General features: G+C 33.7%; 55 protein-coding genes and 1 tRNA gene (2 of these 56 only partly in view). 18 read left to right on the top strand and 38 right to left on the bottom strand.

The window, feature by feature from the left end:
- The 3 genes in view from AC5LXI_RS13910 to accD are tightly spaced (at most 12 nt apart) and all read right to left on the bottom strand, a layout consistent with a single transcriptional unit that may run on beyond the window.
- A protein-coding gene (locus AC5LXI_RS13910) for an SPOR domain-containing protein (RefSeq protein WP_493442874.1) crosses the window boundary here: on the bottom strand, nucleotides 1-177 show its 5' end (the start). 396 nt of this gene lie to the left of the window's left edge; the window shows 177 of its 573 coding nt (coding positions 1-177); the start codon lies at nucleotides 175-177; its stop codon lies beyond the left edge, outside the window.
- A 12-nt stretch (nucleotides 178-189) separates the two neighbouring features.
- Nucleotides 190-1,464 carry a bifunctional tetrahydrofolate synthase/dihydrofolate synthase gene (gene folC, locus AC5LXI_RS13915; protein ID WP_493444319.1) on the bottom strand — a complete coding sequence of 425 codons (1,275 nt, stop codon included), beginning with the start codon at nucleotides 1,462-1,464 and terminating at the stop codon, nucleotides 190-192.
- A gap of 3 nt (nucleotides 1,465-1,467) precedes the next feature.
- Nucleotides 1,468-2,358: an acetyl-CoA carboxylase, carboxyltransferase subunit beta gene (accD, locus tag AC5LXI_RS13920; protein ID WP_493442875.1), complete on the bottom strand. Its 891-nt coding sequence runs from the start codon at nucleotides 2,356-2,358 to the stop codon at nucleotides 1,468-1,470.
- 273 nt (nucleotides 2,359-2,631) lie between these two features.
- Between accD and tmaR the strand changes: the two genes are divergently transcribed.
- On the top strand, nucleotides 2,632-2,952 hold the full coding sequence (tmaR, locus tag AC5LXI_RS13925) for a PTS system regulator TmaR (RefSeq protein WP_493442876.1): 321 nt from the start codon (nucleotides 2,632-2,634) through the stop codon (nucleotides 2,950-2,952).
- Nucleotides 2,953-3,010: 58 nt separating this feature from the next.
- On the opposite strand, the gene yciH is transcribed toward tmaR, so the two are convergent.
- The 12 genes from yciH to casA all read right to left on the bottom strand — a co-directional run bounded on the left by yciH (nucleotide 3,011) and on the right by casA (nucleotide 15,799).
- Nucleotides 3,011-3,331 carry a stress response translation initiation inhibitor YciH gene (yciH, locus tag AC5LXI_RS13930; protein ID WP_493442877.1) on the bottom strand — a complete coding sequence of 107 codons (321 nt, stop codon included), beginning with the start codon at nucleotides 3,329-3,331 and terminating at the stop codon, nucleotides 3,011-3,013.
- A 1-nt stretch (nucleotide 3,332) separates the two neighbouring features.
- On the bottom strand, nucleotides 3,333-4,040 hold the full coding sequence (gene pyrF, locus AC5LXI_RS13935) for an orotidine-5'-phosphate decarboxylase (protein ID WP_493442878.1): 708 nt from the start codon (nucleotides 4,038-4,040) through the stop codon (nucleotides 3,333-3,335).
- Between the two features lie 29 nt (nucleotides 4,041-4,069).
- Nucleotides 4,070-5,245 carry an SGNH/GDSL hydrolase family protein gene (locus AC5LXI_RS13940; RefSeq protein WP_493442879.1) on the bottom strand — a complete coding sequence of 392 codons (1,176 nt, stop codon included), beginning with the start codon at nucleotides 5,243-5,245 and terminating at the stop codon, nucleotides 4,070-4,072.
- Nucleotides 5,238-6,425: an SGNH/GDSL hydrolase family protein gene (locus AC5LXI_RS13945; RefSeq protein WP_493442880.1), complete on the bottom strand. Its 1,188-nt coding sequence runs from the start codon at nucleotides 6,423-6,425 to the stop codon at nucleotides 5,238-5,240. Before AC5LXI_RS13945 ends, AC5LXI_RS13940 begins: the two co-directional genes overlap by 8 nt.
- Nucleotides 6,426-6,552: 127 nt before the next feature.
- Entirely contained in the window at nucleotides 6,553-7,953 is a 1,401-nt protein-coding gene (locus AC5LXI_RS13950) for an MBOAT family O-acyltransferase (protein ID WP_493442881.1), read from the bottom strand.
- Between the two features lie 47 nt (nucleotides 7,954-8,000).
- On the bottom strand, nucleotides 8,001-9,005 hold the full coding sequence (holB, locus tag AC5LXI_RS13955) for a DNA polymerase III subunit delta' (RefSeq protein ID WP_493442882.1): 1,005 nt from the start codon (nucleotides 9,003-9,005) through the stop codon (nucleotides 8,001-8,003).
- Nucleotides 9,006-9,016: 11 nt separating this feature from the next.
- On the bottom strand, nucleotides 9,017-9,643 hold the full coding sequence (tmk, locus tag AC5LXI_RS13960) for a dTMP kinase (protein WP_493442883.1): 627 nt from the start codon (nucleotides 9,641-9,643) through the stop codon (nucleotides 9,017-9,019).
- A gap of 1,491 nt (nucleotides 9,644-11,134) precedes the next feature.
- A complete protein-coding gene (cas6e, locus tag AC5LXI_RS13965; protein ID WP_493442884.1) occupies nucleotides 11,135-11,806 on the bottom strand; it encodes a type I-E CRISPR-associated protein Cas6/Cse3/CasE in 672 nt (223 codons plus the stop codon).
- A complete protein-coding gene (gene cas5e / locus AC5LXI_RS13970; protein ID WP_493442885.1) occupies nucleotides 11,807-12,553 on the bottom strand; it encodes a type I-E CRISPR-associated protein Cas5/CasD in 747 nt (248 codons plus the stop codon).
- Nucleotides 12,554-12,566: 13 nt separating this feature from the next.
- Nucleotides 12,567-13,631 carry a type I-E CRISPR-associated protein Cas7/Cse4/CasC gene (gene cas7e, locus AC5LXI_RS13975; RefSeq protein WP_493442886.1) on the bottom strand — a complete coding sequence of 355 codons (1,065 nt, stop codon included), beginning with the start codon at nucleotides 13,629-13,631 and terminating at the stop codon, nucleotides 12,567-12,569.
- Nucleotides 13,632-13,649: 18 nt separating this feature from the next.
- The gene (gene casB, locus AC5LXI_RS13980) at nucleotides 13,650-14,255 is read right to left on the bottom strand and encodes a type I-E CRISPR-associated protein Cse2/CasB (RefSeq protein ID WP_493442887.1); all 606 of its coding nucleotides are present in this window, start codon (nucleotides 14,253-14,255) and stop codon (nucleotides 13,650-13,652) included.
- Between the two features lie 14 nt (nucleotides 14,256-14,269).
- Nucleotides 14,270-15,799 carry a type I-E CRISPR-associated protein Cse1/CasA gene (gene casA, locus AC5LXI_RS13985; protein WP_493442888.1) on the bottom strand — a complete coding sequence of 510 codons (1,530 nt, stop codon included), beginning with the start codon at nucleotides 15,797-15,799 and terminating at the stop codon, nucleotides 14,270-14,272.
- A gap of 283 nt (nucleotides 15,800-16,082) precedes the next feature.
- Between casA and AC5LXI_RS13990 the strand changes: the two genes are divergently transcribed.
- The gene (locus tag AC5LXI_RS13990) at nucleotides 16,083-16,514 is read left to right on the top strand and encodes a hypothetical protein (protein ID WP_493442889.1); all 432 of its coding nucleotides are present in this window, start codon (nucleotides 16,083-16,085) and stop codon (nucleotides 16,512-16,514) included.
- 14 nt (nucleotides 16,515-16,528) lie between these two features.
- On the top strand, nucleotides 16,529-16,882 hold the full coding sequence (gene frdD, locus AC5LXI_RS13995) for a fumarate reductase subunit FrdD (protein WP_198191926.1): 354 nt from the start codon (nucleotides 16,529-16,531) through the stop codon (nucleotides 16,880-16,882).
- A 65-nt stretch (nucleotides 16,883-16,947) separates the two neighbouring features.
- On the opposite strand, the gene AC5LXI_RS14000 is transcribed toward frdD, so the two are convergent.
- From AC5LXI_RS14000 to AC5LXI_RS14030, 7 genes are all read right to left on the bottom strand, one after another.
- Entirely contained in the window at nucleotides 16,948-17,808 is an 861-nt protein-coding gene (locus AC5LXI_RS14000; RefSeq protein ID WP_493442890.1) for a hypothetical protein, read from the bottom strand.
- 73 nt (nucleotides 17,809-17,881) lie between these two features.
- Complete coding sequence (yejF, locus tag AC5LXI_RS14005; protein ID WP_493442891.1) at nucleotides 17,882-19,651, bottom strand: microcin C ABC transporter ATP-binding protein YejF; 1,770 nt, start codon at nucleotides 19,649-19,651, stop codon at nucleotides 17,882-17,884.
- A complete protein-coding gene (locus tag AC5LXI_RS14010; RefSeq protein ID WP_493442892.1) occupies nucleotides 19,648-20,679 on the bottom strand; it encodes an ABC transporter permease in 1,032 nt (343 codons plus the stop codon). Before AC5LXI_RS14010 ends, yejF begins: the two co-directional genes overlap by 4 nt.
- On the bottom strand, nucleotides 20,679-21,767 hold the full coding sequence (locus AC5LXI_RS14015) for a microcin C ABC transporter permease YejB (RefSeq protein ID WP_110447102.1): 1,089 nt from the start codon (nucleotides 21,765-21,767) through the stop codon (nucleotides 20,679-20,681). Before AC5LXI_RS14015 ends, AC5LXI_RS14010 begins: the two co-directional genes overlap by 1 nt.
- Before the next feature lies 1 nt (nucleotide 21,768).
- Entirely contained in the window at nucleotides 21,769-23,649 is a 1,881-nt protein-coding gene (locus AC5LXI_RS14020; RefSeq protein ID WP_493442893.1) for an extracellular solute-binding protein, read from the bottom strand.
- Between the two features lie 1,547 nt (nucleotides 23,650-25,196).
- Entirely contained in the window at nucleotides 25,197-25,430 is a 234-nt protein-coding gene (locus tag AC5LXI_RS14025; protein WP_198195814.1) for a hypothetical protein, read from the bottom strand.
- Nucleotides 25,431-25,469: 39 nt separating this feature from the next.
- Nucleotides 25,470-25,982, bottom strand: a complete 513-nt coding sequence (locus AC5LXI_RS14030; protein ID WP_493442894.1) for a ClbS/DfsB family four-helix bundle protein — start codon at nucleotides 25,980-25,982, stop codon at nucleotides 25,470-25,472.
- Nucleotides 25,983-26,299: 317 nt separating this feature from the next.
- On the opposite strand from AC5LXI_RS14030, the gene urtA reads away from it, so the two are divergent.
- The 12 genes from urtA (at nucleotide 26,300) to ureG (ending at nucleotide 36,974) form a co-directional block, all read left to right on the top strand.
- Nucleotides 26,300-27,595, top strand: a complete 1,296-nt coding sequence (gene urtA, locus AC5LXI_RS14035) for an urea ABC transporter substrate-binding protein (protein ID WP_493442895.1) — start codon at nucleotides 26,300-26,302, stop codon at nucleotides 27,593-27,595.
- A gap of 122 nt (nucleotides 27,596-27,717) precedes the next feature.
- On the top strand, nucleotides 27,718-29,292 hold the full coding sequence (gene urtB / locus AC5LXI_RS14040) for an urea ABC transporter permease subunit UrtB (protein WP_493442896.1): 1,575 nt from the start codon (nucleotides 27,718-27,720) through the stop codon (nucleotides 29,290-29,292).
- A gap of 2 nt (nucleotides 29,293-29,294) precedes the next feature.
- Entirely contained in the window at nucleotides 29,295-30,395 is a 1,101-nt protein-coding gene (gene urtC / locus AC5LXI_RS14045; protein ID WP_493442897.1) for an urea ABC transporter permease subunit UrtC, read from the top strand.
- The gene (gene urtD, locus AC5LXI_RS14050) at nucleotides 30,392-31,252 is read left to right on the top strand and encodes an urea ABC transporter ATP-binding protein UrtD (RefSeq protein WP_493442898.1); all 861 of its coding nucleotides are present in this window, start codon (nucleotides 30,392-30,394) and stop codon (nucleotides 31,250-31,252) included. The genes urtC and urtD overlap by 4 nt, the downstream gene beginning before the upstream one ends.
- Entirely contained in the window at nucleotides 31,245-31,940 is a 696-nt protein-coding gene (gene urtE, locus AC5LXI_RS14055; protein WP_493444320.1) for an urea ABC transporter ATP-binding subunit UrtE, read from the top strand. The genes urtD and urtE overlap by 8 nt, the downstream gene beginning before the upstream one ends.
- The gene (locus AC5LXI_RS14060) at nucleotides 31,937-32,779 is read left to right on the top strand and encodes an urease accessory protein UreD (RefSeq protein WP_493442899.1); all 843 of its coding nucleotides are present in this window, start codon (nucleotides 31,937-31,939) and stop codon (nucleotides 32,777-32,779) included. The genes urtE and AC5LXI_RS14060 overlap by 4 nt, the downstream gene beginning before the upstream one ends.
- Before the next feature lie 33 nt (nucleotides 32,780-32,812).
- Nucleotides 32,813-33,115: an urease subunit gamma gene (gene ureA, locus AC5LXI_RS14065; RefSeq protein ID WP_065577752.1), complete on the top strand. Its 303-nt coding sequence runs from the start codon at nucleotides 32,813-32,815 to the stop codon at nucleotides 33,113-33,115.
- A 12-nt stretch (nucleotides 33,116-33,127) separates the two neighbouring features.
- Nucleotides 33,128-33,457, top strand: coding sequence for an urease subunit beta (locus AC5LXI_RS14070; RefSeq protein WP_144189543.1), 330 nt, complete (start codon nucleotides 33,128-33,130; stop codon nucleotides 33,455-33,457).
- Complete coding sequence (gene ureC / locus AC5LXI_RS14075; RefSeq protein WP_493442900.1) at nucleotides 33,450-35,153, top strand: urease subunit alpha; 1,704 nt, start codon at nucleotides 33,450-33,452, stop codon at nucleotides 35,151-35,153. Before AC5LXI_RS14070 ends, ureC begins: the two co-directional genes overlap by 8 nt.
- Nucleotides 35,154-35,173: 20 nt before the next feature.
- Nucleotides 35,174-35,644: an urease accessory protein UreE gene (gene ureE / locus AC5LXI_RS14080; protein WP_493442901.1), complete on the top strand. Its 471-nt coding sequence runs from the start codon at nucleotides 35,174-35,176 to the stop codon at nucleotides 35,642-35,644.
- A gap of 11 nt (nucleotides 35,645-35,655) precedes the next feature.
- Nucleotides 35,656-36,315, top strand: coding sequence for an urease accessory protein UreF (locus AC5LXI_RS14085; RefSeq protein WP_493442902.1), 660 nt, complete (start codon nucleotides 35,656-35,658; stop codon nucleotides 36,313-36,315).
- A 41-nt stretch (nucleotides 36,316-36,356) separates the two neighbouring features.
- Nucleotides 36,357-36,974: an urease accessory protein UreG gene (ureG, locus tag AC5LXI_RS14090; protein WP_493442903.1), complete on the top strand. Its 618-nt coding sequence runs from the start codon at nucleotides 36,357-36,359 to the stop codon at nucleotides 36,972-36,974.
- Between the two features lie 122 nt (nucleotides 36,975-37,096).
- On the opposite strand, the gene AC5LXI_RS14095 is transcribed toward ureG, so the two are convergent.
- The 11 genes from AC5LXI_RS14095 to AC5LXI_RS14145 all read right to left on the bottom strand — a co-directional run bounded on the left by AC5LXI_RS14095 (nucleotide 37,097) and on the right by AC5LXI_RS14145 (nucleotide 47,657).
- The gene (locus tag AC5LXI_RS14095; protein ID WP_493442904.1) at nucleotides 37,097-37,414 is read right to left on the bottom strand and encodes a chorismate mutase; all 318 of its coding nucleotides are present in this window, start codon (nucleotides 37,412-37,414) and stop codon (nucleotides 37,097-37,099) included.
- A 28-nt stretch (nucleotides 37,415-37,442) separates the two neighbouring features.
- The gene (locus AC5LXI_RS14100; RefSeq protein ID WP_493442905.1) at nucleotides 37,443-37,997 is read right to left on the bottom strand and encodes an integrase arm-type DNA-binding domain-containing protein; all 555 of its coding nucleotides are present in this window, start codon (nucleotides 37,995-37,997) and stop codon (nucleotides 37,443-37,445) included.
- Nucleotides 37,998-38,165: 168 nt separating this feature from the next.
- A tRNA-Ala gene (locus AC5LXI_RS14105) sits at nucleotides 38,166-38,241 on the bottom strand.
- Between the two features lie 123 nt (nucleotides 38,242-38,364).
- Nucleotides 38,365-39,360, bottom strand: coding sequence for a protein translocase subunit SecF (secF, locus tag AC5LXI_RS14110; RefSeq protein WP_086357530.1), 996 nt, complete (start codon nucleotides 39,358-39,360; stop codon nucleotides 38,365-38,367).
- A 15-nt stretch (nucleotides 39,361-39,375) separates the two neighbouring features.
- Nucleotides 39,376-41,232: a protein translocase subunit SecD gene (secD, locus tag AC5LXI_RS14115; protein WP_493442906.1), complete on the bottom strand. Its 1,857-nt coding sequence runs from the start codon at nucleotides 41,230-41,232 to the stop codon at nucleotides 39,376-39,378.
- Between the two features lie 58 nt (nucleotides 41,233-41,290).
- The gene (yajC, locus tag AC5LXI_RS14120; RefSeq protein ID WP_493442907.1) at nucleotides 41,291-41,623 is read right to left on the bottom strand and encodes a preprotein translocase subunit YajC; all 333 of its coding nucleotides are present in this window, start codon (nucleotides 41,621-41,623) and stop codon (nucleotides 41,291-41,293) included.
- 113 nt (nucleotides 41,624-41,736) lie between these two features.
- Complete coding sequence (locus AC5LXI_RS14125; protein WP_493442908.1) at nucleotides 41,737-43,452, bottom strand: NADH-quinone oxidoreductase subunit N; 1,716 nt, start codon at nucleotides 43,450-43,452, stop codon at nucleotides 41,737-41,739.
- A 6-nt stretch (nucleotides 43,453-43,458) separates the two neighbouring features.
- Nucleotides 43,459-45,000, bottom strand: coding sequence for a complex I subunit 4 family protein (locus AC5LXI_RS14130; protein WP_493442909.1), 1,542 nt, complete (start codon nucleotides 44,998-45,000; stop codon nucleotides 43,459-43,461).
- Nucleotides 45,001-45,017: 17 nt separating this feature from the next.
- Nucleotides 45,018-46,865, bottom strand: coding sequence for an NADH-quinone oxidoreductase subunit 5 family protein (locus AC5LXI_RS14135; protein ID WP_493442910.1), 1,848 nt, complete (start codon nucleotides 46,863-46,865; stop codon nucleotides 45,018-45,020).
- Nucleotides 46,862-47,164, bottom strand: a complete 303-nt coding sequence (gene nuoK / locus AC5LXI_RS14140; RefSeq protein WP_493442911.1) for an NADH-quinone oxidoreductase subunit NuoK — start codon at nucleotides 47,162-47,164, stop codon at nucleotides 46,862-46,864. Before nuoK ends, AC5LXI_RS14135 begins: the two co-directional genes overlap by 4 nt.
- A gap of 1 nt (nucleotide 47,165) precedes the next feature.
- A complete protein-coding gene (locus AC5LXI_RS14145) occupies nucleotides 47,166-47,657 on the bottom strand; it encodes an NADH-quinone oxidoreductase subunit J family protein (RefSeq protein ID WP_493442912.1) in 492 nt (163 codons plus the stop codon).
- Between the two features lie 329 nt (nucleotides 47,658-47,986).
- Between AC5LXI_RS14145 and ppc the strand changes: the two genes are divergently transcribed.
- Nucleotides 47,987-50,629: a phosphoenolpyruvate carboxylase gene (gene ppc, locus AC5LXI_RS14150; RefSeq protein ID WP_493442913.1), complete on the top strand. Its 2,643-nt coding sequence runs from the start codon at nucleotides 47,987-47,989 to the stop codon at nucleotides 50,627-50,629.
- 10 nt (nucleotides 50,630-50,639) lie between these two features.
- Here the strand turns inward: ppc and AC5LXI_RS14155 are convergent, their stop codons facing one another.
- The 5 genes from AC5LXI_RS14155 to aspS form a co-directional block, all read right to left on the bottom strand.
- On the bottom strand, nucleotides 50,640-51,713 hold the full coding sequence (locus AC5LXI_RS14155; protein WP_493442914.1) for a tetratricopeptide repeat protein: 1,074 nt from the start codon (nucleotides 51,711-51,713) through the stop codon (nucleotides 50,640-50,642).
- Between the two features lie 189 nt (nucleotides 51,714-51,902).
- The gene (ubiD, locus tag AC5LXI_RS14160) at nucleotides 51,903-53,360 is read right to left on the bottom strand and encodes a 4-hydroxy-3-polyprenylbenzoate decarboxylase (protein ID WP_493442915.1); all 1,458 of its coding nucleotides are present in this window, start codon (nucleotides 53,358-53,360) and stop codon (nucleotides 51,903-51,905) included.
- Between the two features lie 49 nt (nucleotides 53,361-53,409).
- On the bottom strand, nucleotides 53,410-53,826 hold the full coding sequence (locus AC5LXI_RS14165; protein WP_493442916.1) for a hypothetical protein: 417 nt from the start codon (nucleotides 53,824-53,826) through the stop codon (nucleotides 53,410-53,412).
- Between the two features lie 15 nt (nucleotides 53,827-53,841).
- Nucleotides 53,842-54,291, bottom strand: coding sequence for a dihydroneopterin triphosphate diphosphatase (gene nudB, locus AC5LXI_RS14170; RefSeq protein ID WP_493442917.1), 450 nt, complete (start codon nucleotides 54,289-54,291; stop codon nucleotides 53,842-53,844).
- 10 nt (nucleotides 54,292-54,301) lie between these two features.
- On the bottom strand, nucleotides 54,302-56,059 hold the full coding sequence (gene aspS, locus AC5LXI_RS14175) for an aspartate--tRNA ligase (RefSeq protein WP_493442918.1): 1,758 nt from the start codon (nucleotides 56,057-56,059) through the stop codon (nucleotides 54,302-54,304).
- 285 nt (nucleotides 56,060-56,344) lie between these two features.
- Between aspS and AC5LXI_RS14180 the strand changes: the two genes are divergently transcribed.
- A complete protein-coding gene (locus AC5LXI_RS14180; protein ID WP_493442919.1) occupies nucleotides 56,345-56,890 on the top strand; it encodes a cysteine hydrolase family protein in 546 nt (181 codons plus the stop codon).
- Nucleotides 56,891-56,935: 45 nt separating this feature from the next.
- Nucleotides 56,936-57,671 carry the 5' portion of a DUF3100 domain-containing protein gene (locus AC5LXI_RS14185; protein ID WP_493442920.1) on the top strand. The gene runs 41 nt beyond the window's last position, so the window shows 736 of its 777 coding nt (coding positions 1-736); the start codon lies at nucleotides 56,936-56,938; its stop codon lies beyond the right edge, outside the window.

The raw sequence follows: 57,671 nt of genomic DNA on the forward strand, positions 1-57,671 counted from the left end.
TTGATTTTGTTCATTTACTACTTCTGGTTGTAAAATAGGAATTGTAGGTGTGTGTAAATTGGATTTATCAGTTATGATATTAGGCACAAATATAGCAACAATTAACAATATTGTAGCAAAACCAACTAATTGATTTCTAACTTTATTTATATTAGTTTTCTCTCGATTATTATCCATGATTACATTTGCCTAGTTGCCTAATTTATCTAAAACGGCAGATACAGTATAAAATGAACCACAAACGACAATAATATCATCTTCTTTTGCATCTTGCATAGCCTTTTGATATGCATCATCAACCGATTCAAACGTTGAAATATGTTCTACTTTATTATCTTGTAAATATTGCTTTAATACCTCGGCATTACACCCTCGTTCACCATAAAGTGAAGCACAATACCACTGATCAGCATTTAGTAAAGATAAAGTACTTTTAATATCTTTGTCTTTAAGCATACCAATGACAAATCTCACCTTACTAATATTAGAATGTTCCTTTTTCAATAACTCAATTTGGTTAGCTAAATAGTTAGCTGCATGAGGATTATGAGCAACATCGACAATTATAATTGGTGATGTTTGTATCATTTGAAATCGCCCAATTAGGCTTGTTTTTTCAAGACCATTTATTATTTGCTCGTGATTTATTGAAAGCGAACAATAATTTAGTGCTGCTATTGCAGTAGCGGCATTAGCTAAAGGTACATGTGGAATAGGTAATTGATCATATTGCTTTAATGGAGTAATGAATTGCCATGTTAAATTATCAATTTGTTGATACGACCAATCTTTATTTACTGCATAAATAGGGCAATTGACAGTTTTAGCGACTTCTAAAATAGATAATGGTATTTCTGGCTCACCAACAATAGCAAGACTTTTTGATTTAAAAATTCCTGCCTTTTCTCGACCGATACTTTCTCTAGTGTTACCTAAATATTCAACATGATCGATTCCAATTGTTGTAATAATCGCCATATCTGCATCGACAATATTGGTAGCATCAAGTCTTCCACCCAAGCCAACCTCTAAAATGACCACATCTAATTGAGCATGTTTAAATTGATATAAAGCAGCTAATGTTGCATATTCAAAATAAGTTAAAGAAATACTCCCCCTAGCCTTTTCAATTTCGACAAATGCATCAACTGTATCTTGTTGTTTTGACTCTTGATTATTTATTCTAACTCGTTCAGTAAAACGCAATAAATGAGGTGAACTGTAAACCCCTACACGCTTATTAGCAGCAAGTAATATCATCTCAAGTGTACGGCAAGTCGTTCCTTTGCCATTAGTACCCGCTACCGTAAAAACATAAGGTGCGGGTTGCAAAAGATCAAGTCGCTTCGCGACTGATTTAACACGATCAAGTCCTAAATCAATAGTTGTCGGATGTAATTGCTCCAAATAACAAAGCCATGTCTCAAGATCAGACATGGCATCAGGGGAGTTAATTTGCATGATTAGTTATATAGCCTCATCCTTAACGATAGAATCAAAAGGAACTGGTAATTTCATTAATTTAGCCAATAGACTTGCAATTTTAGGGCGCATATCTTGACGATGAATAATCATATCAATTGCGCCTTTTTCGAGTAGGAATTCACTGCGTTGAAATCCTTCAGGTAATGTTTCACGTACTGTTTGTTGAATTACTCGAGGACCAGCAAAACCAATTAACGCTTTAGGTTCAGCAATATTGATATCACCTAACATTGCTAAACTTGCTGATACGCCGCCCATTGTTGGATCTGTCATTACAGAAATATACGGTAAACCTTCATCTTGCATTTTGGCTAAGATAGCACTGGTTTTTGCCATTTGCATTAATGAAAATAGCGCTTCTTGCATTCGAGCTCCACCACTGGTTGAAAAACAGATTAATGGGCATTTATCTTCAATTGCTTGTTCAGCAGCTCGAGTAAATAAAGCTCCAACTACAGACGACATTGAGCCACCAATGAAAGCAAACTCAAAACAAGCTACAACAACTGGAATACCTAGTAATGTGCCTTTCATTACTACCATGGCTTCTTTTTCATGCGTTTCTTTCTGAGCAGCAGTTAAACGATCTTTATATTTTTTAGTATCTTTAAACTTTAAAATATCTTTAGGAGCAAGTTCTGAACCAATTTCAACATCAGAACCCTCATCTAAAAAACGATATAAACGAACACGTGCAGGAATATGCATATGATAATCACACTTTGGACAAACTTCTAAATTACGATCAAGTTCCGCTTGATAAATAACTTGTTCACAATTACTACATTTAGTCCAAACACCACTTGGAATATTCGCTTTCTTATGATCTGACGATATATTATTTTTACTCAGAATTTTTTCAATCCAGCTCATTATAATTCTCTCATTCGATACTCTTTTCAATTAATGACGTATTGTATAATACTTTGCAATAATTCTTAATAGTTGTTTTTGTGTTTATCGCAATTTGAAGGGAAATCGATAAATTTATCAGTAATTTTCAGAAAATTATTATTTTATACCTAAAAAATTTGATTTAAAACAAAACGCAATATATATGAATGATATTTAATATGACCTTAAAATATTATTGGTATATAATTAGCTAGGAATCGTTTACCATTTTTTAGAAATAAGGGGTTATAGATGGACAAGGAAAAATCAGCCGCACCATCATTTCAAGATGTTCTTGAATATATTCGTTTGTCACGCCGTTTAAACAAGCTAAAGCGCGAAATTTCAGATAACGAGAAGAAAATTCGCGACAATCAAAAACGCGTATTATTACTTGAAAATTTAAGTGATTATATTAAACCTGATATGACTTACGAAGAACTTCAAGCCATTATTGCCAACATGAAGAGTGATTACGATGATCGTGTTGATGATTATATAATCAAAAATGCTGAAATCTCTAAAGAACGGCGTGAAATCAGTAAAAAAATGCGCAGTTATCACTCTAATTAATTACTCTTTCGAATAATGCCCTTTTTTAAAAGGGCATTATTATTTTATTCACAATATACTAACCACCAGCGAGTTTAACTTTAAATCCTTTATCCTCTAATAATGATTTTAACTGTTCACGTTTATCACCTTGAATCTCAATTTTTCCATCCTTAACCGAACCGCCACAACCACAACGCTTTTTAAGATCAGCGGCTAATTGCATCAACTGGGAATCATTTAAATCAAAGCCTTCAAGCACGCAAACGCCTTTACCTTTTCGGCCAGATGTATGACGTGAAATACGAATAATACCATCGCCTTTTGGACGAGGTTTAGTCGTTTTTTCAGGTGTTATTTGACCATGCTCAGTTGAATAAACAATAGGATTATCTGACATACTAATTACTCTTAGATGATTCAAGGGTTGATAAAATAGTATGTAATGCTTTGGTTGGATCATCAGCTTGCGTTATAGGGCGGCCTATGACTAAATAATCTGCACCGGCTGCTTGCGCTCGTTGTGGAGTCATAATTCGTCGCTGATCATCAGGAGTAGAGCCGGCTGGGCGAATACCTGGTGTAACCAGTTTAAAATCACTACCAAGCCGTGTTCTAAAACTCTGTACTTCTTTGGCAGAACAAACTACACCATCAAGCCCGCAATTTTTGGCCAATAATGCTAAACGAGTTGCTTGTTCTAATGGTGAAACATCAATACCAATTTCTTTAAGATCTGAAGACTCCATACTTGTTAATACGGTGACCGCAATTAATAAAGGCGCGTCTTTTCCATATTGGTAAAGCGCATCTTTTGCCGCCTTCATCATACGAACACCACCACTAGCATGAATATTTGTCATCCAGACACCTAAATCAGCGGCAGCAGCTACTGCTTTAGCTACCGTATTAGGAATATCATGAAATTTGAGATCTAAAAAAATATCGAAACCTTTTTGTTTTATCTTTTTAATAAAGTCAGGGCCAGCATGAGTAAATAATTCTTTACCAATTTTAAGACGGCAATCGTTAGGTTCAACTTTATCAATAAAATTCCATGCTGACTTTGTGTCAGAAAAATCAACAGCAACTATGATTGGAGATGACATAAATTATTAGTTCCTTTTAATTATATATTCTATCTTTTATTTTTAATAAAATTATTAAAATCGGCATAGAAAATTTTAGCACTTTCTTTATAGCCTTGTAAGGTTTGGTGTACTAAATCGGGACGGGCGAGTCCGCGATTTTGCCAATTTTTAATTGAATAAGGTCCTCCCATAGCTGTTTGCCAATTCCAATATAGCGTTTTTTCTGATTTAGCAACTTGCTTTTGAATACTCATAATTGTTGAAAAAGATTTAGGAAAACTATTCTCATCTGCCATGGTATCTGGCGGAGTTATTAATAAAATCGCTGCATGGGGTAATGATTTACGAACTTGACGAATACTATTTATTAGGCTTTTACGATAAGTATTAACATCTAAGGTTTCTTCAAAACTTTCATTAGTTCCATATTCAAGAATAACTAAATCACTTTTTGAAGAAGATAATTCTTTCAACCAATCAGTTCCCCATTTTTGCCATATGCTTTGTTTAGCCCCATTAGTTGCAATTGAAGATACAGTAACGCCTGATTGTTGTGAAAGATTTAACCAAATTCCCCCAATTTCAACATCAAGCCCCCCTTTAATTGTAAAAGGGGTTTTTGTCACAAATGAAACTGTTTGCCAAACATTACTTTTGAATAAATAATTAATATTTATTTTTTTATCATTATTATCATAAATACTCAATAAATTAGGTGTATTTTTTAAAGCTTTAAAGGTTAATTTTACTTGCCAATTTCTATTACTTTCACTTTTAGGTATTATTTGTATAGTAGCTGAATCCTTTGTCGTCTTAGCAATATATCCACCCATCGGAAAATCGATATCACTTACAGTACGGCTACTTATTACGCTCCAATCATTAGCTTTCCAATTCAATGCTGTATGATTTTGACCTTTAATGGCAACAGGTGTAACCCATCCAATTCCAGCATCACCATATTGTTGTTGCATTAATGTTCGAAATTCACCAGTAAAAAAATCAGCTGCTGAATGAGAATCCCCAAATTGGATAATTTTTATGACTCGATGACTACTTTTATTTTTAGCTAACGAATTTAAACGTTGGGCAAATTGTTTTGCATTGGGATCACCAAAGTCAACAACAGTAGATTGTGTACTGGTTTTACTTTCCGCTACACTGCATCCCACCGATACAGTAATAGCCATTATAGTAAGAACATACTTTAAAAGTTCAATCACTATCATCACCCTCTAATTGTTTAAAAATGATTTTTTCCATAATCGCTTTAGCCAAAATTTTTTGGCCTGTAGGTGTAAAATGGATCCCATCATTAGTTCTAACTTTTATTCTATCTTCATCAAATTCAATAAAACTATTGAATTTTTCATAAGTACAACCTAATAATTGATTAGTTGTTAAGAATTGTTGTTGTGTCTTTTCGATTTCAGATTTATACAGCGTATTTAAATAAACCATTCCTTCATTAAGTTGTGATTTGAGCATACAAGGAGCTGCAAGCCAAAGCACCTGAACATCATGTTCGTAAGCACTATTTAAAATTGTTGCAATACGTAATCGGTATTGATTTTCCCACAATTCAGATTTAAATTTAGCATATTTAGTATAACCTTTTACAGGAAAATCCCAAGGATCATTAGGTCCTAAAAATACGACAAGTAATTTAATAGAAGGATCTGCAATTAGATTATCATTAATTGTTTTTGGCCAATTAAAAGCTTTTGGGTAGGCAAGACCTGTACTTTGTTTGCTCAAATCTAAGCTTTCTATTTTATATTGTTTAAATAACATTTTTTTAACATATGGTGCAACTCCTTGCATTAAAGAATCACCAACAAAAAAAACTTTATCATTTTTGGTCAATACAATCGGCAATGGTTCATGAATTAATGAAATATCGTGTTTTAGAATTTCAGAGAGTTCATTTTTTATTGTAGTATCTGTCGGCTTCGTTATTGGTGTTGTATCAATTACATTTTTACCTAATTTCGGATTCTTTTGCTTAATTACTTTTGGTTGATCATGAATTTTTTTTCCTTTATTATTTTTTATTTTAACAATATCAACTGGAGAAATAATTAACGTATTTTTTACTGATTGCCTTAATTTTGAATCATCATCAATTAATTCAGTTGTATTACTTTGGTCATTAATTACATCTTTCGGCACTAACGCAATTTTTTCTACTAGAGCTTCAGAATCTTCTTTCTCCGTTTCTTGAGTTACACTCCAAAAATTAAATAAATCTGTATGATATGTTTGTTGACAATAAATTAATATCGACTTGTAAAAAATTGCCATTAATACAATTGCAATAATTAATAGTAGTGTAAAAATATACTTTGGCGAAAGTGATCCTGTTTCACTAATCACAGATTCTGATACTTTAGTATTTGCCATATGCTCTTTAATTTTTTTAGTACTTTAATTAGGAATGGATCAAATTTTTGTCCATTTTTCTGAGGATTAATACTTCGTCTATTGCTTGATAATATTTTCTATATTTCATATTTATTTTGCTTCATAATCAGAAATTAGCGTAAATGAAATTTGGCATACCAGATGGTGCATAATAAATAGCTAGCCATAATATGAATATAAAAATAATAGGCAAATAAATTCTATTCATTTTGCTAAGTTGTAAAGTACACCAATCAGGAATATTTTTGAATATTGGATATACTAAGAATATGCCACATATACTTAAAAATACTTCAATATAATGCGACTCAATCAAAAAATTATGACCTAAAGCAACTAAATAATCCAATGCATCATGCACACTTTCACAATAAAAAAATAACCAAGTAAAACAGATATAATTCCAAGTTATTAATCGAGCAATAATTGGAGAGCGCTTAGTAATCCAACCACGTCCCATATAGTGATCTAATACATTTAGAACAATAATCCCAAATCCATGACATGCGCCCCAAATAATAAAACTAATGCCAGAACCATGCCATAAACCTGACAATAACATAGCACACATAACATTGATTTGAGTGCGAACAAAACCACGACGACTTCCACCAAGAGGGATATAAATAAAATCGCGAATCCAATGAGATAAACTAATATGCCAACGATCCCAAAACTCACGTAAATTAGATGCTAAATAAGGAAAATTGAAGTTAATCGGCAGTCGAAAACCTAATAAAAGCGCAATTCCAGTTACTAAGTCAGTATAACCAGAAAAGTTAAGATAAATTTGCATGGCATAAGCATATAAGCCAACTAATAAATCAATAACGCTATATTCTAATGGATTTGAAAAAATCGGTGCTACCCAGTTTTCACTTATTAATCCAGCCAAACAATAAACCTTTATTACAGCTAAAATAATTAATGTAAATGCTCGGAAAGGTTCTAGAATATCTCTTGGTTGACTTACCGCAATCTGAGGCAGGAACGTTTTTGCTCGGTTAATTGGACCAGCAATTATACTAGGAAAAAAAGCTAAAAATAAGGCAAAATCCCAAAATTTAACAACGGATAATTCTTTCTTTTTTATTGAAACTAAGTAGCTTACCGAGTGAAACGTATAAAAGGAAATGCCAATTGGAATAAGCACGGTCATTACTGGTAATAAAAGAGATAAATTTAAATAGTTAAGTAATGACTGTAACTCATATCGAAAAAAATCGAAATATTTAAATAACGCTAAATTGATAATTGCTGCACTTAATCCTAAAACCAACCATAATTTTGCATAGTGCTTAGAAGATGCAATCATTAATGAAAAGAAATATATCACACAAGTATAAACAAAAAGGATAACAGCAAATTGAAAACTATAGCTAGCAACAAGAAGATAACTTGAAATCAAGAGCAAATTATTCTGGAACTTTGGAAATAATCTAAAACCCCAATATATCGAAAAAAAAACTACAAAAATTAGACCAAATTCAATCGATAAATAACTCACTGCAATCCTTTCATATGTAACTATATCGTTGATCCAGAACTTTATTATTATATTAATTCTTGCTGCTGATAACTAATTAATTGTGATTGAGCTAAAACATTATGGACAATCAATTCTTTATTCAACCCATTCACCGATAGCAACAAATTCCTTGCTTGTAACCACAATTGATAAAGTGAGGTAATTTCATCATTACTTTTTGTGGCAAGCAGTCTAACTAATGGAACTTGATCACGGTTAATGATGTATCGACCTACTTTCTGTTTAGCTTTTAATGCATCACCTAACAATGCGCAAAACCAAGTGATCCGTACAAAAAAGTCCTCATAATTAAATGTCTTTGCTAATTGCCAAAAATTATTTTGTGGCAAAACTTCTAACAAGTTTTCACAAAATAATTTTCGTTGTTGCCATTTTTCTGGTTGCAACAAAATAGCGGCATTTAGTGGCGCATTTTCACTCAATAATAAAGCAGTGGCAAGCTCATTATCATTGTATACATTATTATGTTGCTTTTTTAACCAATTAATAGATTCTTCTAGTTTTGGTATTGTTAAAAAATAACAGAAACAGCGACTATGAATTGTTGGTAAAAATTGACTATTATGTTCATCACTCAAAATAAAATAGGTGTTTTCTGGTGGTTCTTCTAACGTTTTAAGCAACGCATTTGCCGCCGCTTCTGTCATCAAAGCAGCATGCTTAATCCAGATTACCTTATTACCGCCCTGTTGTGATTTTTCATAAACCTTTGTAGAAATATTACGTATTTGATCAATACCAATTGATTGTTTACCTTGTTCATTTGTTATCTGATAATAATCAGGATGATGTTGAGATAAAAACAACTGGCAACTATGGCATTTACCACATGGTTCCAATTGTTGTGAAGATTGACAGAATAATCTATTAACTAATAAGTTAATTAATTCTTCTTCACCACTTCCCTGAATATAATTGATTAACAAAGCATGATGCGCTCGATTATTAACAATCGTATCAGCAAGTTGCTGAAAAGGTAATGCAAGCCAAGGATATTTATTAAAAAGCATAAAACTAAAACCTAATTTATTAGCCATGAATTCAAAACAGTTTCAATTTGAGTTGTCACTTCTTCTATAGATTTATTGGCATCAATGGTAATAACAGTATTATCACGCTCAACTAGTTGTAAATAACGCTGACGAATACGCTCAAAAAAAGGTAATGATTGTTGCTCAATACGATCAAGCTGCCCGCGAGATCTGGCTCGCATTAAACCGAGTTCTGGTGCAATATCTAAGTACAATGTTAAATCAGGTTTAAAATTATCCAAAACCTGAGTTTGTAATGTTTCAATAAAAACATTGTCGATCTGTCGTCCACCACCTTGATAAGCTTGAGTTGATAAATCATGTCGATCGCCAATAACCCATTTCCCCATTTTTAATGCTGGTTTAATTACGTTATCAACCAATTGAATACGAGCAGCATATAGCATTAACAATTCGGCTTTATCAGTTAGCGGTTCATTATCTAAACCATTTTTAATAATATTGCGCAATGCTTCAGCAATTGGCGTACCGCCAGGTTCGCGGGTAAACAGCAAGTCACTAATGTGATGCTTATTCAAAACGCGCGCAACGGTCTCAATTGCAGTCGTTTTACCAGCACCTTCTAAACCTTCAATGACAATAAATTTACCTGTCATACTATATTCCTAAACAATTAATGATTGCGTATTGTACGCTATTTTTTATAAATATTTTAGTTTAACTAAAAATCTCTCTTATTTTTCACATATTGAAATAAATTTTGCTTAGCGTCATTTTTAATGAATAGATTATTATTCATATTTATTAAAAATAAATATGGTAACCTGCTAGTGTTAAAAAGGTATTTTAGTTAGATCTTTGTAAAAAACTTTGAGGAGTGTATACCGTTACATTATTATATCACAGTAAAATCGTATGGTATTTGTTGCTTATCGATCTTAAATGGCGATATATCCCTGCACCTACAGGGAACTCTTTAACATAATTGATTATTATTTAGTCGCTATACGGTTTATCCCTGTAACTACAGGGAATACTGAAAATAAATTGCGATTTAACGAACTAATAGTAGTATATCTCTATACGCATGAAACTTTGATTTTAGATTAATGATTTATATAATTTTTTCCTGTTCGTTAAAATTTACAAAATTTTCCTAATTTTAAAATGATACTAATCCATTGATTTTAAATAATTAAAATAACTAATTTTAATCCATCTTAATATATCTCAACTCATCTATTTATGCTATAAGTTTAGAGCTCAAATACTGACTTAGTATTAGTTATGCAAGCAAAAACAACATTGTTATTTTATGCGATTTTATATCTTCTCTAATTAGTCTTGATATGTCACCAATATAGATATCGGTTCTAATTTCAAGCAACTAAATTGCTAAACGCCCATATGGTGAGGTGTTTTCAGTTATCTCAACACAAATGCTCATTATTAATGACCTATAAATCCACTTTTGGTTAAAGTTTAAGGTTTCGAAATTGCTGATGGCTGCACATCATCAAGTGATCAAGGTGGTGCAATATCATCAGCGGACAAAACTTCTTCAATAAGTGTAATTAATATTGCTAATGTCTTCTAACCCCTAAAAAACTCACACCAACTCACTTGAGCTTTCCAATTTATTTTTGAAGCTATTCCAAATTGCTTTGGGCACGTATTTCTGACCATGCTATTTTCATTATAACACTTAGTCACTATTGAGTAAGTATTTCGTATACACAATCCTTTAATACCTTGTAACTGTCCAATGGAATAGCGATCAGATATAGGTTTACCAAATCGTAACCTAACCATTTTTTGACCACTTTTAAATATACATCGTCATCTAAAACCATGTTAGCTTGATAAAATAGTTTGTCGAATTTTGCCTCACTCAATTATCCCAAATACATTCATACGGCAATTTCGCCTATCCAACCAAACGAACAAGGTTTTGACCGTTGTGGCTAATTGAATAATAACATATGAAATTCTTGTTTCTAGGTGTAACATTATACCAGATATTTTAATACCTATTTTTCAATTAATACAAACACTCCATCTAGAACCTTAATGATTGCAAAAAAATCATGAAAGTTCTATTTTTTAAGAAATAGGATTAAGTGGAACATAAACTATAATCGCTCATCCTATTGATAACGTTTTATCAAGAATAGACCACAACCAAAACCCTTACTTTTGCCAATTCCTTGATAGATGGTATTTAAAAATAATTCAGTATTAGTTACAGTTAACAGACCTTGATAATCAACACTACTATAACTAATTGGTTTAAGATTGCTTTTTTTAATAAATTGCTGTTGTATATAGTTAATTACTGTGCAATTGAGTTGTTGATCATCAATCGTCGATAATGAAAATCCTCTAGTTTCACTTTGTTTAATTAACCAATTTATTGCAGCTTCATTCTGACGAATTTTTATCTCATTAGTATCTAAACCTTGTCGTTTAGCCAGATATTTAGCATTCATCATCACATCACTACGTTTGCCATTTTTAAACACGACCGGATTTGCCCGCAGGGAAAAAATCAATTTCATGCCAATGGTTAATTTTGGTTGGTATGGTTTAGTTTCTACTAAAAATAGCTCATGGCTTGCTAGTGGTGCGATTTCCGATAACAGATAATATTGATAACCTTTACCAATTCTCTCTTCACGAAATAAAAAGCAACGTTTTTCTTGATTAGGAAAGAGTTGCCATAACCATTGATGAATTGCATAAGGCCTGGAATCTTGCATTTTTTGTTGCATAACATAAGGAAGTCGATTTAATTTTAAAGTAACTCGAGAAAAATACATCTATTCACGCCCTCTCAAATAACCTGAAAATTGCTGACGGTCACTAAATTGCCAGCGGTGACGATTTATTGGTTGATCTTGCCGACGTTGAATATTAATTACCTCAAAGTGATCTTCTTGATTGGCCTGTTCCCAATAATATTCATCAGCAATGCCTTTTAACAATCTATCAATAACCGGATCTTGGCGATGACACTCTTGATAGTGTTTATCGGCAAAAATAAAAGCATCGCTCAATGTTCCTTGATACAAAATAGGCGATAACGGTAACGATAATGGTGAGTTTTTTCTTCCCGCGTATAATGGAAAAACAGGTTTAAGTAATGCTTGCTGAATTTGTTTTAAACTATAAGGTGCATTTTCAGTTTCAGACATGACAATTTGATAGTAAACGTCATTATAATATTCGCGCTGTGATAATAACGTCTCAAGTTCAAAAGGACCCTGTCGTATTTCATCAAAGCGAGTATAACAAACTTGTTTTTTGTTAGCCCTCGGAGCCTGTACTGTATGAAAATCTCTAGACCAACTATTGTTAGCAATAAAAGGGCGAATCGCAAAATGATAATGCTGATTAATATGATCAATCTGATTATCATCACGACGAATGCCGAGTGCAGCCGAGACTAATCCCAATAAAGCAGAACGAGAAGGAATAATATTGCTGTGGCGAACCTCGCCAACAGCGGGTTCGCCCCAAGAAGTAAATGGGGCATAAATCTGAAAAATAAGATGGTTGATGATCATCTTGTTCGCTCTCCTATTTTTGCGCAACAAAATCTAATGCAGCACTAAGCGTTCCTTCTCTGGTTTCACTATTGAGAACATAGCGACTATCAGCACAATTACCATAAACTTTATCAAATTTATCTCGTTGCTCTTCCAATCGACTAATAGCATCATTTACCAGATCTTGACTACGAATTGGATTAAAATAAGCTACCGCTAAAGAACGCGGTTGTTGACTTCCTTTTTCTATTAATAAGTATGAAGTATATGCCCGAGAAGCGAAACTATTTTGCATCCCTGTTGGTGCAACTTTGGCTGCTGATTCAGTTAGAGCTTTTAAGGTTTTTTCAACCAATGTTTCATCACCATTTAAATTTTCAAGAAGTAAATCACGACTGACACAAACATAAGTATAAAACAATGCCGAAGCAAAGCCTCTTTCGCCCAAATGCGCCGAGCCAGCATCAACTTCATTATTATTTAAATCATCAACAGCAGTAAAAAAATCATCCTCAATTGTCACTGTGCTTACGCCTAATGCATGAGAAACTTGGCAGGCGGCTTCGACATTAAATGCTGGGCTATCAGCTAACATTCTGCCAAATAAGGCAATATCGATACTGCTATTATCTTTACGTAATAATTTAACTTCATTATCACTAGGCTCGCGTTTCTCTCTAATTAATAAATTAACTAATTGTTCAATTGCTTGTTGTTCATTACTACTAATATGAACCAATTGTTCAATTTCTAAATTACTCAATGGATCTTTTGGTGACTTTTCATTTTTAACTTTACCAAATTGACTAGCTATTTTAATCGTACTCGCTGTTGCTACTTTTTCAGAAACACCATTATCAATCATTGCGGTATAAACCCAATCTCGAGCAAAACGACGTGAGCGGATGCCAATATAATCACTCAATGTTTGATAAAAATAGTCAGAAGTTCGCCAAGCTCTTTTCAAACTTTGTGACGAAATACGTAAGCGATCGGTATTACCCATTTTTGCGGTTTTTGGTCGGCCTAAATCATCACGGTTTAAATTTGAGGGAGCATATGCTGTTAAAAGATGTAATTGAATAAATGTAGTCATGATGATTATTCCTTAGTATTATTTTGAAGTTGAAAAGTAGTCCATCGCCCAACAAACAGAGAGGCGTGCGAATGGGTTAATATCACCAGCTAAATTATGTTCACGTGCATACCACTCTTGTATCCATAAAAAGATACCGTCGGCCAGAGAAATAAGATTAACGCCTTTTTCACCGCGTAACTTTACAGCTCGAATTAAACCCTGACAAAATTCTTCTGTGGTTTCACTAGCAAGAAGACGTTCAAATCGCAATTGAGATAAATAATTACGTTCGCCACCTTTTATTTTTTCACTTAATTGCGCTGCAAATGGTGCTTTATCATTATTTGCTTCAGCAAAAGCAGCCACGTTAACAAATATAAGTAATGCATAATAATTAACATCAGTTTTAGCTAATTTACTATCGTTATTAATAAGCTTATTAGCTAGAATATTGTAGCCTTCTTGTAAAAGAATAAATTCGGATAATGATGTCCGACGTAATTCGGCACGTAATTTATGTCCATTATAAGTATTACCATTAAATTTACATTGCCTTGATTGCAACATGGAAAACCATTCATTAATAATCTTTCTATGGCTGTCATCTAAGATTATCGGCTTTTTGGGGATAATGTCTGACATGTTGTTCTCCTATCCTATATGCAATCAGGACGATTTATTATTTTTAATTTTTTAATATTTCTAAGTTTATTAAAATCGTTAAGCAATTTTTCTCTTGCGTTAATTTTTTGGGAACTAATTATTTGTTGATCTGGGTCAGAAAAAGCAGCTTTATCGTAAACTTGAGTAATATATTTCAATAATATATTCATCCATTTTAACAATAAATGAATGCGACTATTTGGTTTATCTTTAGTAAGTTGTTTTAATAATTGGTAAAAAGGTATTTCTGTTTCTTTCCAATAAGCAATATCAACTGAGCTGGATTGTTTATTTATACTAATCAATGCGTTACGCAGTAAGAGTAAAGCATTTTTGCTAAATTCTATTGCTAGTTCAATTAACTCTTTAATATCGCTATCTGCATCAGTTAATAAAGGATAAATAGGAAAAGTACGCTCATACCAACTACGAGCCTTCATATTGTCAAAATCATAACCAAAGCACCAAAGATGATAATTTTCTAGTGATTTCAATGTTCTATAATAATGAATAGCAACTACTTGGGCCGATTGAATTTCATTATTAGTTTTGACCATACCTAGCCAATCCCGATAAATTAATCCTTCTGGTTGTCCTTTTATAGCGATTGGCGTACCTGTTCTACTATCATATCGATATGGTGAAAGTGGATGTCGCCAGTTTTGGTATTGGATACCATAATTTTTAGTTTTATAATGGCTGATAAGCTTAGAAGAGTTTTCACCACAAAGGTCGCAACTACCTTGTGTCATATTGTCAAAATCAAGCTCAATTCTGCGAGGCATACCCCAAAAAGCTTGACAACAATTCGCTTGTTCAGGAAATACACTTAAATTTTTTGGTGGTTCACTAGTTATTGTTTTGTTTAACCATGGAAAAACGGTTTCATCATAATTTTGAATTTTTTTGTCATCATCAATAGGTATTACATTTAACCATAACTTTTTCCATAATGGTGTTAAAGTGTTTAACTCAGGCATCATTAAAGTAGTAATCGGCCCTCCCCCTCGCAAACTAACTCTATGCCCCTGTCCTCCTGATGGAGCATTAGTTTGTAAAGAGAACAGAGCCATAACCGCACAATGCGGGCAGATAGCTTTGACAAAATCTCGCTTAATAAAATGGTCAGTATTTTTCTTTAATGTATTTTCACCAGGTGCTTCAACCAATAAACCTGATATAGGCACTTTATTACCATTTAATGGTGTAAAATCTTGCATAAAAGCAGGTTTTTTTTTACCAAATTGCATTGCAGGTTTAGCTTGTTTAAATGCTTCATCTAACTGTGACTGGCTTATACCCCCATACCAATAGCTTAACCATTCATCATTATCCCCTGGGGAAAAAGTTGTTTGCAGTAAACCGATAAGGAACTGATAAGCGGCGCCTCGAAAATCAGGTCTAAAATAGGCTAAGTCGGAAATAGCTTCATCAACTAACTGACTGGGTTTAATTTTACTAATACAGCCATCAAAATAAATAACAGGAATCCATTTTTCATCTAAAATTGATAAAGAGAACAAAATCTCCTCCTTTCTTCCATATTTTTCGTTATTTAACTATACCGCTTATCTGTTTAACGGTAAATTATTAATTCTCTAAAATGGGATCTTGATTTGTTTTATACTTAAATGTAAATATCTATTAAACCAACGCACTTTCTGCCTAGTGTTTTTATATTAAAAACCGATATTATGCGCAACCTTAATTTGACGATTTAAATCACTTAGAGTTTATAACGCTAAATTAAATATTAGGCACTAAAAATTTTAATTACATAATAATGTTACCCACATTGAGAAAATTATGATTAAAAAAAATAATGATAAATATCCAACAAATAATAATTTAAGTAATATCAATACGCAATCCGAAATCACATCTTTACAGACAAAACAGCCGTTATTTCTGTCAATCATTGATAAATTAATGCCTTTCTCCATGATTTGGCTTAGTTTGGTGTTGATGTATGGTGTTATCTGTATGTATACAAATAGAATGGGGCAAGATGAGTTTTATCGTTTTATCTTTTTCTTACAAAGCCCAGTTGTTGTAGTGCTAAACTGTATTGCATTACTACTCGCTTTATTTCATTCAATAAACTGGTTTAGGTTAATGCCAAAAGTTATTTTTAAGCAAAATATTCATAAAAAGAAACAAGGATATTTACTTATTATTGGCTTATGGGGTGTGACAATTTTACTTTCATATTGCTTACTATTATTGATAATTAAATAAGTGGGATTTGATCAATGAAAAATCAAGAAACTCAACCAATACAGTCTGACTCAAAAGTGGCCAAAGGTTTATTTGCTTTAGGTGGGCTTTGGGCAGCAATTTTCGCACCAGTGGTATTAATCATTGTTGCGTTTATCATTCCTTTTGGTGACGCAATAACGCGTTCATATATTTTAAAGTTAGCCAATACTGAATTAGGTAAATTATTTTTGTGCTTAATGATTTCGCTACCAATTTGGTGTGGATTGCAACAGATTCTAACTTTGTTACATCAATTTAATATCTATCCAAAGCGAGAAAAGCTACTTACTTATGGTTTAGCGTTAGCATGGACAGCTCATGCGATTTATATTTTATTTGTAAGATAAAACTGGAGTGATGTTTATTCATTGGCGTTATCAAGTTCACTTGTGATAACGCCATGTTTAATTGATTAATAATAAGTAATCTGCCGAACGATATTAGTTTGTTTGTTTTTTCTATTTTGTTTTGATTGTGTTGCACTCAACCAATCATTTTTCTCATTAAAAGTTAAAAATTCAGTCATGTAATGAGTTGTATTTTTTCCAACTATTGAATAAGTCGATTGGATTGCATTTAATCGATTTTTATCATCATATTGGTAAGAAAAATCGCTTTCATTTTTAGTTTTATTACTATATTGCGCCGATACTTTTGCTAAATGGCGATTTTGATAACCAAACGCATAAATCGAAGCACCTTTTTGCACTGTTCCTACTACTTGGCCATTAGCATCCAACTCTTTTAGCTGCCATTGCACATTTTTATTAATTAAACAATTGTTATTATCATATTGATAACTATCATTCTCAATAAAGGTAAAATCGGGCGCTTGTTTTATCTGTTCAGAGGCAATAACTTTACCTTGTGTATCGATTTTGAACTGAGTGGTGCTCCTTGTTTTATCCTCAATATCCTCAATCACATTTTGCCAGCCAGATTCGTTTTTTTGTAGATGTTCAGAATAGAGTTTTTCATTGTTGCCGGAATAAAGATCGTAATGACTTTCTGTAATCAAACCATTTGGATCATAATTTAAACTATGTTTGACAATTGAGCGAATCGCACCAGTATCTGATGTCATGGATGAAGTTCTCACTTCTTGCTTAATCCCTTTAGCTGTTGAATCAATAAAGTCTAATATTTTAAAAATATAGTTATTTGCCTCAACTTTATTTTGATCGGGACTATCTGAACACGTCAATGCCATTGCATTTATTGAGATAAATGATAAACATGAAGCGGTTAAAAAACGGAATATATTTTTTTGCATAATGAACCTGTTAACTCGTTTACTAAACTAAATCTTTAATAGTGGCTTATAGCTAAGCCACAAAGTTGTACATTTATTTTTTTCGCATTAATAATGCGTCTTCCCAATTAACCTTTTGTTCTTGTTTATGCTCTTGCTGAGCTTGTCGTTTTTCATCAGACTGTTCATCTTTTTTTACATTTTCAGATGATTCTGCTTTTTGAGTTTTTTCGATAATATCAGCATGAATTAACGTTTTAGTCGCTTTTCTCGGTGATTTATCTAAAAACGATAGTAAAACTTTAGTGTACTCAGATTCCGGTTTATAAAACACATTTTCTCGTGAACCTTGTTCAACAATTTTACCATCCTTCATAACAACAATCTGATGACATATTGAGTAGACTAATGCAAGATCATGGCTAATAAACAGATAGCTAAAATGATGTTTCTCTTGCAATGATTTAAGTAAATTAATTATCTGCTTTTGGATTGTATGATCTAAAGATGACGTTGGCTCATCTAAAATTAATAGTTCCGGTTGCAATATTAAGGCTCGAGCAATCGCTATTCTTTGCCGTTGTCCCCCAGAAAATTCATTTGGATAACGAAAGCGCATTTCAGGGTCCAAACCAACCTCTAGCATAATATCAATTACCGCTTGCTCTTGCTCTGTTTTAGTCAATTTTTTATGCGTCATTAGACCTTCACTGATGATTTGCTCAACATTGAAGCGCGGATTGAGTGATGAAAATGGATCTTGAAATACAACCTGAATTCGACTACGGAATGGTAATAACTTCTTACCTGATAAATTCTGGATAGGATGACTATCAAATAGGATATCACCTTTTGATTTGATTAAACGTAAAATAGCTAGTATGGTGGTACTTTTACCTGAGCCTGATTCACCGACAATACCAACTGTCTCACCTTGGTATACCGCAAAACCAATATTATCAACAATTTTTTTCTTTTTGCTGTTAAATAATCGCTTTTGAGTGACGACCTCAACATTAAGATGATTCACATTCAGCAATATGCCAGGAGTATCAGGTAAAGGAACCGGTTCACCACTAGGCTGAGAATTTAATAATGTTTGAGTATATTCTTGTTGTGGACGCAAAAAGATGCGTTGTTTATTATTGAATTCAACAAGTTGGCCATCTCGCATTACCGCTACTTTATCTGCCAATTTTTTTACTATTCCCAAATTATGTGAAATAAATAACATGCTCATATTAAGCTCTTTCTTGAGCTCTTTGAGTAGTTCAATAATTTGCCCCTGAACAGAAACATCTAAAGCAGTAGTTGGTTCATCAGCAATTAATAATTTTGGATGAGTTAAAATGGCCATAGCAATCATTACTCGTTGCCTTTCACCGCCAGATAACTGATGAGGATAAGAAGCCAGTTTGCTTTTAGGATCTTTAATGCCAACCCGATCGAGATATTGTAAGATTTCACTTCGAGCCTCATTACGTCGCATACCCCGATGTAAAGATAAGACTTCATAAAGTTGTTTTTCAACGGTATGCAATGGATTAAGTGATACCATTGGCTCTTGAAATATCATACTAATTTCATTACCGCGGATTTTACGCAATTCTTTTTCAGAGGCATGTAATAATGATTTATCTTCGAAAATAATATCTCCTGAAGGATAAATCACTCGCTCTTTTGATAACAGCCTTAATATTGACAGTGCTGTTACACTTTTACCAGAACCTGACTCACCGACTAATGCCACTGTTTCTTGTTCATTAATATCAAAACTAATGGCGTCAACAACTTGATTTTGTGAATGCTGGCCAGTTTTAAAGGCAATACTTAAATCAATGATAGATAATAAAGGAGAACTCATTTATATACTCCTTTGTTTGGATCGAATGCATCTCTAATTGCTTCACCAATAAAAATTAACAGTGACAATAAGATGGAAATAACTAAAAAAGAACTAATTCCTAACCAAGGCGCTTGCAAGTTATTTTTACCTTGGAGTAATAATCGCCCTAAAGATGGTGAATCAATTGGTAAACCAAAGCCAAGAAAATCAAGTGCCGTTAGTGTTGAAATTGAACCACAAAGAATAAATGGTAAAAATGTTAATGTTGCCACCATCGCATTTGGTAGCATATGCCGTAACATAATTTTACTATCGCTTACTCCCATAGCTTTAGCAGCTCGAATATAATCGAAGTTACGGGTTCGGAAGAATTCTGCTCGAACAACACCGACCAATGCCATCCAGCCAAATAACACCGTAATACCTAATAACCACCAAAAATTAAGCGGTAAGATACTGGCAAGTAGAATTATCACAAATAGCTCAGGTAAACCACTCCAAATCTCAATAAATCGTTGTCCTAATAGATCAACTTTTCCGCCATAATAACCTTGAATTGCGCCAATTAGCACGCCGATAATGGAGGTGAAAAAGGTAAGAAATAAGGCAAAAAACATTGATACTCTAAAACCATAGGCAATGTTTGCTAAAACATCAAATCCAGCATCAGTGGTGCCAAGCAAATGTTTTTTTGATGGTGGTGTAGGAAACGTGCTAGTTGTGTCATGAATCACAGTGTTATGGGTATAACGAAATGGAGGCCAAAGTATCCAACCATCAGACTCAATCTTATTTTGTACCGCCGGATCTAAATAATTAGTTTGTGTTTGAAATTGTCCACCAAATTCAGTTTCCGGATAAAAATGGAATATTGGCGAATAATAGTTATTTTGATACTTGATAAATATTGGCCGATCGTTAAATATAAAATCAGAAAATAGGCTGATTATAAATAATATTGAAAATAACCATAATGAATAATACCCACGTCGATTGCGTTTAAATCGTTGCCAACGTAGCTGATTAATTGAATAGTGCGTAGTCATCAGTTGCGAGCCTCAAAGTCAATACGTGGATCGATTATCATATAAGATAAATCTGATAAGAGTTTGGTAATAAGCCCAATCAATGTAAATATATACAATGAACCAAAAATAACCGGGTAATCACGCTGAATAATTGCTTCATAGCCGAGAAGACCCAATCCATTAAGCGAAAAAATAGCTTCAATCAATACGGAACCGGTAAATAAAATGCCAACAAATGCCGCAGGAAAACCCGATACAATAAGCAAGGTTGCATTACGAAAAACATGCTTATACAGAATTTGCCTTTCACTTAACCCTTTCGCTCTGGCAGTAACAACATATTGTTTACGAATCTCATCTAGGAATGAGTTTTTGGTTAACATGGTTAGTGTGGCAAAACCACTTACTACCATAGCAATAGTCGGTAAGCAAATATGCCACGCATAATCTTTTACTTTGCCCCAAAAATCTAATTGTTCAAAATTATTAGAAATCAATCCGCGTAGCGGGAAAATATCCCAATAACTGCCACCTGCGAACAAAACAATTAATAATACGGCTAATAAAAAAGCGGGTATTGCATAACCAATGATAATTAACGTACTTGACCAAAAATCAAATCTTGAACCATCTTTAACCGCTTTACGAATTCCTAATGGGATTGAGATTAAATAAATGATTAATGTACTCCATAATCCCAATGAAATAGAAACAGGTAAACTTTTGGCAATTAAACTTAATACTGATTCACTTTTAAAAAAACTGTTACCAAAATCAAACTGGATATATTGCTTTAACGTATTGATATAGCGTTCCCAAAGCGGTTTATCAAATCCATACTGTTTTTCAATCATTGCCACAATTTCTGGATCTAAACCGCGAGCACCACGATAATTTGATTCATTTTTTGGTTCGGTCAGCTTAGCAGGGCTATTTTCACTGCCGGGCAGCAACACTTGCCCTGCTTGGGGACCATTCTCTATCATAGCTAAAGCTTGATCGACGGGGCCACCTGGTGCAATTTGCACAATAAAAAAGTTGATAGTCAAAATGATTAATAAGGTTGGTATAATTAGCAATAATCGACGGATAAAATAATTCAACATATTAGCGTACTCTATTCTTTGTCAAACTAGCTGCTTTGTTAGCATCATACCACCAGCTATCAATACCTATTGCATAAGTTGGCTGTATGGCTGGTTGCCCAAATTTGTTCCAATATGCATAATAAGTTTTGCTGTTATACCACATTGGAATCATCGGATATTCTTGAGTTAAAATACGATCGAGCGCTCTTCCTAGTGAAATTAACTCTCTTTGATTACCTACATTTTTGATTATTTCAGCAATAATCGAATCAATTGCCTGATTATGTAATCCTGAACCATTATAAGAAGAATTTAAATATTCACTCCCCCAAAAAATCATTAAATCTGAGGATGGATAATCTATTGCACTATAATTACGTGGCATCATGTCATAATCACGCTCACGCATTCTGCGCGTCAATTGGGCATAATCTAATGAAGTTATTTTCATTGTAATACCTAAACGAGCTAAATTTTGCTGAAATGGAATCGCATATTTAATGTCATCTCCTAGATAAGTCAACAATTCAAATGCAAAAGGTTGCTCAGTTTTAGCATTAATTAACTTACCATCTTTAATAATCCAACCCGCTTCTTCTAATAATTTAGCTGCAGTTAATAAGTTATTGCGGTTAAAACCTTGTCCATCACTTTTCGCAATAGTATAGGCTTCACTAAAGGCTTGCTCGGGAATAATATCTTTATATGGTGTTAACCATTTAAGTTCTTTTTTACTAGGTTTACCTTTTGCAGCATAAATAGTATTTTCAAAAAAGCTAAACGGTCTTTTATAACTATCATAATAAAAAGCGTGATTAAGCCATTCAAAATCAAAAGCTAAGGTTATTGCTTGACGAACTCTAACATCTTTAAAAAGATCTTTCTGCAAATTAAACGCTAACCATTTAGTATCTACAGCGGTTTCGACGTTTTTTTCTTGCTTTATGATATCTTTTGAATCAAAGTATTTTCCTTGATATTGAGTAAACCAGTTTTTCGGTTGCCCTTCACCTCGAAAATCGTATTCTCCCGCTTTAAACGCCTCTAACGCTATACTCGTATCCATATAATAATCGATACGTTTTTCATCAAAATTATCTAAACCTTTATTAACAGGTAAATCTTTTGCCCAATAGTCAGGATTACGCTTATAAACTACATACTGCCCCATTTTATAATCACTAATATAATAAGGACCACTGCCAATAGGAGGAGTACTTAACGGCTCAGAAAAATTATGATCTTGCCAAAAATGTTTAGGAATAACACGCATACTACCAACAAAAGAAAGTAATTTTTCACGATCGGTTTCAGGCAATTCTACCCTAACCCGATAATCATCTATAGCTTTAATATTTATCCCTTTGTTATAAACTCGATATTGTGAAACACCTTCGGTCATAAATTTATGAAAAGTAAATTCCACGTCATATGCGGTTATTGGCTTACCATCCTGAAATCGTGCATTAGGATTAATCGATACTTCGGCCCAACGATAACTATCAGAATAAGTAATTGAAGTTGCTATCAGTGGATAAAAGCTGGAAATATCATCGGCTGTTGTGGTAAAAAGAGAATCATATAACGAACCAGAATGGTGTTCAGGTGCACCACGACTAGCAAAACGGTTAAAATTATCAAAGGTACCTATTTCATGTAGTTTGATAATCCCACCTTTAGGGGCATTGGGGTTCACATATTCTAGATGGTCAAAATTTTCAGGGTATTTCGGAGCACCTAATAACGAAAAAATGGTTTTATGGTAAATATGCTCGTTAGGTTGACTCGGTTCAATGCTGTCAATCGGCTGAGTTTCAATGGTCTCAGCTGATGGGTTGGCTTCTACCGATGTATCTGACAGCAAAGTGATATCTGGTTCTTCTTCGGCATAGACAGTCATTGAACAAAAGAATAATCCACTCAAACAGCTTGAGATGAATAACTTTTTGATATTTTTTTTTCTTTGACTAATCATCCTAATTTAGTTCCTGTTTTATCAACAATTTATCAAAATAAGATTTTACCCTATTGAGTATTAAAAATTTTTAAACGATTTAGAATACGCTAAATCACACACAGTGAGTTAACTATTTTGCCAAACTTCAATCGAATGAGCAAAACCTTATTAATAAACTTAATAATAAACGACGATTATAACATTAATTGTTATCAATATTTGTTTTAGATATATTCTTTTAAAGAAACCAAATTTTTAACTAGATAAGAATAAATCGTCATGATTCATAATAAAAAAATTTTGAGGAACGGGGTTTTTTAGTATAAAAATTTAGCAATTTAATCGATATTCTTTTATTATTTTAGAATCATTAAAGATACTGAGCTAAATATTCCAACCAGTTAATCATCTAAAATAAGGATATCCGTTTTAATGCTTGAATCATTCTATCAATATTGGGGAAAATGCCAACAAGGCGATCAATCAGATAATTATTACCTTTTAGCTTATCACAATTTAGATGATATTAGCCAACAAAAATAATTCAGCTAGTAGCAGGTGCAGCGTGAGGTTGATAAATATTCGTAAATTTAATGTCAGTAATACCGTTTAAACTTTAATCGTTGCGATTATTAGGATTACGATATAAATTACTTGTTTTTAATGAAGTTCATTCTTATGATAATTATATTGTGAAATTACTAGAATCAATGATGCATTATCCTACATCACAAGGTGGAAGTGCAATTGTTCTTACCGAGACTTTACCGTTTTGTGAAAATTACTTAACACCTTCTATAGAAAATTAGCATCAACTCAATCCTCTTTAACATTAAATTCAGATTTACCTTTTCTCTTATTAACTCAACTAAATCAACGAAAATTAATCGAACAAGTATTAAAAACAAGGAACGAAGAGAAACAGCAAGTTAATATTGACCAATTTGATAATATGAATTCCGGTACCCAAATAATTAAAGTCTTAGTTAAAAAAGGAAAAATTATTTGCTGGATTAAAAATAGTGTGACTGACGTAAATAAGTTTATATCAGCAAATACAACAAGATGTAAATCTTGATAAAAAACGAATTCAATAATATATATTAAAATTAAACATCAAATGCATATACTTAATGTAAATATTATTTTAATTCAGATATAAAAAGAATCTCTTTACAGTAAAGAATTAGGCTTTATCTGAATTAGTAATTTCCACTTTGAATACATTATTTAAAATTTAACTCATTAAAATTTGTTAAGAATTTTTATTCTATATTTCAATTATAAAACAATTAGTTATAATTAGCCTTTATTCATGTTCAATAGAAGGGAATTCGTCGATAAATAATATCAAAATTAAACCATCGTGTTCCTTATATATACATAAGGATAAACCGCATTGAAAAGAATGAGGGAAGCTAAATTAAATATGTTCCCTATATACATAGGGATAAACAAATATTCAACAATTAGTTAGAATCAAATATTAATTAGCTTTGATTAACCAAAGCCAAAATATTTTGGATGGCTGTTTTAGCTTGATGGCTATTTTTCCAACAAGTTGAGCCAGTTAATAATGCACCTTTGTTAAGAATTTCATCTAACGAGGCATTGCGTAATTTATCAAAAGAATCAAGTTGCATCTCTTCAAGTCTTTCAATAATTTTATCGCCAACGTATTTAAGTTCTAGTAGTTGTTCCTTTTCTAATTCTGAAAAAGCCATATATTTTCCTATCTATTTTAAATAATTGTTATGATGTTACTAATGTGAATTTAGTTTTTTCCATTTCCTGATTTTAGTTCTAAAGGATTTAAATGGTGCAACTGAATTAATGTGGATAAATCGTGCCACAGGCCATGCTGAAGGATAAGGTTTTGTCCAATTACGAGCATCTTTAGTAAAAAGCGTATCATCATCTAATGACTCAATCCAACTATTCCAAGTAGTCAGTTTCTGCTTAAATAATTGGATCAGTTCTTGTAATGAATAATCTTGATATATTTTATAAAAATGTTGGTATAATTCACCTAACTGATTCCATTTGTATCCTTCCGCTGGCAATATAGGCATTTGCCCAGCAAGTTCGGCATCATCCCAAGATTTTACAAGATCTAACCATCCTAATTGATAAGCTATCATTTGGGCTGGTGTTCGATCAACACCTTCAATCAGTTTATCTTTTTCCGCTTCGGTTAATCCACTGAATTCATCAATAAATAGCTTAGCTGTTTTATTAATTTCATCTAATAGTTGTTGTTTATTGGCATAATTCATATCTGATTACCTTTCATCTTTATATCATTTTAATCAATCATATCAATACTATAGCTTTAGGTCAAAAGACATATTTAATCTGCACCAATTTAGCCCATTCGATCAAATAAAGTGCGTTATCTGTTTTTATTCATATTGTTTATAAGCTAAAAATACCACTAGTCAGCCTACACAATAAACGTCTATTGCTACTACAAAATATGGTATCTATAAGTTTATTAAATAAAAAACACAGATCATCATCTATCTGGCATAACTTTTGCATTACCTTAAATAACAATAAATCACCACCAATTGTATGTTTAAGAGGTATTACTATGTCAATAATGAGCAAATTAAATACATCCATTAAGTTAACTTGTCTAGCTATAGGCTTATTCACGACTAATCTAATTTATGCGGCTGAAAATACTATTAAAATTGGTGTATTACATTCACTTTCTGGCTCAATGGCAATTTCAGAAAGCACCTTGAAAGATACACTTTTAATGCTTGTAGATGAACAAAATAAAAAAGGTGGTGTGTTAGGTAAACAAATAGAAGCCGTGGTCGTTGATCCGGCATCAAATTGGAGTCTTTTTTCAGAAAAAGCACGAGAACTACTAGCAAAAGATAAAGTCTCAGCAGTATTTGGCTGTTGGACATCGGTATCAAGAAAATCGGTTTTACCTATCTTTGAGGAACTTAACGGCATTCTCTTCTACCCGGTACAATATGAAGGAGAAGAATCCTCAAAAAATATTTTCTATACCGGCGCAGCACCAAATCAACAAGCCATTCCTGCTGTAGATTATTTGAAAAAAGAATTTAATATTGAACGTTGGGTTTTAGTCGGTACTGATTATGTTTATCCTAGGACTACTAATAAAGTTTTAGAAACCTATCTTAAAGACCATTATGGTGTGAAAGATATTGACATAATGATTAACTACACACCATTTAGTCATTCTGATTGGCAGTCTATTATTGCTGATATCAAAAAATTTGGCACAACAGGTAAAAAAACAGCCGTGATATCAACTATTAATGGTGATGCTAATATTCCTTTTTATAAAGAATTATCTAACCAAGGTATCACCGCAAACCAATTACCGGTCATTGCTTTTTCTGTAGGTGAGGAAGAATTATCAGGTATTGATACTGCTCCATTAGTCGGTCATTTAGCATCATGGAATTATTTCCAATCAATTGATAATGACTTAAATGGTGAATTTATAGATAACTGGCATAGCTTTACTAAAAGTGATAAACGGGTAACTAATGATCCAATGGAAGCCACATATATTGGATTTAATATGTGGGTAAAAGCGGTAGAGAAAGCGGGTACCGATAATCCAACCGCAGTTCAAAATGCATTAATAGGCGTAACAGTACCTAATTTATCTGGTAGTTATGCAGTAATGATGCCAAACCACCATATCACTAAACCTATTATGATTGGTGAAATTCAAAACGATGGTCAATTTGAAGTGGTTTATAAGTCAGCAGGCACTATTGTTGGTGATGAATGGTCAGATTATTTACCGGGCTCTAAATCAATGATTGCAGATTGGCGAGCGCCATTAGCATGCGGTAAATATGATGTGAGTAAAAAAGTTTGCCTAAAAGATTAATCATCTAAAGCCCAAAAATTATGCATGGTAAGTTATATCTCACCATTTCTCTGCAATAAAGATGCAAATGCAAAACGATTACTGGTTAATCAATATAACAAGCAGAAGCATAGGAATAAATAATGAAAAGAATGATATTGATTTGTCTGTTATGGATGATCGCCAATCTAGCAACAGCGCTACTACCAGAACATTTTGAACAGCGACTAGCCAAAGGTTCACTAACTGAAAAACAACAATTAATCAGTGAAATGATTAAGGAAAATGATGCAACAATACAGCCTCTTTTCAATGCATTAGTTGAAGGTAACTTATACTGGCTGGAGACCAATAGTACACTAGCTATAAAAAAAGATAATCAATTTGTTAATTGGAATAACAAGCAAGTACTGGATGTGCCTAAAAATAAGTTTAAACGTATTGCGATAAACAATAATATTCGCCAATTAGTTGCCGAATATCAACTTCAAATGAAACTGAGTAGTAATACTATTCCAACAAGACGTATTGCAGCAAAAGAACTTTTTGGACATATTCAATCACCATCACAAATGAATGTCATTGTTGAAAGGTTAGCACAAGAACAAGATAGTGAAGTTAAACAGCGATTACTTGAAGCATTATCATTCGCAAAGCTGACAAATTGCGATGAAAATGAATGTTTGGTTCTGCTGACACAACTTAGTCATGTGACTAGCCCTATTTTTGTTCAGAAACTACAACAATTAACTGCAACCAATGATTCACAAATCGTCAAAGATACGGCAAAAAAACTACTTGATAAATTAACCCAAAAAAAGGCGATGTATGAAAAAACTGAACAAGTCTATTTTGGTATTAGTTTAGGTGCAGTACTTGTACTTGCCGCCATTGGACTCGCTATTACCTTTGGAGTTATGGGCGTGATTAATATGGCGCATGGTGAATTAATTATGATTGGCGCATATACCACATACGTGATGCAACAACTATTGCCTAATTATCCCGGCATAGCGTTAATTCTCTCTATTCCTGCTGCATTTTTGGTTTGCGGTGCGGTAGGAATGTTAATAGAAATAAGCGTCATTAGATATCTATATGGTAGACCTCTCGAAACCCTACTCGCCACTTTTGGTATCAGTCTATTATTACAACAGTTATTCAGAACAATATTTTCACCGTTAAATAAAGCAATAATCACGCCTAGTTGGATGCAAGGTTCAATTCAGGTTAATGACTTTTTATCGCTCACGATTAATCGACTATATGTTATTGGTTTTAGTTTAACCATTTTCATTATTTTGTTATTGATTATGAAAAAAACAGCTTTAGGACTTAATGTCCGAGCTATTTCGATGAATCCACTAATGGCAAGATGTTTAGGGGTTAAAGCTAGCTGGGTAAATGCATTAACCTTTGGGCTAGGTTCAGGCATTGCGGGGCTTGCGGGAGTTGCGCTATCACAAATCACCAATGTTGGTCCTAATCTTGGGCAAAATTATATTATTGATTCATTTATGGTGGTGGTATTTGGCGGTGTTGGTAATTTATGGGGGACGTTAATAGCCGGTTTAACTTTAGGATTAGCCAATAAATTCTTAGAACCAATTACCGGAGCCATGCTAGCTAAGATTATGGTACTTATTAGTTTAGTACTATTTATTCAAAAACGACCTCGTGGTCTTTTCCCACAACGTGGTCGAGCTGTAGAGGGATAAATATGTTAACGAAATATTTTAATCAAGATAATGGGCGTTATGTACTATTTTGCCTAACTTTATTAGTCATCTATTTAGTGATGGCTAATCTTTTTTTTCCAACCAATAGTCTATTTTATGTCGGAAATCAGACCATTATTTTAGTCAGTAAGTACTTATGTTATGCCTTACTTGCGTTATCAGTTGATTTAGTTTGGGGGTATTTAGGCATTCTAAGCTTAGGTCACGGTGCCTTTTTTGCACTGGGTGGTTATATGATGGGAATGTATTTATCTGTACAAGGAGAAGATGGTTCGACCATTGTGCCTGAATTTGCCTCATTTATTAATTGGCAAAGTTTACCTTGGTATTGGCAAGGATCAGATAATTTTTTAATTACTTTGCTATTAATTATGCTAGTACCTGGATTATTAGCTTTTATATTCGGTTATATGACATTTCGTTCCCGTGTTTCTGGAGTTTACCTTTCAATTATTACACAAGCACTCACCTTTGCATTAATGTTAGCGTTCCAACGCAATGAGATGGGATTTGGTGGTGATAATGGTCTGACTAACTTTAAATATTTATTAGGTTTTTCAATCACCAGTAATGGAATGCGGATAACATTATTACTTATTACGTTAATAGCTGTCGTTATTAGTTATCTGATATGTTATCAATTAATCAAAAGTAAATTGGGTAAAGTGATTATTGCTATTCGAGATGCCGAACCACGCATTAGGTTTGTTGGATATCGAGTTGAAAATATCAAATTAGCTGTTTTTACTTTTTCAGCCATACTAGCTGGTATTGCAGGAGCTTTATATGTGCCACAAGTAGGAATTATCACACCTATTGAATTTCTACCTCTAAACTCAATCGAAATTGTCGTTTGGGTTGCTGTCGGCGGACGAGCGACTTTATATGGCGCTATTGTTGGTGCATTTTTAGTTAATTATTGCAAATCACTTTTCACCGTATGGTTCCCTGACCAATGGCTATTTGCTTTAGGCCTTCTGTTTGTATTAGTTACTTTATTTCTTCCAAAAGGTATTGTTGGTTTAATCAATCTAACTATATCTAAAAAATACAAACTAAAACCATTGGAGGCAAATATATGAATAAAAATAGTTCAAATAAAAAATTAAAATCGGCCTCTCCTTTGCTTAAAGATTTTGAAGCATTTCCTCAACCAGATTTGGATACCACTAAAGGTATTATTCTTTACTTGGAAGGTATTAATGTTAGTTTTGATAACTTTAAAGCGATTAATGAATTGAATCTTTATATTAAACAAGGTGAATTACGCTGTATTATTGGTCCTAATGGCGCCGGTAAAACTACCATGATGGATGTAATCACTGGTAAAACAAAACCACAAGCAGGCACAGCATGGTTTGGTCAAAAACTCAATTTATTAACTATGGATGAACCACAAATTGCCCAAGCCGGTATCGGTCGTAAATTTCAAAAACCGACCGTATTCGAAGCCTTAACTGTGAATGACAATTTAATGATAGCAAATGCAGGGAAAAAAACAGTTTGGCACACTCTTCGACATCAAGTTAACCAGATAGAACAAGAACAGATAGAAGAGATACTTTTACTAATCGGTTTAATGGAGATGCGAAATGAATATGCAGCTATTTTATCTCATGGACAAAAACAGTGGTTAGAATTAGGAATGTTATTAATGCAAAAGCCTCAACTACTATTAGTTGATGAGCCCGTTGCCGGGATGACAACTCAAGAAATGGATAAAACCGCAGAATTATTAAATTCGTTAGCCGGCAAACATACGTTAATTGTTGTTGAACATGATATGGATTTCGTCAGACAAATTGCCAAAACGGTTTCGGTATTACATCAGGGTTCTATCTTGGCGGAAGGTAAAATGGAGCAAGTACAAAATAATCCTAAAGTAATTGAGGTCTATTTAGGACAATCTACTACTGGGAGGAACGTTAATGTTGCTTAAATTATCTAACGTCAATCAATTTTATGGACAAACACACATTTTATGGGATATCGATCTGTGTTTAGCCAAAGGTAAATGTACATGTCTAATGGGGCGTAATGGCGTTGGCAAAACTACTCTAGTACAGTCTATTATGGGAAATTTAAAAATCAAAAAAGGCAATATACAATTTAAAGACACCGATATCACCCATAAATCTATCGAGACTCGTGCCTATATGGGGATAGGTTATGTGCCACAAGGAAGACAAATCTTTTCTCAATTAACTGTTGAAGAGAATTTGCGAGTTGGTCTTGCGGCTAAAAGATCACGATCAGCAAAAATACCTGATTTAGTTTATTCACTATTTCCAGTATTAAAAGAGATGAGAAACCGTCGTGGCGGCGATCTGTCTGGAGGACAGCAACAGCAATTAGCCATTGGTAGAGCACTGGTTATCGAACCTTCTTTATTAATTTTAGATGAACCGACTGAAGGGATTCAACCCAATATCGTACATGATATAGGTTCGATCATTAATCGCCTTAATCATGAACTAGGCTTAACTGTACTATTGGTCGAACAAAAATTACCTTTTATTCAAATGGTTGCTGATGATTTTTATTTGCTTGATCGTGGACGTAATATTGCCAATGGTTGCTTAGCACAATTAACACCAGATTTAATTAAAAATTATTTAACAGTATGATTCAAAACAATACAGCTAAAAACAATGCTAATGGCTGGTTAGGTAAACTATCACTATCTTTTGCTAACCGTTTTGGAAATGGTGAACTACAGCGAACTGAGTTAGTTGATCGTCAACAACAAGGGCCTTTAACTATACAACGGCCATTCTATCCAGAAGGAAAACCTTGCCATATATATTTACTCCATCCTCCGGGGGGAATTGTGGGGGGCGATAAACTTGAGCTAGATATTTTTTTAGATCACGATAGCCATCTATTAATGACTATGCCCGGAGCCAGTAAATATTATCGTAGTCACAATAATATTGCGCAGTTAAAACAAAAAGTGACTTTAGCATCTGATAGTATTATTGAATGGTTACCTCAAGAAAATATTTTTTTTAATGGCAGCAACGCTAATTTAACAACTGAATTTAATTTAGCCTTAGGAAGTCGATTGCTAGGTTGGGAAAACTTGTGCTTTGGTCGACCAGTTATGCATGAAAAATTTGAACAAGGTAATATCAAAAGCCGTCTGACAATTAATTTACCAGATGAATTAGGTCTTGATGAGCACTTAAAAATTATTGATGGTAATTGTGCTCCTATAGGTAATTACACATATAGTGCAACTTTATTTGCCTATCCGATTAATCTAGCCATTTTACAACAAGTGCAAAAAAGACTTGAAAATAGTAGGGGTCCAATCGGTGCAACTGCTTTAGGACAATTATTGACCGTTCGCTTGCTAGCAAATGATAACCAAATTTGCCAACAATATTTACACCAATTATGGGCATTATTGCGTCCGTTAATTATCAATTTACCCGCATGTCCACCTCGAATTTGGGCAACCTAGCTTAATTATTATAAATACGATGAGAAAATAACGATGAAACTAACTCCGAGAGAAAAAGACAAATTATTACTGTTTACAGCAGCACTACTAGCCGAAAGGCGAAAAGCGCGAGGGGTAAAATTAAATTATCCTGAATCAATAGCACTAATTAGTGCCGCAATTTTAGAAGGTGCTAGAGATGGTTTAACCGTTACTGAATTAATGAATTTAGGACGAAAGGTCTTAACGCGTAACGACGTAATGGAGGGAGTTGCCGATATGATCCAAGATGTTCAGGTTGAAGCAACATTTCCTGATGGTACTAAATTAGTTACTGTTCATAATCCTATTATTTAAAAGGTAAATTATATGATTCCAGGCCAAGTGATTGTACAAGCCGGTAATATTGAATTAAATAAAAATCGTAAAACCATTCAAATAACAGTTGCTAATCATAGTGATAGACCGATTCAAATAGGTTCTCATTATCATTTTTTCGAGGTTAATCAAGCCTTAAAATTTGAGCGAGCCAAAAGCTATGGATATCGCTTAGATATTGCAGCCGGTACAGCGGTACGATTTGAGCCAGGCCAAAGTCGTACTGTAGTGTTAGTTGAACTGGCTGGTAAAAGGCAAGTATATGGATTCCAAGGCGCAGTAATGGGTGCATTAGATAATAAAGGAATTGAAAATGAGTAATATTTCTAGACAAGCGTATGCAGAAATGTTTGGCCCAACCATAGGAGATAAAGTTCGCTTAGCCGACACCGAGTTATGGATACAAGTTGAGCAAGATTTTACTACTTATGGTGAAGAGGTTAAATTTGGTGGTGGGAAAGTGATCCGTGATGGCATGGGACAAAGCCAATTATGTGCAGATTTGGTTGCTGATGTTGTAATAACCAATGCTTTAATTATTGATCATTGGGGAATTGTTAAAGCTGATATTGGCATTAAAAATGGACGTATTTTAGCTATTGGTAAAGCGGGAAATCCTGATATACAACCAGATATAACCATTGCTATTGGCGCTAGCACTGAAATTATTGCTGGCGAAAATAGCATTGTTACAGCAGGCGGAATTGACTCTCATATCCATTTGATATGCCCACAACAAGCCGAAGAGGCTATTTGCTCAGGAATAACCACATTTATCGGTGGTGGTACCGGTCCAGCAACAGGAACCAACGCAACCACTTGCACCCCGGGCAAATGGCATATCGAAAAAATGTTACAAGCTTGTGATAATTTGCCTGTGAATATTGGATTGTTAGCTAAAGGTAATTGCAGTGTTATCGAACCATTAATCGAACAAGTCAATGCTGGCGCTATTGGCTTAAAATTACATGAAGATTGGGGCTCAACACCACAAGCAATTAGTAATTGCCTTGATGTAGCAGATAAAATGGATGTACAAGTTGCTATTCATACCGATACCCTCAATGAGTCAGGTTTTGTTGAAGACACCTTAGCGGCCATTGGTGATAGAACCATTCATACTTATCATACAGAAGGGGCCGGAGGTGGTCATGCACCGGATATCATTAAAGCCTGTGGTTATGCAAATATTTTACCTTCCTCGACTAATCCTACCCGCCCTTATACCATCAATACCATAGATGAACATTTAGATATGTTGATGGTTTGTCACCATCTCGATGCCGGAATTGCAGAAGATGTCGCTTTTGCTGAATCAAGGATACGCAGAGAAACCATTGCCGCAGAAGATATACTACATGATTTAGGTGCATTTTCGATGATCTCATCAGATTCACAAGCCATGGGGCGTGTTGGCGAAGTTATTATAAGAACATGGCAAACAGCTCATAAAATGAAAGTACAACGTGGTGCATTACCTCCGGATAATGAACAAAATGATAATTTTAGGGTTAAACGCTATCTGGCTAAGTACACGATAAATCCTGCTATTACCCATGGTATAAGTCATGAAGTGGGATCTATAGAAGTAGGAAAATTAGCCGATCTTGTCATTTGGCAACCCGCTTTTTTCGGCGTCAAACCAAGTTTAATTCTTAAAGCAGGAATGATAGCTTACGCCGAAATGGGTGATGTTAATGCCTCAATTCCCACACCACAACCCGTACACTATCGCCCAATGTTTGCAACCTTAGGTAAAGCAGGTTCTTTATCCAGAATGACATTCATTTCACAAGCAGCTGCCGATTTAAATGTAGCGCAAAATTTAGGATTAAAAAGTTTGATTGGTGTGGCAAAAAATTGCCGACAGATTAAAAAACAAGACATGATACATAATGCATGGCAACCCAATATTGAAGTGGATGCACAAACGTATGAAGTAAAAGCCGATAACAATCTATTGAGTTGTGAAGCTGCATCTATCTTACCAATGGCACAGAGATACTTTTTATTTTAATAAATTGAGAATATAACATCATGATAATTTTGACAAAGATACTTACTAAACCATTAACAAAAACACAACTACAGTCTGTCAAAGACCGTACTACATTAGATATTGATAGCCGCATAAAAAGTCGCATCAAAATAGTTCTTAACAGTGGTCAGCAAGCAGGTGTTATATTACCTAGAGGTTTATTAATTCGCGGTGGTGATTATCTTGCAACAGAGGATGAATCAATAATTATTGAAGTATTGGCTGCAAACGAAAATGTATCCACAGCCTACTGCAATGATAAATTGTTGTTAGCCAGAGCATGTTACCATTTAGGTAATCGTCATGTTCCGTTACAAATTGCTACAGACTTTGTTCGTTATCAACATGATCATGTGTTGGATGAAATGCTAACACAATTAGGAATTAAAGTACGGGTTGAACAAGCTCCATTTGAACCGGAAGCTGGAGCCTATCAAAGTAGTGCTATTGGCCACCATCATCATCATTAAGATAAAAAAACATGCTGCAATATTTACGTAACTTACAATTAGCCAGTGCCAACTTACCTGTTGGAGGATTCACCTATTCTCAAGGATTAGAATGGGCAGTTGAAGCCAAATGGGTGACTAACCAAATCGAAACCAAAGATTGGCTATTACAGCAAATGTATAGCACATTGCGCTTTTGTGACTTACCTATTTTGGCTCGACTATATCAATGTACTATCAATCAAGATGAACAAGGTTTTAGTGATTGGCTCAAAAATTTACTACGTCAACGAGAAACAAGTGAATTAAGACTTGAAGAACAGCAACGAGGCAAAGCCTTTTTTCGATTCCTAGAAGGATTAGGGTTTATTCATCCATGGCAAAATTTATTAATACAGTCACAACTTGCTGGATTTGCTTGGTATGGAGCGACCAGTAAAATTTCATTAGAAGATCTACAAATAAGTTGGAGTTACAGTTGGCTCGAAAGCAATATTATGGCAGCAATAAAACTAGTCCCTTTGGGACAACAAGCAGGACAACAACTGATTTATCAGTTATCAACATTATTACCTTCAATAATTACACAGGCGAATGCAATTGAAGATAATGATATTGGCGCGGGTTCTCCTTTAATAGCTATTGCCAGTAGTTGCCACGAAAACCAATACTCTAGACTATTTAGATCATAAATTAACCGAGTTATTAAAATTATAGAATAAGAGAAGATATTATGAATACCATTGCTCATACACCACTAAGAATTGGAGTTGGGGGACCGGTGGGGTCAGGTAAGACAGCCCTGCTTGAAATGCTTTGTAAAACCATGCGCAATAAATATCAATTAGCCGTTGTGACAAATGATATTTATACAAAAGAAGATCAGCGAATTTTAACCGATGCAAAAGCTTTAGAGCCAGAACGTATTGTTGGTGTTGAAACTGGTGGCTGCCCACATACGGCAATTCGCGAGGATGCTTCAATGAATTTAGCTGCCGTTGAAGGATTAATGGAAAAATTTTCCGATTTAGATATTATTTTTATCGAAAGTGGAGGTGACAATCTTAGTGCAACGTTTAGCCCTGAATTGGCCGATCTGACTATTTACGTTATTGATGTTGCTGAAGGCGAGAAAATTCCAAGAAAAGGCGGACCGGGTATAACTAAATCAGACTTTTTAGTCATTAATAAAATTGATCTGGCTCCCTATGTCGGTGCTTCTTTAGCCGTGATGGAATCTGATACTAATAAAATGCGTATTGATAAACCATGGGCATTTACTAATTTACGGACTAAACAAGGATTAGATAAAGTCATTGAATTTATTGAAATCAATGGGTTATTTAAATAAGTTTTATCACATACCTAACATTATCCAAATAAATAATGTTGGGGAAGTTAAGAACTAAGCATAAACATTTAACCTAGCAATTAATAAGCTTAAATTAAAGCTTTAATAACAAGTTAACGTAATTATTTTTCTTTATGTTGAAAATACTTTAATTCTTCATCAATAAAATATCTAACTAAGTTAGCATACAATTCTTTAATGACATCGCCATTGAGACCTAACTCATCAGCCCAAAGCTTACGTTGCTCAAGCATACTATTAAAACGTTCTTTAGCTTGAACATCGATGGCATTTATTTTGAACTGACTGGCTGCTTTAACATAGTCAAAACGAGTTGCGAGTAATTGTATTACCAAATGATCGATATTATCAATTTCTGCCCGAATATCATTCATATCACGACATTCATTTGCTAAGATATTTGGATTGTATTGAATCATATTTAACGACTAGTAATTGCTCATTTTGCTATCTTAGCACTGTATAAATATTTCTAAAAGGATTTAAATTGCAGAATTTGGAGCCACTTGCTCTTAATGGCTCCATAACTTTGATGAAGTCCTTTGCCTTTAATTTGAAGATGGAACTATTACCGATGTAAGGGAAAATATGTAACTCTAATGAGTTCCAAATACTTTTTAATGTAATTTCAGTTAATTCTTTACTACTCTTAACTTTAAACCAGTCAGAAGCTACCTTTTTAAACGTACTGGTTATTTCATCTTGCTTGCACTGTTCTAGTTCGGCTTTATGTTCTTGAGGATCTATACCTTGTTTAATGAGTTCTCGTGCTTCGTCTCGCTGTTTTCGCGCTTGCTGTAGTGAAACTTCGGGATAACTACCAAAACTTATTAATGCCCCTTTTTGGGTATACGGGCGCATATACTTAAAACGCCAAATCTTAGAGTTATTCGCTTTGATTAATAGATACATACCACCACCATCAAATAATGAATAATCCTTATCTCTTAGCTTGGCTGCTTTTATTTGTGTGTCGGTTAATGGTAGAGTCTTTCTTGCCATAATGATTTTAGGTATATTGTGTTCGTATACCTACGCATATACCTAAAAATTCTGGTTGTACATGTATCTTACTGATGCTTAATGAATAACAAAACAGGCTTTAAGCCTAGTGTCTATTGATTTTGATCTGCTTTAAAGGATTTAAAAGAATGTTAGTAAATAGTGAATTGGTGGAGCCAAGGGGGATCGAACCCCTGACCTCAACGCTGCCAGCGTTGCGCTCTCCCAGCTGAGCTATGGCCCCTAAAGGGATGAAAAACTGTGGCTAATAATATGCAACTAGTTAAAGGGTGTCAAATAAATTAATATTATTTGCTCAAAAAAAAAGCTAACAAAGCTCTGTCAGGCTATGACAGAGCTTGAATGATTAACGTAAAATTGCGTTTTGATCCGCGCCTTCTGCTTCAACTTTTGGTGGCATAAAGTGTTCACGTTTCACACCTAATTTAAGCGACATATATGCTGCTACATAAATTGATGAAATTGTACCTAACACAATACCAACCCCTAATGTTTCAGAGAAACCTTTTAACATTGAACCACCGAAAATATATAAGATAATAACAACGGCTAACGTTGTGCCAGATGTCATTAAGGTTCGATGTAATGTTTGAGTTAATGAGATGTTGATAACATCATATGGCGACGCACGTCGTATTTTTCTAAAATTCTCACGAATTCGATCGAATACAACGATAGTATCATTAAGTGAATAACCAATTATAGATAACATTGCTGCAATAATGGTTAAATCTAATTCACGATCAAAGAGTGATAAATAGCCAGCGGTAATAACTACGTCATGCGCTAATGCTACAACAGCACCAGTACCAAATCGCCATTCAAATCGAAATGCAATATAGATTAAGATACAAATTAATGCTGCACAGATCGCCAAAATGCCATCCTGTGCTAATTCATTACCAACCGTAGGACCGACGAATTCAACTCGCTTAATTTCAGCATTACTATCAATATCTTTATGTACTAAATTAGAGATTTTAGTACCTAATGCATTATCAATTGCAGATGATGCACTACCCTCATTTTGATTGGCGGTGGCTAAACGGATAATAATATCTTTACTGCTGCCATAATACTGAACGACTGGTTCATGATAACCTGCATCACGTAAACTATTACGTAAATCATCAAGATTTACGGCTTTAGTTACTGTCAGTTCAACTGTGGTGCCACCGGTAAAATCCTGTCCAAGATTAAAGCCTTTAACAAGAACAACCACAAATGAAGCAACAACCAATAACATTGAGATAACAAAAGCGATGAAGCCAAATTTTAAAAAGTCGAGTACTCTTCGTCCATGATTTAATTCTCTAACATCATGATTTTCTTTTTTATTAATAGTCACAATAAACCTCTAAATTGATAACTTATTGACGCGACGACCACCATAAATAAGATTGGCCAGAGCTCGAGTCCCTACGATCGAGGTAAACATCGATGTTACAATACCGATACCTAATGTAATGGCAAAGCCTTTGATAGAACCTGTACCTACTGCATAAAGAATAATCGCAGTTATTAATGTGGTAATATTGGCATCAAAAATACTACTCCAAGCGCCAGCATAACCTTCGTTAATTGCATGTTGCACGCCTCGACCATTACTGAGCTCTTCTTTTATACGCTCATTAATTAAAACATTCGCATCAACTGCCATACCTACAGTTAGTACAATACCGGCAATACCTGGCATACTTAATGTTGCCCCAGGTAATAAAGACATTGCACCAACAATTAGAATTAAGTTTGCAACTAATGCAAGGCTAGCAAATACACCAAATAAACGATATACCACCAACATAAAGATTACCGAAATCAATAATCCCCATACACAAGATTCTAAACCTTGAGTGATATTTTCTTGCCCCATTGATGGCCCAACGGTACGTTCTTCGATTATTTGGATCGGCGCAATCAATGCACCGGCTCTTAATAGTAGTGATAAGTTTCTAGCTTCATCAACACTACTAATCCCAGTTACTTGGAATCGGTCACTAAAAATACCTTGGATCGTTGCTACATTGATAACTCTCTCTTGTTTTTCAAGAATAGGTTTATCATTTTCATCACGTTTTCCAGTATCTTTATATTCAACAAATAATGTTGCCATTGCTTTTTTCAGATGTTTCTGCGTGAAATCAAGCATAGTTTTGCCGCCAGCACTATCTAAGTTAATAGAAACTTCAGGCTGGCTATATTCATTTACTCTAAATGAAGAATCGGTAATATGATCACCCGTTAATACCACACGTTTATAAAGTAAGACCGGACGACCATTTTCCATATATTTTATTTCAGAACCATATGGAACACGCATTTCACCTTTTAAAATAGCTTCTAAATTAGTTGAACCATCTTCATTTACTTGTCTAAACTCGAGGGTTGCAGTTGCACCTAAAATTCGTTTAGCTAATGCAGTATCTTGAATACCAGGTAACTCAACAACAATACGATCAGAGCCTTGACGTTGAACAATTGGTTCAGCAACACCTAATTGATTAACACGATTACGCAAAATAGTGGTATTTTGTTGTACAGCATCACTTTTTGCTTGTTGCAAGCGCTGTTGGCTAACACTAATAACGATGCTATTTTCACTTTGCGAAGTTAATTCATAATCTTGCAATCCATTAATTTTAGTAATGGCTTTGTTTCGATCTTCTGTATTATCGAATTGCATCAAAATTTGTTGATTATCACTTTTATTTAATGCTTTGTACTTTAAATTATTTTTATTGAACTCTGCTTTTAAATTTTCAATCGATTGTTCTGTCAATTTACTTAACGCAGTAGTCATATCTACTTCCATTAAGAAATGCACACCGCCACGCAAATCGAGCCCTAATTTCATGGGTTCGGCACCAATCATCGTTAACCATGATGGTGTTGCAGGCGCTAGATTTAGGGCAACAGTATAATCATCACCTAATTCTTGTGATATTAATTCCTTAGCTTTCAGCTGTGTATCATTATCACTTAAACGAATTAAAATAGATTTATTTTCATAAACCAGTGATTTAGGTTCAATTTGATTTTTCACCAAAAGTTGTTTGACTTTATCTTGCGTAGCAACATTAATTTCGGCACTATTTGAACCTGAAATTTGTATAGCGGGATCTTCACCATAAATATTTGGAAGAGCATAAAGTAGGCCGACGCAAATCACGACGACCAACATAATGTACTTCCACAAAGGATAGCGATTTAGCACGACATATTCTCTTGTGGGATTAGATAATTAATACAATGAATTATAATAGCAAAATCTATTATAATGATTTCATTGTTCCTTTTGGTAATACTGATGTGATGAAGTCACGTTTGATAACAACTTCATTTGTATCATTTAACTCTAACACAATATAACCATTTTCATTAACTTTTGATACTCGACCAATAAGTCCACCATTAGTTAATACTTCATCACCTTTTGAAATAGCAGCCATTAACTCACGATGGGCTTTAGCGCGTTTTTGTTGTGGACGCATAATCATAAAATAGAAAAATAACCCAAACACCACTAACATAATAGGTAAAAAATAAGGGTTTGTTTCAGCAGCTGCGCCATCTGCTGCATATGCATTAGAAATAAAAAAGTCCATATTGGTCCTCTTAATTTTTATAAAAATATCAAAGTGAAAAATTATAACACAATAAATAAATCGATTATTAACTATTTCTTGCCGATATCTTTTATAGCCAGTAGCAAAAACAATTAAGCCGTTAAATATTGTGCCATACTAACTAAATTAAATAACCATTTAGGATAAACACCACATAAAATAGTTAAAACTGTTGCAAGAACTATTAGCAGTTCACTTATTTTTATATCTTGCCATTTTAATCTAATGTCTGGATTATAATTCAATTGCTCATCATTAATTGGTTTGATATAAAGGTTGAGAATAAGTCTTGCATAAAAATAAAGTCCTAATGCACTACCAATAACTACAGCAGCAATTAACCACCACAGTTCCGCTGTCACACCTAATAATATTAGAAGAAATCGTCCAACAAAACCCGCTGTAAGTGGAGCACCAGCTAAAGAAAGTAACCCTATCCCCATTGCTAAAGCTAAAACGGGACGACGCCAGAATAACCCTGAAAGATCGACTTCGTTTTCATGATCCTGCAATTCATTAGAGTGTGATTCTAAACTGATAACGCCCAAAACACAGATGTTGGCAAGAATGTAACCAATTAAATAAACGCCAATCGTTTCTAAAGCTAGCACTTGATATTGGACTGCAATTAAAGCGAGCAATAAATATCCAAAATGTGCTATGGATGAATAAGCTAATAACCGCTTTAAGCTACTTTGCATTAAAGCAAACAAATTTCCCCATAGTATTGAGCAAAAAGCCATAATAACCAGTATAATGCGAATTGTTTCATTGTTAACAATCGGTGCAAGTAAAAATAACCTTGCTATAGCACAAAATACTGCCACTTTTCCTACTGTTGATAATAATAATGCAACAACTGTTGGGGCACCTTGGTAAACATCAGGTAGCCAAAGTTGAAAAGGTACTAGCGAGAGTTTGAAACCAATTCCAACTAATATTAAACAGATTCCAATTAGTAATAATGTACTTTGATAAGTCATTGTTGATAACTGGTAACTTAAACCACTAAAGGTAAGTTCACCAGTAGTTGCATAATAGAAAGCTATACCCATTAGCAAAAACGAGCTCGCAATTGCCGATAAAATCATATATTTGATAGCCGCTTCTAATGCATGCGTTTGTATATATTGATAACCGATTAATCCAACAAATGGAATCGAAAGTAATTCGACACCTAGGAAGAACGACATTAAATGGCTAGCATAAACTAACGTTACCCCACCTAATGCCATAAATAATAAAATTATATAGAATAAACCATGTTCGACAAGTTCTTGAACAAACCATTGATAAGCTAATGAAGCAACCACAATTGAGATAATCAAAATTAAGCTGGTATAAAGTAATCCATAGCCATCGCAAGTAAATAGCGCTGTAACCTGATGAGCACTCCATTCATTATTATTATCAACCTGTGAGTTATCAATAACATTTTGATCAGGAGCTACAAAATCATTACTTTGTTGAACCGTCGGCTCTGAATTTTGCTCATTTTCGGTAGGTGTTATATCTTGCTCTGCTGGTACTGTGTCAACAGCTCTAGTCGACTCTATTGATAAATCAGTATCATTTGAATCTTGTGAAGTAGGTACAGATATTTGCATATTGTCGCTACTAATATCTGTTATTACTGGGGTATTATAAGAAATATTAAAACCTAAAATAGAAGAACAAATTAAAGCGCATATTAATCCTGATATAGCTAAAATAGCGCTTCTTTTTGTCCCTACTTTAAAAACAAACAGCGCGATGAGCAAAACAATTATGGCGAAGCTCAATATGAATATTGGCAATAAAGCTATCATAAATTATTACTCTCCCACTCGTTCTGCTGTTATATACTGCTGTGTTTGGTTGACGGTAGAATAAGATAAATCTAATACTACTTTAGGATATAGTCCGATAAAAATAAGCGCAATCAATAAACTAGATAATAATAAAATATCTTTTTTACTTAGAAAATGCTTGGTCATGTCTACTTTATTCACTACTCCATAAAAAATAGGCTGCATGCGAATAATTAAAGAAATTGATAGTAACAATAACCCAATTACCAACAAAATTGTATAATAAGAATATGAAGTGAAACTACCTAATAACATCATATAATTACCAACAAAATTAGCAGTACCTGGTATGCCTAATACAGCTAACATAAAAAATAAGGTAAAAGAAGATAAATACCTAACTTGTTCTTTTAATCCAATAAATTGGTTAATATTTCGCGTTAAATAGCATTCAGCCAATAGTCCACTAATCATAAACATACCTACGATGGCTAAATTTATGGCTATCATTTGAATAACGACACCTTGAAACGCTATCACCGAACCACTATAAATAATTGCGGTGACAAATCCCATTAAAGCGATGTGGATATAAGCAATTAATTTTTTAATATCAGTTTGATTGAATGCAAGTAAAGCAGCATAAAAAACAGTAAACATAGCCAGTATTGAAATAATAGGCATAATGGCTAAAGATGCATTAGGGAAAAGTGGTATCACAAAACGCAATAAACCAAAAGTTGCGGTGTTGAGCAATAAACCGCTTACCATCATTGAACCGGTTATTGAAGATTCAATATGCGCTTCAATAAACCAATTATGAAATGGAACTAACGGAATACGTATAACAAAAGCGGCTAGAAATCCTAACATTAATAAAAATTCGGTATTACTTGAAATAGGTGTTTTAGTTAGAATTTGATAATCAAAAGTCCACTGCCCTGTTAAATCCCAATTAATCAATGCTAATGAAACAATAGATATTAGCATTAATAAACTACTTATTTGTGTATAGATTAAAAATTTGCTAGCTCCATTGAAGCGTAATTGAGAATTTAAATCACGTCTTCCCCACAATGTAATTAAAAAATAAATTGGAATAGCTACAGCTTCCCAAAAGAAAAACATTAAAAAGAGATCAGTAATTACAAATAACATCATAATGGCTGATGTCATAAATAATACACATAAGTAAAACAATCCAACGTTATTGAGGTTTTCTTTACTAGAATAAACAATAACTAATAACACAATAAAGAGTGTCGAAGTAATTACTACCAACGATAGACCATCCAATACAAGATGAAAATGAATGCCAAGTAATGGAATCCAGTCAATATTAACTTCTTTACTCCAACTTAAATCTGGTTCTACATTTATAGCATTTATCCATAAAATTATAGCTAAGATTAACGTGATTGATATAGTCGTGAAAGCAGCCATCATTGGTAAACGTTGCCAACGCAATTGTACATCGGTTGAGACTACGATTCTTTGTAAGAATACATTAGATAACCAACTAATGAATCCGCCAATTACAGGTAAGAAGACAAGCCATAACAACATGAAAGTTCACACCTTTATTAAATGAAAATCAATAACATTAATATAATAATGCTGCCTATAACCATTGAAACCATATACCATCGTATCTGTCCGTTTTCTAAACTAACGATATATGAGTTTATTTTCTTGATACCAAGCATTATCCAATTATCCCATATCGCTAATGGGTCTTTTTTTAGAAAATTCGCTAAATAGATATACGGTTTTACACAAATATTATTTAAGACAAAATCAAATCGCCAATCGCTCTTACATAATCTTCCCAAGAACTTAATCATTGGAGTATTAAGTATTTCATGAACTTCACTATTAGGATGTGCATAAAGAATATAGGCAATGACCAAACTTAATAAAGTCACTGCACTTAGTAATAGCCGAAATGGTAATTGCCCTTGAGTATCAAAATTGGCAATTGGAATTATCCCTTGTATTGGCAATGGAAAATAAATAAATAGCGCAGTAGTAAATATCAACAGTATAAAAATTGGATAATAATTTGTGCTTTTTATTTTTATAATTTGATCAATTTTAGGGGTATGATGGAACACTAAAAAGATTAGGCGCCAAATATTTAAACTCGATAATAAAACTCCTAATAAACCAAGAGTACCTGCCATCAAACTATCTTGTGCCATTAATCCCCAGATGATATCGCCTTTAATATAAAATGATGCGGAAACAAAAGGGATAGCACTAAGTGAAAGCATTATAATCAGAAAAATAGCGTATAATAAAGGATTAGATTTTAATAAGCCACCAATTTTGCTAATGTCTCGTTCACCTTGACATTGTTTTATTAAAATTGCTGAAGCAAGTATCAATAACGTACTGGTTACAGAATAATTTATCAAACAATTTAATGACAAATTCCATCTTTGCGTTGAAAAAGCAAAAAATAGGTAACTAATTTGAGCTAAATTAATATAGGTTACAATTCGTTTTATGTCATTTTGAACTAAAGCAACACTACTAGCAAATATAACCGTTAAAGAAGCAAATAAAAGCATTACATAAAGTGTATCACTAGACATCATAAACAAATTGCTTAGTCTTAAAACAAGATAAACACCTGCCAATATAACTGTAGAAGACTGTAATAATGCAATAGCTGGCATTGGTGCTAATCTTGTTTCTGTAAACCATGTGTGCATAGGAAAAAGAGCAGACTTACTCATAGCACCAAGAAACAACATAATGGTGATCCAAAAGATAATATCAGAATCAATAGCCAAATCATTATGTGCTTTAATTAAAATATCACTAATTTTTAAAGTTTCTACAGTTTGATACAGTAAGAATATCCCAATGATAAGAAAAATATCGGTTAAATGCATCATAACAAATGCTTTAACTGCAGCGTAACTATTACGAGCTTGTTTATAGTAAATACCAATAAGTAAGTAAGTACTTATACTCACACCTTCCCAACCAAGCAACATCACAAATAGATTATCAACCAGCACAACTGTTAACATACTTGTTATGAGTAAATTACTATATGCATAGAAAGTATAAATATCGTCCTTTGATTTTAGATAACACGAAGCAAAGAAATAAATCAATAAACCAAAGAAAGAAATTAGTACTAGAAAAGTTAATGATAAACCATCCAAAGTTAAGGAAATCGGAACTGTAAAATCACCGACGGAAAACCAAGTCCATAAATTTCTAGTATAAATGAGTGTCATGTCAGGTACGGTATTGGTAGAAAAATCAATACAAGAAAATGCTGCTATTAAACAAATGATAAATATAGTACAGATCCCAATTAATTTAACATTAATGGATTGTATTTGTCGTCCAAAACAGACCAATATCAGAAAAGATAGCAATGGGACAATGATAGTTAAATAAAGTAAATTCATCCTTTCATTTCACTCAATGAATCAATGTTAAAATTTTTACGTCGGTAAATTAATTTGACAAGTAATGCCAACCCGACACATATCTGAGCTAAAACAGTAGTTACAGCTAAAATGGCAAGAACCTCACCATCGGATTGTTGCCAATAACTACTTGCAACAAAAAGTGCAGTTATTACACCATTATTCATGATAATAAGGCTTAACAATAAAAAATATAGATTTCGTCTAATCATTAAACCTAATAGCCCGATTACAAACAGGATAGAGGCAAAAATTAGCCCGTACATAAGTGGTATCACGTTATTTCTCCGAAAACATCCGATGCATAAAATGATAAGATATAACTACTGCACCTAATAATAAAAATGCAGCTAACTCCATCATCAGAATATAAGCATATATTGACATTTGGTGCATTAATTCATGAGTTTCTTTAAGCTGTGAATAGTCAGTACTTACTACACCATAAATGAGAACAACCAATAATATAAATGCCAAAACTAATGGACCTAACCAAATTTTAGGACTAATTCCATGTTTATTATTTTCAACATTGTCATTACGAATATTAATCCTTAAAGAAACACCCCAAAAAAGTATTATTCCACCACAAATAAAAAAGAGGATATATAAAACAGCTGAAATATAAGTTTCAAGCAGAATAAATATCAATGCCGAAGCAAAAAGTGAAATAGCAAGATATAAAATTGCCTTTTCTACTCGTCTACAAAAAATCACCTTTACACTGCCAAAAACAGCTATTATCGCTGCAATATAAAAAACAACGATCATTAAATAATCCAATACTTATTCATAATGGCATTAGTATATACCCAATCGACGACAATATACAGTTTACTAACGTTGTGTTAATACAAATAATTCTTTCTAAATAATTTATTAACTTTACTTGGTAATTAGCGTTTTATTTTTAGCAACTATAATAAAAACAATAGAAATAATAAAAACTATAAAATTTTATTATTTAAATTCAATACAACATTGTTATAAAGTATATATCCTGAGCAATTAACCTATATTTATACCTTTTTCTTTAAATTGTCATTTTGGTCATACAGCTTAAAGGTACTTAGGAAAAATATAAACAAGTAGAGAATAGAATGAATAGCCAATACTCTTCAATGCGAAGCAACGTCAATATGCTAGGTACATTATTGGGCGATGCAATTAAACGAGCAACAGGAAATGAAACATTCGATTTAGTCGAAAAAATAAGGCAGTTATCAAAATCTGCTCAACAAGGTAACAAGCAAGCACATAACGAATTACTTAAGTTAATTGAAAATCTTAATGATCAAGATTTACTCCACGTTGCACGTGCATTTAATCAGTTTTTAAACTTAGTTAATACTGCTGCTGAGTATTATGGAATTTCACCACATGGGGAAGCATCTAGCAGCCCTAAAAAAATGACTGAATTATTTAAATCACTTAAGAATCTAAATTTTACCCCACAAACAATTGAACAAGCGATCAATAATTTATCTATTGAGTTAGTGCTTACTGCACATCCGACTGAAATCAATCGCCGAACAATGATTAATACTTATACCGCTATTAATAATTGTTTATCACAACTTGATCATGATGATTTAGCGGATTATGAAAGAGAACGTATTATGCGCCGCTTAAAACAACTTGTTTGCCAAGCATGGTACACTGACGAAATTCGTAAAAAACGTCCAACTCCACTTGATGAAGCTAAATGGGGATTTTCAGTTATTGAAGATAGTTTATGGGAAGGTGTTCCGTTATTCTTACGTGAGTTTAATGACCAATTAGTCGATGCATTTAATGCAGAACTATCTGTTGAACATGTTCCAGTTAAATTTACCTCTTGGATGGGAGGGGATAGAGATGGTAACCCAAATGTAACAGCAAAAGTTACCGGAAGAGTGATGTTGCAAGCTAGGTTAAAAGCAATAGAGTTATTTTTAGCTGATATTCAAATCTTAGTTCGCGAATTATCAATGACAGAATGTAGCCAATCAGTCATTGATTTATTAGATGAACAAAATAAAGCTGCATCAGAACCTTATCGAGCTGTTATGAAACAGTTACGTTCTCGCTTGGCTAAAACCCATAGCTATATAGTTGCACTATTGAATAATGAACAAGTTTTAGCACCTAATGATCTTTTAATAAAAAATGAGCAATTATGGACTCCGCTCTATACTTGTTATGAATCGTTAATTGAAAACGGAATGTCAACTATTGCTCACGGTCCTTTATTAGATACATTAAGACGAATTAAAAGTTTTGGATTGCAATTAGTTAGATTAGATATCCGTCAAGACAGCTCTGTCCATACTGAGGCTTTAGATGCTTTAACTAAAGAACTAAATTTAGGTAGTTATGCTTCGTGGTCAGAAGAGGAAAAACAAGAATTTTTATTAACTGAACTAAAATCTAATCGGCCATTACTACCCTATAATTGGCAACCAAACGAAATGGTTCAAGAGGTCTTAGATACCTGTCGAGTGATTAAAAAGGCAGGTGAAGAATCAATTGCATCCTATGTCATTTCCATGGCAAAAGCACCTTCTGATGTTCTGGCTGTTTACTTACTCTTAAAAATTGTTGATTGCCCAAAAAATATTCCCGTTGCGCCTTTATTTGAAACCTTAGAAGATTTAAATAATGCAAAATCTGTTATGCAAAAACTTTTAGATATTCCTTGGTATCGTGAAAAGATCAATGGCAAACAGATGGTAATGATTGGCTATTCAGATTCAGCGAAAGATGCAGGGACACTTGCTGCATCATGGGCACAGTATCGTTCACAAGAAGAATTAGTTAATTTATTTGAACAATATAATGTTAATTTGGTTTTATTCCATGGTCGAGGAGGGTCAATTGGCCGGGGTGGTGCGCCTGCTCATGCGGCTTTACTATCACAACCACCAGGATCACTAAAAGGTGGTTTACGTGTTACCGAACAAGGCGAGATGATTCGATTCAAACTTGGGTTACCTGAAGTCGCACTTAGTAGTTTAATGCTTTATGCATCCGCCATTTTACAAGCCAATTTACTACCCCCACCTGAACCGAAACAAATCTGGCGCGATATTATGGATGAAATGTCTGATTATTCGTGCCTATGCTATCGTAGTTATATAAGAGAAAAATCTGAATTTGTTGATTATTTTCGGTCAGTTACACCAGAAACCGAACTTGGAAGATTACCATTAGGCTCTCGTCCACAAAAACGACGTACAGGAGGGGGAATAGAGAGTTTACGAGCAATTCCATGGATTTTTGCTTGGACACAAAATCGTTTGATGGTTCCTTCATGGCTAGGAGCAGGGAGCGCGCTTAGGCTGGTTATTAATGAAGGCAAAAAAGAACAACTTAAGGATATGTATCATAATTGGCCATTTTTTAATGCTCGTTTAGGTATGTTAGAAATGGTTTATGCTAAGGCAGCACCTAATATTCATGAGTACTATGAACAAAGATTGGTTTCCCCAACATTATGGCCATTAGGTGAAGAGTTAAGAAATTTATTAACTGAAGATATTAATACTGTACTAACTATTACTGATGATATCAGCTTGATGGCAGACTTACCATGGATTGCTGAATCTGTTGCTTTACGTAATACTTATATTGAACCACTTAATTTATTACAAGCAGAATTATTAAGTCGATCTCGTAAAAATGTCGATGAAAATACTATAGTTGAACAGGGACTAATGATAACCATATCAGGAATTGCAGCAGGAATGCGAAATTCAGGATAATAAAAAGGGCTTATTCGCCCTTTTTATTTTTCTTTGAAATCTCTTCTAAATAGGCTTTAGCATCTGCATCACCCTGCTCACTAGCTTTAGTAAACCAATAAGTCGCACTGTTGTCATTTTGTTTAACACCATCACCTTCTAGATATTTAATACCTAAATTATATTGTGCATCAACACTTCCTTGCTTAGCTGCTTTGGTATACCAATCTATTGCTTTTTGTTCATCTTTAGATACACCAACACCTACATCATACATGACTGCTATGTTATATTGAGCATCAGCATTACCACCTTCGGCCGCTTTAGTAAACCAATGTGCTGCTTGAGCATTATCTGGTCGCGTTCCTGTTCCAGTCGCATACATAATGCCTAAATTATACATTGCCAATACATGACCGCGTTCTGCTGCTTGCGTATAAAAGTAAACGGCGGCAACATTATCCTGAGTTAAACCATCACCATTTTGAGACATTAATCCTAAATAATATTGTGCTTCTGGATTGTTATCTTTTGCAGCTTTACTAAACCAATCTGCTGCTAATATGCGGTCTTTTTCAACCCCATCACCAAAAAAGTACATAATACCTAAATTTAAATAGGCATCAGAAATACCTTGATCGCCTGATTGCTTAAAATAATCAATAGCGGTAGGTGTATTTTTTTCTACACCTTCACCATTTTTATACATCAAAGCTAAATTATATTTAGCTAAAGCATAATTTTGATCGGCTGCCAATTTAAACAATTTGAAAGCTTGGGATAAATTAGCTTTAGTCCCTAAACCATTTTGGTACATATAAGCTAAATTATTTTGGGCTTTAGCTAAACCTTGCTCCGCTGATTTTTTGAACCAAAAGAAGGCTTTAAAATCATTGACTTCAACACCTAATCCCTGCTTATAAATTGTTCCTAGGGTATATTGCGATTGCATATCACCCTTTTCAGCAGAATTTAGTAAGGAAGGAATTAATGAACTAGGATCACTTACTTTTAACTCAGTATCTGATTGTGCTTTAGCTTCGCTTGCTATTGCTCCACAAGAGATTGATAACATCAAAGCCAATATAATTTGAATTTTTTTCATAATTGTTTAAATGCCATAATATTGACAATAATTATACATAATTGATTAAAAAGGGAATAGTCTTGTTTTCTAAAATTTACTTTTTTTAGTATTTAATTGAAAATTAAGATTTTTTATATTGTAAATATCATTAAATTGCTTAGATAGGCTTATTGTGGTGAATTCTAATTAGTCATTTTATTAAGTTTATCACAGACCAAGTTCATCCCAAATATCATCAATATGGGCAACTACTTTTGTATCTTTAGTTATAACCTTACCCCATTCACGATTAGTTTCAGCCGGCCATTTGTTAGTTGCATCCAATCCCATTTTAGAGCCTAACCCTGAAACTGGAGAAGCAAAATCCAGATAATCAATTGGCGTATTATCAACAAATGTCGTATCACGATGCGGATCCATTCTTGTTGATATAGCCCACATAACATCTTTCCAATCCCTTGCATTAATATCATCATCACAAACAATAATAAATTTAGTATACATAAATTGTCTTAAATAGGACCAAATACCCATCATGACTCTTTTGGCATGCCCTGGATATTGTTTTTTGATTGTGACAATAGCAATTCGGTAAGAACATCCCTCAGGTGGAAGATAAAAATCAACAATTTCAGGAAATTGTTTTTGTAATATTGGAATAAACACTTCATTTAATGCTAATCCCATTACTGCCGGTTCATCTGGTGGCCTACCGGTATAAGTGGAATGATAAATGGCATCTTTGCGTCTAGTTAAATGAGTTACCGTGAACACGGCAAATTTTTCAACTTCATTATAATAACCAGTATGATCACCATAAGGGCCTTCAGCAGCTAGTTCATTGGGATCGATATAACCTTCGAGAATAATTTCAGCTGTTGCTGGCACTTCTAATTCATTTGATAATGACTTAACAACTTCAGTTCGACTATTTCGTAACAATCCTGCAAAAGCGTATTCTGATAATGTATCTGGCACTGGCGTAACGGCACTTAATATAGTGGCTGGATCTGCGCCTATTGCGATACTAACTGGAAAATTTTCATTTGGATGAGATTTTTGCCATTCAGCAAAATCAAGCGCACCACCACGATGTGATAACCAACGCATGATTAATTTATTTTTACCTAATAATTGTAAGCGATAAACACCAATATTTTGACGCTCTTTATGAGGACCTTTGGTTATTGTTAACCCCCAAGTTACGAGTGGGGCTACATCTCCTGGCCAACAGTGCATAATAGGTAATTGAGTTAAGTCAACGTCATCACCTTTAAATATCAATTCCTGACAAGGCGCTGAGGAACGCCTTTTTACAGGCATATTTAGGACTTGTTTATATTTAGGTAAAACATTAAAAAATTGTCGAATACCTTTAGGTGGCTCCGGTTCGCGTAAAAAAGCCAATAATTCACCAATCTCTCTTAATTCTGAAGTTTCATCTCGCCCCATCCCCATAGCGACTCGTTTAGCTGTTCCAAAAAGGTTACAAAGCACAGGAATGCCATAACCAATTGGGTTTTCAAATAATAATGCGGGCCCTTGAGAACGTAAAACTCTATCAGCAATTTCGGTCATTTCAAGATAAGGGTTAACGGGATATGTAATACGTTTTAATTCACCTTGCTGCTCTAAATAATCCAAAAAATCGCGAAAATTAGACATTACTACTCCTTTTAACTCCTGTTAATCAAGACAGATTGCTGAATATCAACTAATCTGCATCAAAATTCTCACTATATATAGGAACCTGCTTTATTTGATTACATTCAACAATTTTAGGTAATAAGACTTGAAATTGATTTTGGTCAACTTCAATAAATTTGTTTTCATCGACTTGATAAAATAGGTAATATTCAGATGTATCATCAGTTTGTATAGATGCTAGCCAATAATTACGATCATCACTATTTTCATTTGCAAAAATTTTAATAATACTATTTTCTCTTTTTTCCGGTTGATTGTGCAATTTATAATCGATAATTTTTTCAGCTATTTGTGAATCATATTCATCAAAAATTATATATTCATCCTCATTGGCCTTACATTTTTTTATATCGATTTGTGCATAACTGCTAGATATTACCAATAATAGACTAAATAACGAAATGACATAATAGCTAAGTTTCATTTTGGATCTCTTAAATTAATTTTTATCAATTAAACCAATTTTACTAATGGCCTCACAATTATTTGGCGATACAGTAAGATTGGCAGCGCTATTTATAGTTAACCATTGATAAGATAAATGTTCTGTAAGCACTGGCGTTATTTCATCACTAAGAGTTAAATAAAACCAATGCTCTTTATTTATCTTTACTTCTGGTGCATACCGATATCTAAACTGAGGAAAAATTTCAAACTCAACCACATGCTTTGCATCAATCAATTTAAGATTTTTTTCATTAATATCTATACCGGTCTCTTCAAAAACTTCACGAATTGCTGTATCCCTTGGCGATTCATTATCTTCCAGACTTCCTGTAACTGATTGCCAAAAATTAGGATCATCTTTACGTTGCAACATAAGAACTCGCTGAGTGCTTTTACAATAAATAACAACTAAAACTGACTCAGGGTTCTTATACTTTTGCATATAAATACCGTTACTTTTGGCTCACTTCAATACCAAGTTCCTTTAACGCTGCTGAATTAGCTGGACTAGGTGCATCAGTTAACAAACATGTTGCTGCAGTTGTTTTTGGAAAAGCAATAACATCACGGATATTATCAGTTCCAGTTAACAGCATAGTTAATCTATCTAAGCCAAAGGCTAAACCTGCATGCGGTGGTGTACCATATTTTAGTGCATCAAGTAAGAAGCCAAATTTTTCACGCTGATCATCTTCATTAATACCTAAAATTGAGAATACAGCTTGTTGCATTTCGCTTCGATGAATACGTACAGAGCCACCACCAACTTCATAACCATTGATTACCATATCATAAGCATTTGCTACAGCATTTTGAGGATTATTAATTAACTCTTCAGGAGTGAAATCTTTTGGTGAGGTGAACGGATGGTGCATAGCACTTAAACCTTCATCTGTTTCTTCAAACATAGGGAAATCAACGACCCAAAGTACCGCCCATTTGTTTTCATCTGTGAGGCCTAAATCCTTACCAACTTTCAAACGTAATGCACCTAATGCATCACTAACAACTTTATAGCTATCAGCACCAAATAATAAAATATCACCATCTTTCGCATCAGCACGATTCAATAAAGCTTCCATTTGAGATTCATTAAAGAATTTAGCTACTGGGCTTTGGACACCAGCTAAACCTTTGTTACGTTCATTAACTTTTATCCACGCCATACCTTTAGCGCCATATACCGAAATAAATTGCGTATAATCATCTAATTGTTTGCGCGTTAATTGTGCACCATTTGGTACGCAAAGCAGTGCAACGCGGCCTTTTGGATCATTCGCTGGCGTTGAAAATACTTTAAAATCGATATCTTTTACTAAATCAGCCACATCAATAATTTCCAGTGGATTACGTAGATCTGGCTTATCACTACCGTAACGACGCATTGCCTCGCTAAAAGTCATAATTGGGAATTTACCTAAATCAACATTTTTCACATGTAACCAAAGTTCACGAATCATTTTCTCCATAATTTCACGCACTTGTTCAGCACTCATAAAAGAGGTCTCAACATCAATTTGGGTAAATTCAGGTTGGCGATCAGCACGAAGATCTTCGTCACGAAAACATTTAACAATTTGATAATAACGATCAAAACCAGACATCATCAGTAACTGTTTAAACAGTTGCGGAGATTGAGGAAGTGCATAAAACTCACCGTTATGTACTCGACTTGGAACAAGATAATCACGAGCACCTTCTGGCGTCGCTTTGGTTAACATTGGTGTTTCAATATCTAAAAAACCATGCTCATTCATAAATGAACGAACAAATGCGGTAATTTGGGCTCGAGTTTTGAAAATGGTAGACATTTCCGGACGACGCAAATCAATATAGCGATATTTTAAACGCTGTTCTTCACTATTGTTTTGATTAAAATCAAGAGGTAAGACATCACTACGATTGAAAATAGTCAGCTCAGTAGCCAAAATTTCAACTTCGCCAGTTGCCATATCTTTATTAACTTGACCATCAGGTCTTGCTCTTACTTTACCTTTAATTTGAATACAAAATTCATTACGTAATTCGCCAGCTAATTCGTGTGCTTGTGGGTAATCAGGATCAAAAAAAACTTGCACAATTCCTTCACGATCACGCATATCAATAAAAATCATTCCACCTAAATCTCGGCGTTTATTGACCCATCCACATAGTGTGACTTCTTGATTAATATAACTTGCGTTTAATTGTCCGCAATAAATTGTTCTCATTAAATATATCCTGTGTACAATTGTCAAAAATGATAATTATTATAGAGCAATTTATCGGGGGATAAAGACTATCTATAAAAATAATCACTATTTAATTTATTTATACTCAGTTTATGATAATAACTTTACTTTATAGTTTTATTTGTAAATCACTTTAAATTCAATAAGATAATTAATAAAAACGTATCTTTTAAAAATACAGTTAAAAAATGATTAATTTAATAACTTGTCATATCAGATATTTATTAATAAGCTTAAATATTATTTATATACTACTTATTAGATATGAGAGCATTAATTTCAATTGATTATACCAATGATTTCATTGCTGATGATGGCGCATTAACGACTGGCGTTGTGGGTCAACAAATTGAATCAGAAATGATAAATATAACTCAATCATTTATTAACAATAATGAGTTTATCGTTTTTGCTATTGATGCTCATGAACCTTTAGATAAATACCATCCAGAAAATTCGCTATTTCCCCCTCACAATCTTGTTGGGACTATTGGCCAACAATTATTTGGTAAATTACAGCAACTTTACCAACAACACCAATATTCAGAAAATATCTACTGGATCAATAAACGTCACTACTCAGCATTTTGTGGTACGGATCTTGACCTCCGTTTACGCGAAAGACATATCACTGAAATCCATCTGATTGGGGTTTGTACTGATATTTGTATTTTACATACGGCTGTAGATGCCTATAACTTAGGTTATAAATTAGTTATTCATCAAAATGCTGTTGCAAGCTTTGATCCCATTGGCCATCAATGGGCTTTAAAGCATTTTCAAAATACCTTAGGAGCAACCGTAATATAAGAAGTGCAGTGTAAAAATAGATAAAAAAATGAAGAAGGAGCAAGAATGGAAGTTTTACGAGACTATAAATTGCATTTAATTGCCTTTTTAGTAGTAATTATTTGTGAGCTTATCGGCAAACAAACTATATGGATTATTGCCGTTTTTCCCATGCTATATGCAATGATTTTTGGTGGCATCATTAGCTTCCCAAAACTAAAAATATTAACCAACAAAAATATGCAAAATGCAAGTCTTGTGATGATGGTTACATTAATTCTACTTGTCGCAAAACTTGGTGTAGCTGTAGGCCCGAAAATTGATATGATTTTAGAAGATGCCAAGCTAGCCCTAATTTTTCAAGAATTAGGTCATTTTGCCGGAACCATTTTACTGGGCCTACCATTAGCAATGATATTAGGTATGAAACGAGAAGCTGTTGGGGCTACTTATTCGGTAGCTCGCGAACCTAATATCGCCATAGTTGCAGATAAATATGGTTTAGATTCACCCGAAGGTCGAGGTGTTATGGCTATGTATGTCTGCGGTACTCTTTATGGTGCGATTTGGATGAGTATTCTTGCCAGCTTAATAGCAAAATTGAACATTCTACACCCATATGCGCTAGCAATGGGAGCTGGTGTAGGTAGTGGAAGTATGATGGCAGCCTCACTTGCACCAATAAGTGCTTTATATCCTAAATTATCAGAAAACATTAATGCTTATGCAACCACAGCGAATTTAATGTCGGGAATGGTAGGTATGTATATTTACACACTATTTTCTTTGCCTTTCGCTTCTT

The sequence above is a fragment of the Gilliamella sp. LMG 34361 genome (assembly GCF_984569075.1).

What these genes read in the sequence shown, in the direction of transcription:
- accD (WP_493442875.1), bottom strand. Translation starts at nt 2,358, where the DNA reads ATGAGCTGGATTGAAAAAATTCTGAGTAAAAATAATATATCGTCAGAT.
- tmaR (WP_493442876.1), top strand. Translation starts at nt 2,632, where the DNA reads ATGGACAAGGAAAAATCAGCCGCACCATCATTTCAAGATGTTCTTGAA.
- yciH (WP_493442877.1), bottom strand. Translation starts at nt 3,331, where the DNA reads ATGTCAGATAATCCTATTGTTTATTCAACTGAGCATGGTCAAATAACA.
- pyrF (WP_493442878.1), bottom strand. Translation starts at nt 4,040, where the DNA reads ATGTCATCTCCAATCATAGTTGCTGTTGATTTTTCTGACACAAAGTCA.
- AC5LXI_RS13945 (WP_493442880.1), bottom strand. Translation starts at nt 6,425, where the DNA reads ATGGCAAATACTAAAGTATCAGAATCTGTGATTAGTGAAACAGGATCA.
- holB (WP_493442882.1), bottom strand. Translation starts at nt 9,005, where the DNA reads ATGCTTTTTAATAAATATCCTTGGCTTGCATTACCTTTTCAGCAACTT.
- tmk (WP_493442883.1), bottom strand. Translation starts at nt 9,643, where the DNA reads ATGACAGGTAAATTTATTGTCATTGAAGGTTTAGAAGGTGCTGGTAAA.
- cas6e (WP_493442884.1), bottom strand. Translation starts at nt 11,806, where the DNA reads ATGTATTTTTCTCGAGTTACTTTAAAATTAAATCGACTTCCTTATGTT.
- cas5e (WP_493442885.1), bottom strand. Translation starts at nt 12,553, where the DNA reads ATGATCATCAACCATCTTATTTTTCAGATTTATGCCCCATTTACTTCT.
- cas7e (WP_493442886.1), bottom strand. Translation starts at nt 13,631, where the DNA reads ATGACTACATTTATTCAATTACATCTTTTAACAGCATATGCTCCCTCA.
- casB (WP_493442887.1), bottom strand. Translation starts at nt 14,255, where the DNA reads ATGTCAGACATTATCCCCAAAAAGCCGATAATCTTAGATGACAGCCAT.
- AC5LXI_RS13990 (WP_493442889.1), top strand. Translation starts at nt 16,083, where the DNA reads ATGATTAAAAAAAATAATGATAAATATCCAACAAATAATAATTTAAGT.
- frdD (WP_198191926.1), top strand. Translation starts at nt 16,529, where the DNA reads ATGAAAAATCAAGAAACTCAACCAATACAGTCTGACTCAAAAGTGGCC.
- AC5LXI_RS14000 (WP_493442890.1), bottom strand. Translation starts at nt 17,808, where the DNA reads ATGCAAAAAAATATATTCCGTTTTTTAACCGCTTCATGTTTATCATTT.
- yejF (WP_493442891.1), bottom strand. Translation starts at nt 19,651, where the DNA reads ATGAGTTCTCCTTTATTATCTATCATTGATTTAAGTATTGCCTTTAAA.
- AC5LXI_RS14010 (WP_493442892.1), bottom strand. Translation starts at nt 20,679, where the DNA reads ATGACTACGCACTATTCAATTAATCAGCTACGTTGGCAACGATTTAAA.
- AC5LXI_RS14015 (WP_110447102.1), bottom strand. Translation starts at nt 21,767, where the DNA reads ATGTTGAATTATTTTATCCGTCGATTATTGCTAATTATACCAACCTTA.
- AC5LXI_RS14020 (WP_493442893.1), bottom strand. Translation starts at nt 23,649, where the DNA reads ATGACTGTCTATGCCGAAGAAGAACCAGATATCACTTTGCTGTCAGAT.
- AC5LXI_RS14025 (WP_198195814.1), bottom strand. Translation starts at nt 25,430, where the DNA reads ATGGCTTTTTCAGAATTAGAAAAGGAACAACTACTAGAACTTAAATAC.
- AC5LXI_RS14030 (WP_493442894.1), bottom strand. Translation starts at nt 25,982, where the DNA reads ATGAATTATGCCAATAAACAACAACTATTAGATGAAATTAATAAAACA.
- urtA (WP_493442895.1), top strand. Translation starts at nt 26,300, where the DNA reads ATGTCAATAATGAGCAAATTAAATACATCCATTAAGTTAACTTGTCTA.
- urtB (WP_493442896.1), top strand. Translation starts at nt 27,718, where the DNA reads ATGAAAAGAATGATATTGATTTGTCTGTTATGGATGATCGCCAATCTA.
- urtC (WP_493442897.1), top strand. Translation starts at nt 29,295, where the DNA reads ATGTTAACGAAATATTTTAATCAAGATAATGGGCGTTATGTACTATTT.
- urtD (WP_493442898.1), top strand. Translation starts at nt 30,392, where the DNA reads ATGAATAAAAATAGTTCAAATAAAAAATTAAAATCGGCCTCTCCTTTG.
- AC5LXI_RS14060 (WP_493442899.1), top strand. Translation starts at nt 31,937, where the DNA reads ATGATTCAAAACAATACAGCTAAAAACAATGCTAATGGCTGGTTAGGT.
- ureA (WP_065577752.1), top strand. Translation starts at nt 32,813, where the DNA reads ATGAAACTAACTCCGAGAGAAAAAGACAAATTATTACTGTTTACAGCA.
- AC5LXI_RS14070 (WP_144189543.1), top strand. Translation starts at nt 33,128, where the DNA reads ATGATTCCAGGCCAAGTGATTGTACAAGCCGGTAATATTGAATTAAAT.
- ureC (WP_493442900.1), top strand. Translation starts at nt 33,450, where the DNA reads ATGAGTAATATTTCTAGACAAGCGTATGCAGAAATGTTTGGCCCAACC.
- ureE (WP_493442901.1), top strand. Translation starts at nt 35,174, where the DNA reads ATGATAATTTTGACAAAGATACTTACTAAACCATTAACAAAAACACAA.
- AC5LXI_RS14085 (WP_493442902.1), top strand. Translation starts at nt 35,656, where the DNA reads ATGCTGCAATATTTACGTAACTTACAATTAGCCAGTGCCAACTTACCT.
- ureG (WP_493442903.1), top strand. Translation starts at nt 36,357, where the DNA reads ATGAATACCATTGCTCATACACCACTAAGAATTGGAGTTGGGGGACCG.
- AC5LXI_RS14095 (WP_493442904.1), bottom strand. Translation starts at nt 37,414, where the DNA reads ATGATTCAATACAATCCAAATATCTTAGCAAATGAATGTCGTGATATG.
- AC5LXI_RS14100 (WP_493442905.1), bottom strand. Translation starts at nt 37,997, where the DNA reads ATGGCAAGAAAGACTCTACCATTAACCGACACACAAATAAAAGCAGCC.
- yajC (WP_493442907.1), bottom strand. Translation starts at nt 41,623, where the DNA reads ATGGACTTTTTTATTTCTAATGCATATGCAGCAGATGGCGCAGCTGCT.
- AC5LXI_RS14125 (WP_493442908.1), bottom strand. Translation starts at nt 43,452, where the DNA reads ATGATAGCTTTATTGCCAATATTCATATTGAGCTTCGCCATAATTGTT.
- AC5LXI_RS14130 (WP_493442909.1), bottom strand. Translation starts at nt 45,000, where the DNA reads ATGTTGTTATGGCTTGTCTTCTTACCTGTAATTGGCGGATTCATTAGT.
- AC5LXI_RS14135 (WP_493442910.1), bottom strand. Translation starts at nt 46,865, where the DNA reads ATGAATTTACTTTATTTAACTATCATTGTCCCATTGCTATCTTTTCTG.
- AC5LXI_RS14145 (WP_493442912.1), bottom strand. Translation starts at nt 47,657, where the DNA reads ATGATCGTTGTTTTTTATATTGCAGCGATAATAGCTGTTTTTGGCAGT.
- ppc (WP_493442913.1), top strand. Translation starts at nt 47,987, where the DNA reads ATGAATAGCCAATACTCTTCAATGCGAAGCAACGTCAATATGCTAGGT.
- AC5LXI_RS14155 (WP_493442914.1), bottom strand. Translation starts at nt 51,713, where the DNA reads ATGAAAAAAATTCAAATTATATTGGCTTTGATGTTATCAATCTCTTGT.
- ubiD (WP_493442915.1), bottom strand. Translation starts at nt 53,360, where the DNA reads ATGTCTAATTTTCGCGATTTTTTGGATTATTTAGAGCAGCAAGGTGAA.
- AC5LXI_RS14165 (WP_493442916.1), bottom strand. Translation starts at nt 53,826, where the DNA reads ATGAAACTTAGCTATTATGTCATTTCGTTATTTAGTCTATTATTGGTA.
- nudB (WP_493442917.1), bottom strand. Translation starts at nt 54,291, where the DNA reads ATGCAAAAGTATAAGAACCCTGAGTCAGTTTTAGTTGTTATTTATTGT.
- aspS (WP_493442918.1), bottom strand. Translation starts at nt 56,059, where the DNA reads ATGAGAACAATTTATTGCGGACAATTAAACGCAAGTTATATTAATCAA.
- AC5LXI_RS14180 (WP_493442919.1), top strand. Translation starts at nt 56,345, where the DNA reads ATGAGAGCATTAATTTCAATTGATTATACCAATGATTTCATTGCTGAT.